The 56,329-nt window shown below is 64.2% G+C and carries 52 protein-coding genes and 1 pseudogene (1 of these 53 cut by a window edge); 23 read left to right on the forward strand and 30 right to left on the reverse strand.

The window, feature by feature from the left end; genetic code table 11:
- Positions 1-36: 36 nt before the first annotated feature.
- Positions 37-1,713 (reverse strand): 2-isopropylmalate synthase, encoded by a 1,677-nt coding sequence (leuA, locus tag LB572_RS18225; RefSeq protein ID WP_224668806.1) that lies wholly within the window; start codon positions 1,711-1,713, stop codon positions 37-39.
- 565 nt (positions 1,714-2,278) lie between these two features.
- Here leuA and LB572_RS18230 point away from each other — a divergent pair.
- The 3 genes from LB572_RS18230 to LB572_RS18240 are packed head-to-tail and all read left to right on the forward strand — an operon-like array spanning position 2,279 to position 4,540.
- Complete coding sequence (locus tag LB572_RS18230; RefSeq protein WP_224668674.1) at positions 2,279-3,445, forward strand: ATP-grasp domain-containing protein; 1,167 nt, start codon at positions 2,279-2,281, stop codon at positions 3,443-3,445.
- Positions 3,446-3,449: 4 nt separating this feature from the next.
- Positions 3,450-4,226, forward strand: a complete 777-nt coding sequence (locus LB572_RS18235; protein WP_224668675.1) for an esterase family protein — start codon at positions 3,450-3,452, stop codon at positions 4,224-4,226.
- Positions 4,226-4,540 (forward strand): nuclear transport factor 2 family protein, encoded by a 315-nt coding sequence (locus LB572_RS18240; RefSeq protein WP_140806595.1) that lies wholly within the window; start codon positions 4,226-4,228, stop codon positions 4,538-4,540. Before LB572_RS18235 ends, LB572_RS18240 begins: the two co-directional genes overlap by 1 nt.
- Positions 4,541-4,645: 105 nt before the next feature.
- Here the strand turns inward: LB572_RS18240 and LB572_RS18245 are convergent, their stop codons facing one another.
- A complete protein-coding gene (locus LB572_RS18245) occupies positions 4,646-6,181 on the reverse strand; it encodes an MFS transporter (RefSeq protein ID WP_224668676.1) in 1,536 nt (511 codons plus the stop codon).
- Positions 6,182-6,329: 148 nt separating this feature from the next.
- Here LB572_RS18245 and LB572_RS18250 point away from each other — a divergent pair, with 148 nt between their 5' ends.
- Positions 6,330-7,217, forward strand: coding sequence for a LysR family transcriptional regulator (locus tag LB572_RS18250; protein WP_224668677.1), 888 nt, complete (start codon positions 6,330-6,332; stop codon positions 7,215-7,217).
- Positions 7,218-7,221: 4 nt separating this feature from the next.
- Here LB572_RS18250 and LB572_RS18255 read toward each other — a convergent pair whose 3' ends face one another.
- From LB572_RS18255 to LB572_RS18275, 5 genes and pseudogenes are all read right to left on the reverse strand, one after another.
- Entirely contained in the window at positions 7,222-7,974 is a 753-nt protein-coding gene (locus LB572_RS18255; RefSeq protein ID WP_224668807.1) for an SDR family NAD(P)-dependent oxidoreductase, read from the reverse strand.
- Positions 7,975-8,130: 156 nt separating this feature from the next.
- Positions 8,131-8,256: pseudogene (locus LB572_RS18260) on the reverse strand (AbrB family transcriptional regulator); the annotation flags it as partial.
- 352 nt (positions 8,257-8,608) lie between these two features.
- On the reverse strand, positions 8,609-8,920 hold the full coding sequence (locus LB572_RS18265; protein WP_140806598.1) for a putative quinol monooxygenase: 312 nt from the start codon (positions 8,918-8,920) through the stop codon (positions 8,609-8,611).
- Positions 8,921-8,972: 52 nt separating this feature from the next.
- Positions 8,973-9,746 (reverse strand): SDR family NAD(P)-dependent oxidoreductase, encoded by a 774-nt coding sequence (locus LB572_RS18270; RefSeq protein ID WP_224668678.1) that lies wholly within the window; start codon positions 9,744-9,746, stop codon positions 8,973-8,975.
- A 68-nt stretch (positions 9,747-9,814) separates the two neighbouring features.
- Positions 9,815-10,249, reverse strand: coding sequence for a DsrE family protein (locus LB572_RS18275; protein ID WP_140806600.1), 435 nt, complete (start codon positions 10,247-10,249; stop codon positions 9,815-9,817).
- Between the two features lie 200 nt (positions 10,250-10,449).
- On the opposite strand from LB572_RS18275, the gene LB572_RS18280 reads away from it, so the two are divergent.
- Positions 10,450-11,547: a hypothetical protein gene (locus LB572_RS18280; RefSeq protein ID WP_224668679.1), complete on the forward strand. Its 1,098-nt coding sequence runs from the start codon at positions 10,450-10,452 to the stop codon at positions 11,545-11,547.
- A 157-nt stretch (positions 11,548-11,704) separates the two neighbouring features.
- Here the strand turns inward: LB572_RS18280 and LB572_RS18285 are convergent, their stop codons facing one another.
- The 6 genes from LB572_RS18285 to LB572_RS18310 form a co-directional block, all read right to left on the reverse strand.
- The gene (locus LB572_RS18285) at positions 11,705-12,634 is read right to left on the reverse strand and encodes a cation diffusion facilitator family transporter (RefSeq protein WP_224668680.1); all 930 of its coding nucleotides are present in this window, start codon (positions 12,632-12,634) and stop codon (positions 11,705-11,707) included.
- 25 nt (positions 12,635-12,659) lie between these two features.
- Positions 12,660-14,849, reverse strand: coding sequence for an anthranilate synthase (locus tag LB572_RS18290; RefSeq protein ID WP_224668681.1), 2,190 nt, complete (start codon positions 14,847-14,849; stop codon positions 12,660-12,662).
- Between the two features lie 239 nt (positions 14,850-15,088).
- Entirely contained in the window at positions 15,089-16,144 is a 1,056-nt protein-coding gene (locus tag LB572_RS18295) for a succinylglutamate desuccinylase/aspartoacylase family protein (protein ID WP_224668682.1), read from the reverse strand.
- Between the two features lie 161 nt (positions 16,145-16,305).
- Positions 16,306-17,478: an MFS transporter gene (locus LB572_RS18300; RefSeq protein WP_224668683.1), complete on the reverse strand. Its 1,173-nt coding sequence runs from the start codon at positions 17,476-17,478 to the stop codon at positions 16,306-16,308.
- Between the two features lie 214 nt (positions 17,479-17,692).
- Complete coding sequence (locus tag LB572_RS18305) at positions 17,693-19,069, reverse strand: FAD-containing oxidoreductase (RefSeq protein WP_224668684.1); 1,377 nt, start codon at positions 19,067-19,069, stop codon at positions 17,693-17,695.
- Positions 19,066-19,527: a DUF4126 domain-containing protein gene (locus LB572_RS18310; protein ID WP_224668685.1), complete on the reverse strand. Its 462-nt coding sequence runs from the start codon at positions 19,525-19,527 to the stop codon at positions 19,066-19,068. Before LB572_RS18310 ends, LB572_RS18305 begins: the two co-directional genes overlap by 4 nt.
- A 145-nt stretch (positions 19,528-19,672) precedes the next feature.
- On the opposite strand from LB572_RS18310, the gene LB572_RS18315 reads away from it, so the two are divergent.
- On the forward strand, positions 19,673-20,230 hold the full coding sequence (locus tag LB572_RS18315; protein ID WP_224668686.1) for a sugar O-acetyltransferase: 558 nt from the start codon (positions 19,673-19,675) through the stop codon (positions 20,228-20,230).
- Here the strand turns inward: LB572_RS18315 and LB572_RS18320 are convergent.
- Together LB572_RS18320 and LB572_RS18325 are read right to left on the reverse strand one after the other, a co-directional pair.
- Positions 20,217-21,566 (reverse strand): ATP-binding protein, encoded by a 1,350-nt coding sequence (locus tag LB572_RS18320; RefSeq protein ID WP_224668687.1) that lies wholly within the window; start codon positions 21,564-21,566, stop codon positions 20,217-20,219. The two genes, LB572_RS18315 and LB572_RS18320, sit on opposite strands and share 14 nt — an antisense overlap.
- Positions 21,563-22,222, reverse strand: a complete 660-nt coding sequence (locus LB572_RS18325) for a response regulator transcription factor (RefSeq protein WP_224668808.1) — start codon at positions 22,220-22,222, stop codon at positions 21,563-21,565. Before LB572_RS18325 ends, LB572_RS18320 begins: the two co-directional genes overlap by 4 nt.
- A gap of 161 nt (positions 22,223-22,383) precedes the next feature.
- Between LB572_RS18325 and LB572_RS18330 the strand changes: the two genes are divergently transcribed.
- Positions 22,384-22,650 (forward strand): PepSY domain-containing protein, encoded by a 267-nt coding sequence (locus LB572_RS18330; protein WP_040989764.1) that lies wholly within the window; start codon positions 22,384-22,386, stop codon positions 22,648-22,650.
- 5 nt (positions 22,651-22,655) lie between these two features.
- Positions 22,656-23,216 carry a cytochrome b/b6 domain-containing protein gene (locus tag LB572_RS18335; RefSeq protein WP_224668688.1) on the forward strand — a complete coding sequence of 187 codons (561 nt, stop codon included), beginning with the start codon at positions 22,656-22,658 and terminating at the stop codon, positions 23,214-23,216.
- Between the two features lie 60 nt (positions 23,217-23,276).
- Here LB572_RS18335 and LB572_RS18340 read toward each other — a convergent pair whose 3' ends face one another.
- Entirely contained in the window at positions 23,277-24,266 is a 990-nt protein-coding gene (locus LB572_RS18340; protein ID WP_224668689.1) for a helix-turn-helix domain-containing protein, read from the reverse strand.
- A 125-nt stretch (positions 24,267-24,391) separates the two neighbouring features.
- On the opposite strand from LB572_RS18340, the gene LB572_RS18345 reads away from it, so the two are divergent.
- The 3 genes from LB572_RS18345 (at position 24,392) to LB572_RS18355 (ending at position 26,738) form a co-directional block, all read left to right on the forward strand.
- On the forward strand, positions 24,392-25,033 hold the full coding sequence (locus LB572_RS18345) for a cysteine hydrolase family protein (RefSeq protein ID WP_224668690.1): 642 nt from the start codon (positions 24,392-24,394) through the stop codon (positions 25,031-25,033).
- A 160-nt stretch (positions 25,034-25,193) separates the two neighbouring features.
- Positions 25,194-25,409 (forward strand): hypothetical protein, encoded by a 216-nt coding sequence (locus LB572_RS18350; protein WP_224668691.1) that lies wholly within the window; start codon positions 25,194-25,196, stop codon positions 25,407-25,409.
- Positions 25,410-25,424: 15 nt separating this feature from the next.
- Positions 25,425-26,738, forward strand: a complete 1,314-nt coding sequence (locus tag LB572_RS18355; RefSeq protein ID WP_224668692.1) for a hypothetical protein — start codon at positions 25,425-25,427, stop codon at positions 26,736-26,738.
- Positions 26,739-26,907: 169 nt separating this feature from the next.
- On the opposite strand, the gene LB572_RS18360 is transcribed toward LB572_RS18355, so the two are convergent.
- The 8 genes from LB572_RS18360 to LB572_RS18395 form a co-directional block, all read right to left on the reverse strand.
- A complete protein-coding gene (locus LB572_RS18360; protein ID WP_140806760.1) occupies positions 26,908-28,587 on the reverse strand; it encodes a formate--tetrahydrofolate ligase in 1,680 nt (559 codons plus the stop codon).
- Positions 28,588-28,905: 318 nt separating this feature from the next.
- Positions 28,906-30,030, reverse strand: a complete 1,125-nt coding sequence (locus LB572_RS18365) for a DUF2333 family protein (RefSeq protein WP_140806761.1) — start codon at positions 30,028-30,030, stop codon at positions 28,906-28,908.
- Positions 30,031-30,247: 217 nt separating this feature from the next.
- The gene (locus tag LB572_RS18370) at positions 30,248-31,546 is read right to left on the reverse strand and encodes a DUF6638 family protein (RefSeq protein ID WP_224668693.1); all 1,299 of its coding nucleotides are present in this window, start codon (positions 31,544-31,546) and stop codon (positions 30,248-30,250) included.
- 184 nt (positions 31,547-31,730) lie between these two features.
- Complete coding sequence (locus tag LB572_RS18375) at positions 31,731-33,641, reverse strand: AAA family ATPase (protein ID WP_224668694.1); 1,911 nt, start codon at positions 33,639-33,641, stop codon at positions 31,731-31,733.
- Positions 33,642-33,665: 24 nt separating this feature from the next.
- Entirely contained in the window at positions 33,666-34,814 is a 1,149-nt protein-coding gene (locus LB572_RS18380) for a hypothetical protein (RefSeq protein WP_140806764.1), read from the reverse strand.
- 136 nt (positions 34,815-34,950) lie between these two features.
- Positions 34,951-36,039, reverse strand: coding sequence for a hypothetical protein (locus tag LB572_RS18385; protein ID WP_224668695.1), 1,089 nt, complete (start codon positions 36,037-36,039; stop codon positions 34,951-34,953).
- Positions 36,040-36,324: 285 nt separating this feature from the next.
- On the reverse strand, positions 36,325-36,714 hold the full coding sequence (locus tag LB572_RS18390) for a c-type cytochrome (RefSeq protein WP_140806766.1): 390 nt from the start codon (positions 36,712-36,714) through the stop codon (positions 36,325-36,327).
- Positions 36,715-36,803: 89 nt separating this feature from the next.
- Positions 36,804-37,661: a LysR substrate-binding domain-containing protein gene (locus LB572_RS18395; RefSeq protein ID WP_224668696.1), complete on the reverse strand. Its 858-nt coding sequence runs from the start codon at positions 37,659-37,661 to the stop codon at positions 36,804-36,806.
- A gap of 96 nt (positions 37,662-37,757) precedes the next feature.
- Between LB572_RS18395 and LB572_RS18400 the strand changes: the two genes are divergently transcribed.
- Entirely contained in the window at positions 37,758-38,657 is a 900-nt protein-coding gene (locus LB572_RS18400) for a DMT family transporter (protein ID WP_224668697.1), read from the forward strand.
- A 6-nt stretch (positions 38,658-38,663) separates the two neighbouring features.
- Here the strand turns inward: LB572_RS18400 and LB572_RS18405 are convergent, their stop codons facing one another.
- Positions 38,664-39,275 carry a thymidine kinase gene (locus LB572_RS18405; protein WP_140806768.1) on the reverse strand — a complete coding sequence of 204 codons (612 nt, stop codon included), beginning with the start codon at positions 39,273-39,275 and terminating at the stop codon, positions 38,664-38,666.
- Positions 39,276-39,558: 283 nt separating this feature from the next.
- On the opposite strand from LB572_RS18405, the gene LB572_RS18410 reads away from it, so the two are divergent.
- The 5 genes from LB572_RS18410 to LB572_RS18430 all read left to right on the forward strand — a co-directional run bounded on the left by LB572_RS18410 (position 39,559) and on the right by LB572_RS18430 (position 46,075).
- Entirely contained in the window at positions 39,559-40,494 is a 936-nt protein-coding gene (locus LB572_RS18410; RefSeq protein ID WP_140806769.1) for a choline ABC transporter substrate-binding protein, read from the forward strand.
- Positions 40,495-40,694: 200 nt separating this feature from the next.
- Positions 40,695-41,549 carry a choline ABC transporter permease subunit gene (gene choW, locus LB572_RS18415; protein ID WP_140806770.1) on the forward strand — a complete coding sequence of 285 codons (855 nt, stop codon included), beginning with the start codon at positions 40,695-40,697 and terminating at the stop codon, positions 41,547-41,549.
- Positions 41,546-42,727: a choline ABC transporter ATP-binding protein gene (gene choV, locus LB572_RS18420; protein ID WP_224668698.1), complete on the forward strand. Its 1,182-nt coding sequence runs from the start codon at positions 41,546-41,548 to the stop codon at positions 42,725-42,727. The genes choW and choV overlap by 4 nt, the downstream gene beginning before the upstream one ends.
- 97 nt (positions 42,728-42,824) lie before the next feature.
- A complete protein-coding gene (locus LB572_RS18425; RefSeq protein WP_224668699.1) occupies positions 42,825-44,858 on the forward strand; it encodes an autotransporter domain-containing protein in 2,034 nt (677 codons plus the stop codon).
- Positions 44,859-45,037: 179 nt separating this feature from the next.
- Positions 45,038-46,075: an MBL fold metallo-hydrolase gene (locus LB572_RS18430; protein WP_224668700.1), complete on the forward strand. Its 1,038-nt coding sequence runs from the start codon at positions 45,038-45,040 to the stop codon at positions 46,073-46,075.
- A 14-nt stretch (positions 46,076-46,089) separates the two neighbouring features.
- On the opposite strand, the gene LB572_RS18435 is transcribed toward LB572_RS18430, so the two are convergent.
- A complete protein-coding gene (locus LB572_RS18435) occupies positions 46,090-48,072 on the reverse strand; it encodes a transcriptional regulator (protein WP_224668809.1) in 1,983 nt (660 codons plus the stop codon).
- A gap of 259 nt (positions 48,073-48,331) precedes the next feature.
- Between LB572_RS18435 and LB572_RS18440 the strand changes: the two genes are divergently transcribed.
- Positions 48,332-49,417, forward strand: coding sequence for a PLP-dependent cysteine synthase family protein (locus LB572_RS18440; RefSeq protein WP_224668701.1), 1,086 nt, complete (start codon positions 48,332-48,334; stop codon positions 49,415-49,417).
- An 82-nt stretch (positions 49,418-49,499) separates the two neighbouring features.
- Positions 49,500-50,981 (forward strand): pyridoxal phosphate-dependent decarboxylase family protein, encoded by a 1,482-nt coding sequence (locus LB572_RS18445; RefSeq protein WP_224668702.1) that lies wholly within the window; start codon positions 49,500-49,502, stop codon positions 50,979-50,981.
- Positions 50,982-50,997: 16 nt separating this feature from the next.
- Here LB572_RS18445 and LB572_RS18450 read toward each other — a convergent pair whose 3' ends face one another.
- The 3 genes from LB572_RS18450 to LB572_RS18460 all read right to left on the reverse strand — a co-directional run bounded on the left by LB572_RS18450 (position 50,998) and on the right by LB572_RS18460 (position 53,587).
- The gene (locus tag LB572_RS18450) at positions 50,998-51,372 is read right to left on the reverse strand and encodes a YciI family protein (protein ID WP_140806776.1); all 375 of its coding nucleotides are present in this window, start codon (positions 51,370-51,372) and stop codon (positions 50,998-51,000) included.
- 92 nt (positions 51,373-51,464) lie between these two features.
- Complete coding sequence (locus LB572_RS18455) at positions 51,465-52,874, reverse strand: ATP-binding protein (protein ID WP_224668703.1); 1,410 nt, start codon at positions 52,872-52,874, stop codon at positions 51,465-51,467.
- The gene (locus LB572_RS18460) at positions 52,871-53,587 is read right to left on the reverse strand and encodes a response regulator (RefSeq protein ID WP_224668704.1); all 717 of its coding nucleotides are present in this window, start codon (positions 53,585-53,587) and stop codon (positions 52,871-52,873) included. Before LB572_RS18460 ends, LB572_RS18455 begins: the two co-directional genes overlap by 4 nt.
- Before the next feature lie 239 nt (positions 53,588-53,826).
- On the opposite strand from LB572_RS18460, the gene LB572_RS18465 reads away from it, so the two are divergent.
- The 4 genes from LB572_RS18465 (at position 53,827) to clpS (ending at position 55,367) form a co-directional block, all read left to right on the forward strand.
- Entirely contained in the window at positions 53,827-54,168 is a 342-nt protein-coding gene (locus LB572_RS18465; RefSeq protein WP_224668705.1) for a hypothetical protein, read from the forward strand.
- 37 nt (positions 54,169-54,205) lie between these two features.
- Positions 54,206-54,457, forward strand: coding sequence for a hypothetical protein (locus tag LB572_RS18470; RefSeq protein WP_140806780.1), 252 nt, complete (start codon positions 54,206-54,208; stop codon positions 54,455-54,457).
- A gap of 149 nt (positions 54,458-54,606) precedes the next feature.
- Positions 54,607-54,933 (forward strand): hypothetical protein, encoded by a 327-nt coding sequence (locus LB572_RS18475; RefSeq protein ID WP_224668706.1) that lies wholly within the window; start codon positions 54,607-54,609, stop codon positions 54,931-54,933.
- Between the two features lie 128 nt (positions 54,934-55,061).
- A complete protein-coding gene (clpS, locus tag LB572_RS18480; RefSeq protein ID WP_224668707.1) occupies positions 55,062-55,367 on the forward strand; it encodes an ATP-dependent Clp protease adapter ClpS in 306 nt (101 codons plus the stop codon).
- 166 nt (positions 55,368-55,533) lie between these two features.
- Here the strand turns inward: clpS and LB572_RS18485 are convergent, their stop codons facing one another.
- Positions 55,534-56,329, reverse strand: partial view of a hypothetical protein gene (locus LB572_RS18485; protein WP_140806782.1) — the 3' end only. Its footprint extends 1,292 nt past the window's final position; 796 of the gene's 2,088 nt are visible here — the last part of the coding sequence; its start codon lies off the right edge, out of view; it ends in the stop codon at positions 55,534-55,536.

The raw sequence follows: 56,329 nt of genomic DNA on the forward strand, positions 1-56,329 counted from the left end.
GCGCATTGGATGCGCCGCACTTCGATCGATTGGCGCTCAGCCAGCTTTATGGCCGATAATGCGATTGGCGGCCGAAACAACGGCCTCGAGCGAGGCGGCGACTATGTTGGTGTTGATGCCGGCGCCGAACAGCTTGCCGCCCGGATACTCCATTTCGACATAGGAGATCGCCGAGGCGTTGGAGCCGCGCTGCAAGGAATGCTCTGAATAGTCCAGCACCGACATGTCGACGCCGACATGGCGCGAAAGCGCATCGACAAAGCCGTCGATCGGGCCGGTGCCCGAGCCGGTGATGGTCACTTCCTTGCCGTTGTCGATGATATCCGCTTCGACCATGCGCCGGCCCTTCACCTCGGTGTCGGGGTAGGTGCGATGGTCGAGGAACTTCAGCCGCGCGCCGGGCTGGTCGACATAGGTTTCGAGAAAGCGTTCGTGAATGCGCTTGGCCGGCACTTCCTTGCCTTCGGCATCGGTGATCGCCTGGATCGCCTGGCTGAACTCGATCTGCAGGTTGCGCGGCAAATTGAGGCCGTAGTCCGCCTGCAGCACATAAGCGATGCCGCCCTTGCCCGACTGCGAGTTGATGCGGATGATCGCCTCGTAGGTGCGGCCGACATCGGCCGGATCGATCGGCAGATAGGGCACTTCCCAGATCGGCGTGTTGGCCTTCTTCAGGGCCTTCATGCCCTTGTTGATGGCGTCCTGATGCGAGCCGGAGAAAGCCGTGTAGACCAGTTCGCCGACATAAGGATGGCGCTCCGGGATCTTCAGCTGGTTCGAATATTCGTAGACATCCTTCATGCGGTTGATGTCGGAGCAGTCGAGCTCCGGATCGACGCCCTGGGTGAACATGTTGAGCGCCAGCGTGACGATGTCGACATTGCCGGTGCGCTCGCCATTGCCGAACAGCGTGCCTTCGACGCGGTCGGCGCCGGCCATCAGGCCGAGCTCGGTGGTGGCGATGCCGGTGCCGCGGTCGTTATGCGGATGCAGCGAGATGATCAGGTTCTCGCGGTTGTCGAGGTTGCGGCACATCCACTCGATGCGGTCGGCATAGACGTTGGGCGTCGACATCTCGACCGTCGAGGGCAGGTTGATGATCAGCTTGTTGTCAGCCGTCGGCTTCACGATCTCGGTGACGGCGTTGCAGATCTCCAGCGCGACGTCGAGCTCGGTGCCGGTGAAGCTTTCGGGCGAATATTCGAAGCGATAGCCGCCGCCGGCCTTGGCCGCCATGTCGGTGATCATCTTGGCGGCGTCGGTGGCGATGCGCTTGATGCCGGCGACGTCCTTTTCGAAGACGACGCGGCGCTGCAATTCACTGGTCGAATTGTAGAAATGCACGATCGGGCGATGTGCGCCCGTCAGCGCCTCGAAGGTCCGCGTGATCAGCTCCGGCCGGCACTGCACCAGCACCTGGAGCGATACATCGCGCGGCACGCCGCCTTCCTCGATGCACCAGCGGGCGAAGTCGAAATCCGTCTGCGAGGCCGAGGGGAAGCCGATCTCGATTTCCTTGAAGCCCATGTCGATCAACAGCGCGAACATGCGCGCCTTGCGTTCATGCCCCATCGGATCGATCAGCGCCTGGTTGCCGTCGCGCAGGTCGACCGAGCACCAGATCGGCGCCTTGTCGATGATCTTGTTCGGCCAGGTGCGGTCGGTCAGGCCGACGGTCGGGTATGATTGGTATTTGCGCGCCGCGTCCGGCATGTGGCCGGCCGCGTGCTTGCCGGCTTCAGTCTCGCCGGCGCGGATTTCTTCTCGTGCGTTCATCGTCTCTTCTCCGGGCGGCTCGCATGTTCGCCTTGGGCGGATTGATGGCGAGCGTCGCCTCTACCAGAATTTCGTTCGCTTGATTATGACTTTAGCCAAGGAGCATACGCCTGAGGGCGGCTGGTACCGACCGCCGGGCGCTCCTTCAGCGAACCCGGCGATCGCCGATAAGGCCGAGAAGAAGCAGGGTCGAGGCGAGCGCGCGCGCGGTCTCGCCGGCAAAGCCGGTGCGAGAGGAAGCGATGGAGCGGACGCGCGTGGTCATGGCGGTTCTCTTACAGGAGCGGTCATCGGGAGGCAAGTGCCGGCCAGGCCGCGCTCAACGCGCTTCATATCGAAATGGAATCGAGCGACGCGCTTTAAGCCTTTGGTTTTATGCATGTCGTTTCCCAAAAGCGCTGCACACTTTGGGCGACATGCATTAGCGCCGGCTCTTCCCCGCATCGGGCAAATGCGCCACACTCGCCCGACGCGGTCCATAGTGCTCCGGGGGAGGTCGTACATGAATTTCGTGTTCTTCTCGCCGCATTTCCCGGCCAACGGCGCCGATTTCTGCGACCGGCTGAAGAAGGCCGGCGCCACCGTGCTCGGTATCGGCGATGCGCCTTACGAGACCTTGAACAGCAAGCTGAAGCCGGCGCTGTCGGAATATTACCGCATCTCCGACATGCAAGATTACGATGCCGTGTTCAGGGCGATGGGCCACTTCATCCACAAATGGGGCCGCATCGACCGCTTCGAGTCGCTCAACGAGCATTGGCTGGAGCTCGAGGCCAACATCCGCACCGACTTCAACATCTACGGTACCAAGCTCGACTTCGTGAAGAATCTGAAGCGCAAGAGCCGCATGCGCGCCTTCTTCCGCAAGAGCGGCGTCGAGACCATTCCGCAGCGCAAATGCTCCGACCGCGCCGGCGCCATGACCTTCATCCGCCGTGTCGGCTATCCGGTGGTCGTCAAGCCGGATTCGGGCTCCGGTGCCTCGAACACCTTCAAGATCTCCAACGCCAGGGAGCTCGACCAGTTCTTCAGGGACAAGCCGGAGGGCGTCACCTTCGTCATGGAGCAGTTCATAGAGGGGCTGGTGGTGACCTTCGACGGGCTGGTCAACCGCGACGGCGAGGTGGTGCTGGCGGCCAGCCACCGCTACGACCAGAGCATCATGGAGGCGGTCAACCACGACCGCCACATGAGCTATACCTGCTTCCCCGAGATCGGCCCGCAGGTCGAGGAGGCGGGGCGCAAGATACTCAAGGCGTTCGACGTGCGCGAGCGCTTCTTCCACATCGAGCTGTTCGAAACCAAGGACGAGCGCGTCATCGCGCTCGAGGTCAACATGCGCCCGCCCGGCGCCTGGATGACGGACGCCATCAACTACACATTCGACATCGACGTCTATGCCGCATGGGCCGACATGGTGGTCAAGGACGCGGCCGGCGGCCCTTACAAGGGCAAGTATTTCACCGCCTATGCCAGCCGCAAACGCCATATCGGCTATTTGCACAGCCATGCGGACGTGCTAGCCGCCCACGGCGACAAGATCGTCCATCACCAGGCCATCGAAGAGGTCTTCAGCCGCGCCATGGGCAACTACGCCTACCAGATGCGTTCGAAGGATCAGAAGGCGCTGCGCCAGGCGGTCGACTATATCCACGCGGAAAAGGCCTGAGCCGATGGACGTCTCCTACCACAAGGGCCATGCCCGCAATCTCGGCCGCGACATGGAGTACAAGCGCTACGGCCATGCCGGGCGGGCGGTGGTGGTGTTCCCGACCTCGCAGGGGCGGTTCTACCAGTTCGAGGATTCGGGCGGGGTCGGCGCGCTCGCCGACTTCATCGATACCGGCCGCATTCAATTGTTCACGCTCGACGGCATCGATTCAGAATCCTTCTTCAACAAGCAAGCCGATGCGGCGCATCGCATCGCCCGCCACGAGGCCTATTTCCGCTATGTGCGCGAGGAAGCGCTGCCGGAACTGCAGGCGGTCGCCGCCAAGGCCAATGGCGGCCGCGCCCTGAAGCCGCTGTTCTGCGGCTGCTCGATGGGCGGCTACCACTCGTCGAACTTCGTCTTCCGCTTTCCGGAGCTGGCAAGCGGCGTGATCTCGCTGTCCGGCGTCTATTCGGCCCGCGACTTCTTCGGCCGGACGCTCGAAGGCAACATCTATTTCAACTCGCCGCTCGACTATCTGCCCGGCATCGTCGACCAGAAGCTGCTCGGGCGGCTCAGGGCGCTGCGGCTGATCTTCTGCTGCGGGCAGGGCGCCTGGGAAGAGCGCATGCTTGTCGAAACACGCGAGCTGGAGCAGGTGCTGCGCGACAAATCCATTCCCGCCTGGGTCGACTATTGGGGCGGCGACGTCAGCCATGACTGGCCGTGGTGGCACAAGCAGCTTGTTTACTTCTTCGGCCGCTGGCTGGATGAAGATCTGATGCACAGGTTGGACTGATGACCACGCCCGGCCCGATCCGCCGCTTTGTCGAAGCCACTAACGTCGGCGATAGCGAAGCCTTTCTGGACACATTCACCGAGAAGGCTTTCCTCAGCGATTGGGGTCGCGATTTCCATGGCCGCGATGGAGTCGCGCGGTGGAACCAGTCGGACAATATCGGCGTGCAGTCCAATCTTCGCATCGTTCGTCTCGCGCAGCGCGACGGCGTCTACCATGCCCGCGTCGCGGTGACGGGCAACGGTTTCAACGGCGAGGGCGACATGGCCTTCACGCTCGATGGCGACCGGATCGCAAGCCTGGTCATCAGCTGAAATCGGAAGTGCCATGGCGCGCCACGTCAGCCAGTCGTGATGTCCGCGTGGTTATAAGGTCACCGCGCGCGACAGGCCGGAGGCGGCGCGCGGCTTTGGCTGACGTCAGCCTTCCTGGCAGGCCGGGATAGGAGCGACGTCTTGTTCCGGCGCCGATCCACGGCGCAGGCCGAGAAAGACGACGATGGCGGTCAGCACGGTAATCGTCGCCAGCACGACGAGCAGCCTGTCGAAAGCCGTCTCGTAAGCCTGGAGCAGGGCACCGGCGTCGGCCAAGTGCAGATGTTGCGCCGTTCCCGCGATATTGCCTGTTGCCAGCAGTTGCGCTGCCGCGGCCGCTTCTGCGGGCGAGGCCAGCCCTTGAGCGCCGAGTTGCGCGGCGATGAAGCCCGACAGGGTCGCCATGACGATCGCCAGCGCCACGCCCTCGCTGGCGACGCGGGTCGTGTTGAAGATGCCGACCGCCATGCCGGCGCGCTCCTTCGGCACGACGCTCACGGCAAGTCCGTCCATCAGCCCCCAGGGAAAGGCGATGCCGATGCCGATCAGGATCAGCGGGGCCACCAGCGCGCTGTCCGCCGCAGACACTTGGCTCAGCCAGACAAGGCCGGCGGCCGCGACGAGCAGGCCGACACCGCAGATCGTCGCCGGGGCGATCCAGCGCGCCGCCTGGCCGGCCAGCAGCGGCAGGACCAGCAGCGGCCCGGAGAGGCAGATCATCAATTGCCCGGCCTTGATCTCGCTCATCCCCTCGATGCCGATGAAGCGGATCGGCAGGAGCACGAGCAGGACGACGAAGGCATAGGCGGGTGCCGCGGCCAGGAATTGCACGCCGACGAAACGCGGGAAGCGAAACAGCGTCAGGTCCAGCATCGGCCGGCGCGCACGCCGCTCGACAATGACGAAGGCGGCGAAGAAGATGGCAGCCACGCCGAGAAGCGCGATGACGAGGAGATCGGCCCAGCCGTTCTGCGGCGCCTGCAGCACGCCGCAGGTCAGGGCGGCAAGCGCGATGGTGAAGGTGGCGGCCCCCACCCAGTCGAGCCCGATCGCATCCGGGTCGCGCGATTCGGTGATGGTGCGCAGGCCAAGCGCCGCGGCGGCAACGCCAAGCACCGCCACCAAGACAAAGATCGCGCGCCAGCCGAAAGCGTCGATGAGCAGGCCCGACGCGACAGGGCCGAAGGCAAGCCCGATGCCGAAGCTCGTGCCGAGGAAGCTGAAGGCGCGCAGACGCGCTTGCCCATCGAATTCCTGGGCAAGGGCGGAGGCGCCGCCTGCGAAGGCGGCAGCGCCGCCTATGCCCTGCAGGGCTCTGAACAAATCGAACCAGACGATGTCCGACGCCAGCATGCAGCCCAGCGCGGCAAGGAGATAGGCGGCGAGGCCGACGAGGAATATCCGCTTGCGGCCATGGTTGTCGGCCAGCGCTCCGGCCGCCATCAGGCCGGCGCCGAAGGTCAGCATGAAGGCATTGGTCACCCAATTGAGCGCGAGCGGGCTGCCGCCGAGATCGGCGGCGATACGCGACAGCGCCACGGCGGGACCGGTGAAGCTCAACGGCATCGTCATGGCGGCAAGGCAAACCGACAGCAGCACGAGCCATCTGCCGGACGGACCGGTTCTGGTCATCAAAGTCATGATTTTCCCTATCTGAGGCGGGGTTTGCCGGCGTGCCGCTGACTGGCGGCGCCGATCGCAATGACAAGATAGGGCGGCGACATTTCCGGCAAAATGGTATTAGATATCCGATCATCCCGGACTAAAACGCTCGAATAGGTTCTACGCCATGGATCGTCTCAACGGCCTTCTGGCTTTCGCCCGCACCGCCGAGCTCGGCAGTTTCGTCGCCGCCGGACGGGCGCTCGGCATCTCCGCCTCGGCCGTCGGCAAGAGCGTCGCCCGGCTCGAGCAGGAGCTCGGCGTGCGGCTCCTGCAGCGCAGCACGCGACGAATAGGCCTGACGGAGGAGGGAAAGCTGTTCAACGAACGGGTGCGCCGCATCCTCGACGATATCGACGACGCGGAGGCGATGCTGTCGCGGACGCGCGAAACGCCGCATGGCCGGCTACGCATCTCGACCCCGATCGTCACCTATCACCTGCTTTTGCCGGTGCTGTCGGAGTTCATGGCGCGATACCCGGAAATCGAGCTCGACATCGATTTCAACGATCGCATCGTCGACGTCATCGACGAAGGTATCGACGTCGCGATCCGCAGCGGCGAGCTACCCGATTCACGGCTGGTGTCGAGGCCGGTCGCGCCCTTTCGCATGCTTCTCTGTGCGGCAGCTTCCTATCTCGACCGCCATGGCACGCCTGGCAGGCCGGCGGATCTCGCGGGGCATTTCGGCATACATTTCCGCTTTCTCAACAGCGGCCGGCTGCTCAACTGGCCGTTCATCACCGGGAGCGCCGAGCCGCAGATCCGCTCGATGCTGACCTGCAACAACATGGAGGCGCTGAAGGGCGCGACGCTTGCCGGTCTCGGCATCGCCTGCATGCCCGATTTCCTGGTGCGCGAGGCGCTGCATGACGGCAGGCTGCGCACCGTGCTCGAAGACCATGTGGACGGCCGCGGCCAGTTCCGCATGCTGTGGCCGTCCAATCGCCACCTCTCGCCAAAGGTCCGCGTCTTCGTCGATTTCCTGCCCGAGCGGCTTGCGGTCGGGCGATAGGTCTTCAGTAGGTCGTGCGTCCGCCCGAGAGGTCGAAGGTCGCGCCGGTGGTGAAGGAATTCTCGTCCGACAGCATGAAGATGACCATGGCGGCGGCCTCTTCGACCTCGACGAAGCGGCCGCGCGGCACTTTGCCGAGCATATAGGCGACCTGAGCTTCGGTGAGTTGTTCAAGGATGCGGGTGCGGGCGGGCGAAGGCGTCAGCGCGTTGACGGCGATGTCCTGGCCGGCAAGCTCCTTGCCGAGCGACTTGGTCAAGGCCAGCACGCCGGCTTTTGCAGCGGAATAGGCGGCGGCATTCGGATTGCCTTCCTTGCCGGCCACTGAAGAGATGTTGACGATGCGGCCGTAGTTGCGCGCGACCATGCCAGGCACCAGGCGCTTGCAGCAGTAGAAGACGCCGTTGAGGTCGATATCGACGATCTGCCGCCACGCGGCGGGGTCGTAATCCACCACCGTCGCCGCCGGCCCGGCAATGCCGGCATTGTTGACGAGGAGATCGACGGGACCGAGTGTCCGCTCGGTCTGGCTGGCGGCGCGATCGACGGCCTCGATCTGCGACTGGTCGCACAGGATGGCCTCCACCCGGCCGGGCGAAGCGAGGTCGGCGACGGCCCTGGCCATCGCGGCATGGTCGACGTCCCAGATGGCGACGCCCGCACCCGACGACAACAGGCGTCGCGCGACCGCAAGGCCGATGCCTTGCGCGCCGCCGGTCACCACGGCGACGCGGCCAGACAGATCGACGGCGTTCAAACGGCGGCTCATAGGCAATTCCCCTTGCTTGCCTGGAGCAATTCAGCATCCCGACAGGATTGCTGACCTGCTCTAATTTTCTGTTTTTACGCAATTCCGGATGGAAAACCGCCGAGCACTTTTCCTAGAATTGCTTCGGGCACTGGATAGCCCGGATCAGGCCCTGACGTTTCGCGCCACCAGCTTGGCTACGCTTGGCCCAATGAGCAGCACCACCAGGAAGCGCGCCGACTGCAGCGCCATGACGAAGGAGATGTCGACGTTCTGCGGATCTCCGGCCAAGGAGAACTTGGGCGGAGGCTGGTGCCGTCCAGGAAAGGGGATAGCGGGAAAAATGGAAACGATGACAGGAACGGCGCACCCAAGCGGCCGCTCGCATGAAGAGCTTCAAAGTCGAAACCAAGCGCCCCCGCCCGTTTCAAGTGCTCTTTCGGGGTTATCCTGCCTGGATAGGCCTGAATGGCCAGTCGTCAAATGACGACGGTGAGCGGCAAAATCGCGGTCTTGCGAGACAATACGAGGCCGTTGCTGCCCGAGATGCTACAGGCGCGAGCGGGTGCCCTGGAGGTCTACCGACAATGGCGATGTCGCAGAGCCGCGACCCGGCTCGGCGAGTGTCGAGAGTTCGAGGAGGTCAACCGACCTTTTCGGGCGATGGAAGTCCAAAGCCGCCGACCGGGCGGGTTTCGACCTGGAATTCGAAGCCCGCGATGAAGGGGCGAGCCCTGGCGATCGCGGCCTGGACTTCAGGCAACTGCAGCGAGGCCTTGTGGCTTGCCTGGTCGGTCCACACCTCGGTGACCCAGATCGCGTCGGCGTCGACCGGATCGACGGCGATGATGTAGCTCAGGCAGCCGGGGAGCGCGCCGGTGCTTTCGCGCAGCACGTCCATGACCGCATCGCGCTGGCCGCGCGCCGCCCGCATCTTGCCGATCAGTCCGTACATGCCCTTGATCTCCCTCCAGGTTGCACGCTCAGTCGAGTATGCAGTCGACCGCTCACGGCATCAACTGGCCACCATTGACCTCGATCACCTGGCCGATGATGTAGCCGCTCAAAAGGTCGGACGACAGGAACAGATAGGCGCCGACGCAATCCTCGGGCGTTCCGGCGCGCCCTTGAGGAATGGTGGCGACCATGGCCTTGATCTGCTCGGCGCTCGAATAGCGTTCGTGGAAGGGCGTCAAAATGGTGCCGGGCGCCACGGCGTTGACGCGGATGCCGAAGCCGATCAGCTCCTTGGCCATGCCGCGCGTCACGTTGGAGACGAAGGCCTTGGACGAACCATAGAGGCCGGCGCCACCGCCGGCGCCGTTGCGGGCGGCGATCGAGGTGGTGTTGATGATGAAGCCGCCCTGGCGCTTCAGCCACGGTATCGCCTTGCGCGAGGCGGTCAGGACAGAGCGCGCGTTGAGGTCCATCACCGCATCGTAATGCGCTTCGTCCTGGTCGGCATAGGCGACGCGGCCAAGCATGCCGCCGGCATTATTGACCAGGCCATCGAGCCGGCCGAAATGGTTTGCGCTCTCCTCGACGACGCGTTCGACGTTGGCAGGTATCGAAAAATCGCCCTGGACCAGAAACACCTCGCCGCCATCGTCGCGGATGGTTCTGGCCACGGTTTCGGCGGCAGCGCGGCTTGCGTTGTAATGCAGCGCGACGCGGCATTTCTGTTCGGCATAGGCACGGGCAAGCGCGGCACCTATGCCGGTCGAGGCGCCGGTGACCAGGACGGCCTTGCCGGCAAGATCGGGAATGGCAAATGTCGTCATGTCGGTCGGCCTCCGGGTAACCATCCTTCGTAGGCCATTGCCGGCCTGCCGTTCAAGTATGCCCGATTTCAGGGCCTGAGATAGACATAGCCCTGGTGCTGCAGTTCGGCGAGCTTCACGACGCCGCCTTTCTCGGCAAGCTCGAAGCCCGCCAGCAGGTCGGTCAGCGTGATGTCCATGCCATGCAAGGTGTTGCCACAGGCTTGCGGGACAAGGCCCTGCTGGACAAGGCCGGCAAAGCGGCTGGAAACAGCGCCGGAAGCGGCCTTGGACTTGAAGGCGGCCAGAGCCGGACCGTGCACCACAAGCACGATGTCGACATTGCCGCCGGTGCCTTCATAGTGGTTCTTGATGTTGCCGAGGACGAAGTTGACCTTGTCGGCGTCGCTGAGGTGATAGGCGACCTTCAGCCGTCCCTCATCCGTTGCCGCGTTTGCCCGGCTCAAGCCGAAAAGGCCCGCGGCGCCGGCAAGACCGGCGCGAAAAATGTCACGGCGCAGCATCCTGTCCTCCGTTGCTTCGCCGCCTCGCATGATTTTGCATGGTCCGGGCGGCACTCCTAGACTAGTGCGTTTCACCGTTTCATGGAAACGGCGCAACGCTCTATCTCCTTGTTTTGACGCTATTCCGGACGGAAAACCGCTCACACTTTTCCTGGAATTGCTCTAGCATATCCCGGTCCTGTCGGGGGGAGGAGGATCATATGACATCGAGGACCATGGTAGCGAGGACCATGGCGGGCGCCCTGTTCTGCGCCGTGCTTGCTGCTTTTGCCGGTGCGGCGCGCGCCGACAATGCTCTCAGCCTTAAGGAGCTCAGCCCCAACGGCGCCGACGTCTGCTTCGGTCGTGTCTACGATGCCGCCCATCTCAAGGCGCATCCGCACCAGAAGGTGGGGCGCATCTTCTTCTTCTACGGCCATGACCCGGTCAGCCGGCCAAATGAAGAACCCGCCGCAAACCAGGATAATTCCTATAATGGCTTCCTCACCACCACGGTGCGCGGCGCCAAGAAGCCGGAATGGGCGAGCAGTTGGTGCAACAAGAACGACCCGAGCGATCCGACGAGCGGCATCCGTTGCGGCATGGATTGCGACCGCACGCTTGCCTCGCTGAAGATCGACGACAAGGGAAAGCTGCTTCTGTCTGGCCTGTCGGCGGACGTCTATCTCGATCCCGACGCGTCGGAGTCGATGAGCAAGGCAGAGTACAACAAGCAGGCGCTGGGCAGCGAGGACGACAATTTCAAGCTTGATCCGATGCCGGCCGATAGCTGCAAGGCCGAGTTCGCGCGCATCGATCCGATCGATCCGGCGCTGGGCGACCCGCTGCGGGTGCGGCTGAAGCCCGATCAGCCCTTCTGCTTCGGGCGCGACTATGACGATGCGCATCTGAAGTCGCACCCCAACCAGCTGACGCAATCGATCCGCGTCTTCCGCGGCCCGATCGAGCTCGCCGCCTTCGCCGCCGGCGGCGATGCCGCAAGCTGGCCCGACGGGGCGGATATCGCCGTTTCGGTGACGACGAGGCAGAACGGGAAAAAGATCACGCAGACCTATTCCTGCCAGGGCGAGGCCGACCAGTGGCGCTGCTCGGCCAGTGCGAAGATGAGCGATTTTTCCTGCGACGTCTCGCAGAAGGAGATTTTCCTCAAGCGCGGCGCCAACGGCACGATGATGGTCGCGAACCCCAACAATGCGGTGGCGGTCGTCGATCTCTGCTCGAAGGCGAACGGCAAGACGAAGTCCGACGACAAGGTCTATCGGCTGCAGCCTATGCCGCAGTCGGCCTGCGCACCTTAAGGTCTGGCGATATTCAGGTGAGGCCGGCCTGCGAAAGGCGGCTTCCTGCGCTTCCGGTGCTCACGTACTTCAAGTACGCTCCGCTCCGGTTCTCGGAAGCAGCCGTTCTCGGCTCGGCCTGACCTGAATCTCGCCAGACCTTGGAGCCAAGCTTTGATCAGGCGAAAGGCACCGCGGTCGTGCCTTTCGGCAGCTTGGCCTCGTCGTCCGGCTCGACATGGATGGTGACGCGCACCGAGGGGATCTCGGCCTTCAGCGCGTCCTCGATGCGGTCGCAGATGACATGGCTGGCGCCGACCGTCATGTCGGCGTCGACGACGAGGTGGAACTCGATGAAGGTGGCGCGTCCGGCGATGCGGGTCTTGAGGTCATGCACCTCGAGCGCGCCCTTCGAGTTGGCCGAGATGATGTCGCGGATCTGCATGTGCTCCTGGGTGTCGACGGCGCGGTCCATCAGTCCGTTCATCGACGAGCCGATGACATGCCAGCCTTGCCACAGGATGTTGAGCGCCACGATCACGGCAAGCGCGGGGTCGAGGATCTGCCAGCCGGTCAGCACCGCGCCGACAAGGCCGCCGAGCACGCCGACGGACGTCACGACGTCGGTCATGATGTGCTGGCCATCGGCGGTCAAGGCGGGCGATTTCGCGTTCCGCCCGGCGCTGATCAGCATCCAGGCCCAGATGGCGTTGATGACTGTCGCGACGCCGTTGACGGCAAGGCCCTGCCAAGGCTGCTCGAGCGGCGCCGGCTGCTGCCAGGATCGCCAGACCTCGCTGATGATCAGGAGCGCGGCGACGACGATCAGCACCCCTTCGAGCACGGCCGAGAAATATTCGGCCTTGTGATGGCCGAAGGGATGGTCCTGATCGGCGGGCTTGTAGCTGACCTGGATCGCCCAGAAAGCGGCGGCCGACGCGATGACGTTGACGATCGATTCCGCCGCGTCCGAATAGAGCGCGACCGAACCGGTGATGTACCAGGCGACAACCTTGAGGGCGAGCACGACGCCGGCGACGACGATCGACCAGAACGCAAGGCTGGCGACCTTTTGCCTGGCCGCCGCCTTTGCTTGCGCCGTCGTCATTGCCGCGTTCATCCCTGGACGCCGCCTAGGCGGCCTTTTCCTTGGCTTTGCGCGGCAGGTGCGCAACGATGTTCTCGATGATGCGCATGCCGGCATTGTGCCCGAGCGTCATGATCGATTCCGGATGGAACTGGACCGCGGCGATCGGCTCCTTGCGATGCTCGAAGGCCATGATGATGCCGTCCTCGGTCTCGGCGGTGACCACGAAACCGTCGGGCAGGCGCACCGGGTCGGCGAAGATCGAGTGGTAGCGACCGACGGTCACTTCCTTCGGCAGCCCTGAGAAGATGATGCCGGGCTTCGAAACGCGGATGCGCGACGGCTTGCCATGCATGGGGATGTGCAACTGCCTGAGCTCACCGCCATAGGCCTCGGCCAGCGCCTGCAGGCCGAGGCAGACGCCGAAGATCGGCAGGTCGCGGCTGCGCGCTCGTCTGATGGTGGCGGCGCAGTCGAAATCCGTCGGCGTGCCCGGGCCGGGCGACAGCACGACGAGATCGGGCTTCAGCCGCTCGAAGACTTCTTCCGGTACCGGCGAGCGCACGGTGGAGACATTGGCGCCGGTCTGGCGGAAGTAGTTGGCAAGCGTGTGGACGAAACTGTCCTCATGATCGACCAGCAGGATGTTGACGCCGTCGCCGACGCGCGCGGTGGTGCGCTCGGTTCCGGTGGCGTTGCCGGTCTTGGCGTCGCGGATGGCGGAGAGCATGGCGGATGCCTTCAGTTCGGTTTCGGCTTCTTCTTCCTCGGGGATGCTGTCGAAAAGCAGCGTGGCGCCGGCGCGCACCTCGGCGATGCCGTCCTTGATGCGGATGGTGCGCAAGGTCAGTCCGGTGTTCATGTCGCCGTTGAAGTTGACCATGCCGATGGCGCCGCCATACCAGGCGCGCGGGCTCTTCTCGTTCTGCTCGATGAAGCGCATGGCCCACAGTTTCGGAGCGCCGGTGACAGTGACCGCCCAGGCGTGCGAGAGAAACGCGTCGAACGCGTCCATGCCTTCGCGCAGCCGCCCCTCGATGTGGTCGACGGTGTGGATGAGGCGCGAATACATCTCGATCTGGCGGCGACCGATGACGCGCACGGAGCCCGGCTCGCAGACGCGCGACTTGTCGTTGCGGTCGACGTCCGAGCACATGGTGAGTTCGGACTCGTCCTTCTTCGAGTTGAGCAGCTTGAGGATCTGCTCGCTGTCGGAAATGGCGTCGTCGCCGCGCTTGATGGTGCCCGAGATCGGGCAGGTCTCGACGCGGCGGCCGTTGACGCGCACGAACATCTCCGGCGAGGCGCCGATCAGATATTCGTTTTCGCCGAGATTGATGAAGAAGGAATAGGGCGAGGGGTTGATCGACTTCAGCTTGCGCGAGATATCGGAAGGCTGGGTCTCGCAGCGCTCGTAGAACATCTGCCCGGGCACGACCTCGAACAGATCGCCGCGCTTGAAGCTCTCCATGGCGCGCCGCACCAGGTTGGCGTATTCGCCCGGCTCGTGGTCGCCGCGCGGCGGGATGCGGTCGGCGGTCTTGAACGGCTCGGCGGTGGCGTCGCGCGGCAGGCCCTCGGTCGAAAACCCGTCGCCGGAATAGTCGTAGCGGTCGGTCCAGGCCTTGGTCGAATAATGGTCGACGACGAGGATCTCGTCGGGCAGGAACAGCACGAGGTCGCGCTGGCTTTCTCTGCGCTCGAGCTTGTGCTCGACCGGGTCGAACTGGAAGGCGAGGTCGTAGCCGAAGGCGCCGTAAAGGCCGAGATTGGCGTCCTCTGCAGTCTTGAACAGCGCGGTGATGGCGCGCAGCACGGTGAAGACGGACGGAACGCGGCTGCGCTCCTCCTCGGTAAAGACACGGCCGGGTTTTGCCACATCGAGGCGGATGAGTGTCTTCGAGGTCTCGGCGATCGTCACTTCGCCGAGCTCGCCAAGCGCCTTGCCGATCACCGGCAACAGCGCTTCGCCGCGCTTGTTCAGTGCTTCGATGCGCACCGTGCGCCCCCGCGCGGAGATCACCAGCGGCGGATCGATGATGGCCGTATCCCAGCGCGTGTAGCGGCCCGGATATTCGTAGTTGGAGGAAAACACCGCGCCGCGGCGCGAATTCAGGCCATCGACATAGGCATCGATCGCGCCTTCATAGGGTCTGTCGTGCCGCTCGCGCGTGATCGTCACGCCGCCCGCGGTAACGAAGCGCTCGGCCCCGTTGTCCAGAACTTTAGTCGTCATTGCCGTCTCCATCAGCGTTTTGGGCAACGGACCCGGGAATGGCGTTAAAAAACAAATGGCCGCCCGGACATTCCGCTGCGGCCACCCTTTCTTTCACGCGCACACGCACGAACCGGCCGCTGTCAGCGAGCCCACCACCAAATGGTCTTGTTCGAACGCATGTTCATGGCGACTCCCATAGCGGCGAATGGAGGCCGGCGCAACTGGATTTCACGCGGACGCCGAGGCCCGCATGGCCCTCAATCCTCCAGCGTGCCGGAGCGCGCGTCGCCGCTCTTCTTGTCGCCCGCCAGCTTCAACAGATCCTCGCCGGCGCGGATGATGCGGCGCGAGCGGCGGGTCAGGATAAAGCCCGACTGCGGGGCAAACACCTCCGTGCGGCCGTCGATCTCGCCCGGCGCATGGACGATCGTCGCCAAACGGTCGCCCTTCTTGACGCGGTCGCCGGGCTTGACGTCGTAGAGGATCGCGCCCGCCCTGGGCGCCGGCATCATGTCGATGTTTTCCAGCGGCACGGCGGGACCGGCAAACGTCTCGAATTTTTGGATCGACGGATCCTGGATGACGTCGCGCGTCACCAGCAGCCGGTAAAGCCCTTCGGCATCCGAGGCCGCCAGCGCGGCGTCGACGTCGAGTATGCCGCGATATTCGACCGTGGTGACAGCACGCCTGTCGAAGCGCGCAACGCTCGTCGGCACGTTCTGGTAGGGCATGATCGAGGCGCCTTCGAACGTTCCGTCCGTGTCCTCGCTCCACAGCACCACCGCGTCGATGCCCATGGCGGCGGCGCAGTCGGCCATATGCGGCCACAGTCTGGTGTGGATGTAGAGATAGGCGAGACCTTCGTCATCGCAATGGAGATCGAGCACGATATCGCTGCCGAGCGAGAGCTGCACCAGCCGCGTCTTGAGCCGCTGGTCGGCGCCGCCAAGCGTCGTATCCGGCAGAAGCCTGGTCTTAGGCGCCGCAAGAAGCGGGAAGCCGCGGTTGAAGTTGGTCCTCGTGCCGAGGTGGAAACGGCCCTGGTGCTCGCCGAAATGATATTGCGCGCGGCCGATCGGGTTGGCCCAGGGCACGATGGTGATCGGACCCCTGATGCGGCCCTCGACCTCGGCCTTAGCAAGCATCGGCATCAGCGCGTCGATGGCGACGACGCCCGGTAGCTCGCCGGCATGCAGCGCCGCCTGCAGGTAGGCGGAGGGAGCCGCCTTGTCCTTGCCCTCGAAGCGCAAGACCGGAAATTCGTAGACGGTGCCGTCGGCGTCGCCGGCGATGCGCTCGATCGTCTTCTGCATGGGGGCCTCCGAATGAAGAGGCCACCCAAATGCATGTTTGCGGCAGGGATGTCGAGTGGCCCAGCCCGGGCCGTGCCGTGGGGCAACTGCCCGCTACGGCGAAGACGCCGAGCCTGGCTACGGCGAAGACGCCGAGCCTGCTACGGCGAAGACGCCGAGCCTTATTCAGCCGGCTGCGGCTGCAGGATCGTCCGGCGGTCGAGCGCCTGCGACAGCACGGCCACCGCGACGGCCAGAAGCGCCAGCGCCGCGCCCACCAGCGGCAGGTTGGCGTAGGACACGCCCCAGGAGATGGCGAGGCCACCGATCCAGGCGCCGCCGGCATTGCCGACATTGAAGGCGCCCTGGTTGAGCGTGGCGGCCAGGTTCGGACCTTCGGCGGCCGCCTCGACGACACGGATCTGCAAAGGCGGCACGACGATGAAGATCAGCATGCCCCACAGGAAGACGATGGCCACGGCCACGCTGGCGATGGCGCCGAGCTCGGTGAAGATGACGAACAGCAGGGCCATGGCGAGCAGCGTGGCGATCACCGTCGGCATCAGCTTCCAGTCGGCCAGCCTGCCGCCGATGATATTGCCGATGGTCATGCCGGCGCCGAACAAGAGCAGCACCCAGGTGACGGTCGCCGTCGACAGGCCGGAGACGTCGGTGAGGTAAGGCTTGATGTAGGTGAAGACCGCGAACAGGCTGGCGGAGGCGAGCGAGGCGATCAGCATCGCCAGCCAGACCTGCAGCTTGCCGAGGACGCGCAGTTCGCCCACCAGGCCGCCGCCGCTGGGCTCCGCGACGTCCGAAGGCACCAGCCAGGCGATGGCCGCGACCGAGATCAGGCCGATGCCGACGACAGCGAGGAACGTGGCGCGCCAACCGAAGGCCTCGCCGAGCGCCGTGCCGGCGGGGACGCCGAGGATGTTGGAGAGCGTCAGGCCGGCAAACATCAGCGCGATGGCGCTTGCCCGCTTGTTGCGCGGCACGAGGCTCGCCGCAACGACCGAGCCGATGCCGAAGAAGGCGCCATGACCGAAAGCGGTGAAGACACGCGCCGCCATCAAGAGCCAGTAGTTCGGCGCGATGGCGCAGAAGAGATTGCCGACGACGAAGAGGGCGGCGAGGCCGACAAGGACGGGCTTGCGCGGCAGGCGGGCGGTTGCCATGGCGACGATCGGCGCGCCGAAGACGACGCCCAGCGCATAGCCGGTGACCAGAAGACCGGCCGACGGGATCGAGACGCCGAGGTCGGCCGCCACTTCCGGCAACAGCCCCATGATGACGAATTCGGTGGTGCCGATGCAGAAGGATGCAATGGCGAGCGCTAGGATCGGCAGCGGCATGGGATGTCCGGACTGAATCGGTTCAAATTCGAGACTGGCTCCGGATATGCCCGGCGCACAAGCGCCATTGTTGCAACGCAGCAATGCAGAAACGGGAGAACGCTGCCGCTAGGGCATGATCCCGAAAAGTGGGAACCGGTTTTCGGGGAAGATCATGCTTCAACAAAGAGTTGGATCAGGATGGTGATTCAACGAAACGTCATCCTGATCCCGCTTAGACCAGCGGCTTCAGCTCCTGGGCGATGGTCGGCAGCAGCTCCGAGACGGTCGGATGGATGTGCATGGCGCGCGCCAGCGTCGAGATCGGCGCCTTGGCGTACATGAGGTCGAGCACGCAGTGGATCGCCTCGTCGCCGCCCGGCCCAAGCACCGAGCAGCCGAGGATTTCGCCGGTGTCGGCGTCGGCCAAGATCTTCATGAAGCCTTGCGCCTCGCCCTTCTCGACCGCGCGGCCGACACGGGTCATCGGCCGCTGGCCGACCAGCGCGCGGCGGCCGGATTTCTTCACGGCGGCCTCCGTCATGCCGCAGCGCCCGAGCGGCGGATCGATATAGAGCGCATAGGCTTCGATGCGGTCGCTGACCTTGCGCGGATCGTTGTCGAGCAGGTTGGCGGCGACGATCTCGAAGTCGTTGTAGGAGGTGTGGGTGAAGGCGCCCTTGCCGTTGCAGTCGCCCATCGCCCAGATGCCCGGCACATTGGTGCGCAGCTGGTCGTCGACGACGACGAAGCCGCGCTGGTCGACCGCGACACCGGCCTTGTCGAGGCCGAGATCATCAGTGTTCGGAACGCGCCCGAGCGCCAGCAGGACATGCGAGCCCACCGCCGCAGGCTTGTCGGCGGCGAAGGTGACGGCGATGTTGCGGCCTTGTTTGGCGAAGCTGATGTCGCCAGCGCCGACATGGACGGCGATGCCTTCGTTCTCGAGGATGGAGAGGATGGCCGCTGACGTGTCCTCGTCCTCGCGGCCGGTCAGCCGCGGCGCCTTCTCGATCACCGTAATCTCGGAGCCGAACCGGCGGAACATCTGCGCGAATTCGAGCGAGATGTAGCTGCCGCCGACGACGATCAGATGGCTGGGCAGCACATCGAGGTCCATCATCGAGGAATTGGTGAGATAGGGCACGTCGTTGACGCCCGGCAGGCTCGGCACCGAGGCGCGGCCGCCGGTGTTGAGGAAGATCTTCGGCGCGGTGAGCAGCTCGTCGCCGACGCGCACCGTGTCGGCGGTGACGAAACGCGCGTGGCCGCGATAGAGCGTGCAGCCCTTCATGCCGGCGATCCATTTTTCAAGATTGCCGCGAGAGTCGTTGGTGACCTTGTCCTTGCGCGCCTTAATGCGCTTGTAATCCACGCCGACGGGGCCCGAGAGCGCGACGCCGTACTCGGCGGCGCGGCGGGCGAGATGCGCGGCATAGGCGCTCGCCACCATCGTCTTGGTCGGCATGCAGCCGGTGTTGACGCAGGTGCCGCCGATGAATTTGCGCTCGATCAGCGCGACCTTCATGCCGGCGGCCTCGAGCCGGCCGACGAGTGGCGGGCCGGCCTGGCCGGCGCCGATGACGATGGCGTCGAAGCTCTTAGCGCTCATGCGACCGCCGCAACGATCAGCAGGCCGCCGATGATGGCGACTGCATCCTCGATGAAGGCGGCGGGCGGATCCTTGCCGAAGACGGCGGCGAGCCGGCCGCGCGCTTCGGCGCCGCCCAGCGTGCCGATCACCGCGCCGATGGCGCCGGCGACCAGGCCGCCAATGGTGGCGCCGGCCGTGGCGCCGATCACCGCGCCGGAGAAGGCGCCGGTCACGATGCGCGCGCCGAATTGCTGCGGCACCTTGCGGCTCGGCGTCGACGGCAGCTGGTCGGTGACCAATTCGACGATGGCCAGGATGGTGAAGATGCCGACGGCGATCCAGTGGCCCATGAAGCTAGCCCAGGTGCCGGCGACCGGAAGCCAGCCGAGATAAGAACCCCAGGCGACGGCAGCGGGCGCGGTCATGGCGCGCAGGCCGGCAATGACGCCTATCAGCAGTGCAAGAATGTAAAGCATGATCGACCCCCTCAATGAGACACTCGCATGGTCTCGCAATGGCAGGCTAGCATAAGCCTTGCGTTTGGCCACGGGGCTTTTGTCTGACAATCGATCATGCTTTGGCGACTATGCTTGGCGGAAGAGGATATCTGGAGATGTCGCCATGACGACGAGCGAGCGCATGAAGATGGCGGGGGGCGAATGGTATACCTGCATCGACGATGAGCTGGAGGCGCTGCGCGTCGCCGCGCGCGATGCGGTGTTCGAGCACAACGGACTGCCGCCCCGGCAGCGCGGCAATATGGGCCCCGCCTTGCGGGCGCTGCTTGGCGGCGTGGGCGAGGGGGCGCGCATCGAGGCGCCGTTCCACTGTGCCTACGGCTTAAACCTGTTCCTTGGCGATGGCGTCTTCCTCAACGCCGGCTGCACCATCCTCGACACCGCGCCGGTGCGCATCGGCAAGGGGACCCTGCTTGGCCCCAATGTGCAGATCTACTGTGCCGAGCATCATCGCGAAGCTTCCGGCCGGCTGGCCGGACTGGAGATCGCCAGGCCCGTGACGATCGGCGACAATGCCTGGATCGGCGGCAGCGCCGTGATCCTTGCCGGCGTCAGCGTAGGCGAGGGCGCCATCGTCGGCGCCGGCGCTGTGGTGACCCGCGACGTGCCAGCGAACACCACCGTCGTCGGCAACCCGGCACGGGTGGTCACGCGGCGCTGACGCCAGGCGGTTGGAACCGGACCGTCGCTTCAAAGCCATCCTTTTGGCCAGACGCCGGTGAGTTCAGTACCAGCGTCGCACCGACCTGCTGTAAAATCCGATTGACGATCGCCAGCCCGAGGCCGGATCCCGCCGCGCGCGTTGCGCCGCGTTCGAAGCGTTTGACTAGATCGGTCGTGGCGGGGACCACCGGGCCTTCGTTGATCACGCTCAGCGCGACGTCATCGCCGACACGCACGACCACCTGCGTATTCTCAGCTCCGTGCAGCAGTGCATTCTCGATAAGATTGCGCAGGACTATGGCCAGGGCGTCGGGATCAATCGGAACCTGCGTCCTGCCTTTCGCAGGCGCTTCGAGGCGAAGGCGGCCGCGATTTTCACCGTGCTGTTCGAAGTCGCTGACCACAAAAGCCGCGACCGAAGCGAGATCGCTCGCCTTGCCGCCGGCGGCGATACCGGCATCGGCGCGCGCCAATTGCATCAGTTTCTCGGACAGGCGGGCGAGGTGGGACAACGCCGCCTTGATCTGATGCGGCCGCTTTCGACCGGCCTCGTCGGTCGCTTCGGCGATCAGCCGTTCGGTCTGCGCGAGCGCGCCGGCGATGGGCGTGCGCAACTCATGCGCGGCATTCGCGGTGAACTCCTTCTCTGCATCAAGCGCCATATCGAGGCGTTGCATCAAGCTGTTGACGGAGGTGGCTATGGCGGCAAGCTCCGACGGGAGGTCCTCGGTGCGAATGGGCGCGAGATGGTCGCCGTGACGAGCCTTGATCTCGTTGCGCAGCGCGGCTATCGGCCTGAGCGAGTGCGCCAAGGACAGCCAGGCGACGATTGCGCTGAGCGGCGTCAGGATGATCATCGGCACCAGGAAGCCGGTCGCTGCCTCGAGAGTTTCCTCGTTACGGTGGGCGTCCCGCTCGGCGACCTGGACGAAGAGCGAGCCACTGACGGCCGGTTCAGTGTAAACGCGCCAGCCGGCTTGTTCCGAGAAACCTTGAGCAAGGCCCTGGGTCAACGGCTCGACTGGCGCGCTGTAGGAACCCATGAGCACGCGCCCTTCGCCGTTGCGCACCTGGAAGACAAGTCTCCCGCCGTCATCTTCTGAAACGGCTTCCGCAAGCCTGCGCGGAGATTGGGGTTCGTCACGCTCGAACAGATCGTCGATGACCAATGGCAGCAGTCTTCGTGCAGCTTCCTGCATCGAGCTGTCCATGGCTTCGTTGATCTCGCGCTGCAGCGTGTAGCTTCCGGTGGCTGCCGCAACCACTCCGAACGCGACGGTGACCACGATAAGCGCCACAACGAGGCGGCTGACAAGGCTGTCAAATATTCTCATGGAGCTGCCAGGCGGTAACCCAGCCCCCTGACCGTTGTGATCGCATTGCGGCCGATCTTCTTTCGCAGGCGGCTGACATAGACCTCGACCGTGTTGCTTTCGATCTCGGCGCCGAAGGCGTAAAGCGCATCCTCGATCTGGGCCTTGCCGACAGTGATACCGGGCCGTCGCAGGAACTGGTCGAGCACGGCCCATTCGCGGCTGGTCAGCATCGTTTCCTTGCCATTGATGACAACAACGCGGCGAGCCTGGTCGATTTCGACCGGTCCGAGGCGGATCAGGGGGTTGGGGCTTCCGGCGTAGCGCCGCGCCACGGCGGCAAGGCGCGCGGACAACTCGCCGAGATCGAACGGCTTCACCAGGTAGTCGTCGGCCCCGGAGTTCAGTCCCTCAATTCGATCGGAGAGCTGGTCGCGCGCTGTCAGTATGATCACCGGCGTATCGTTGTTCTCGCGTCGCAGCGCCTTCAGAAACTCGATGCCTTTTCCGTCCGGCAGGTGCAGATCGAGCAGCACGAGCTCATAGGAAATGACGTGGAGGTGCTCGCGGCCCTCCGCCAGGGTGGCGCTCCAATCGACGGCATGACCATCGGCGGCGACGTGGTCGCGTACAGCCTCCCCCAACACCCGATCGTCTTCGATCAACAGGACCCGCATCGTTGCCTCCGCCGGATAATGACCGGCCCATGCGGCACGAGACTGACAGCAGCCTGAATGAAAGCCAACCGCGGTCTTTTGGGTGGAGAGAACATTCAGGTTGCTGTCAGCTTCGACAGCCAGGTTCCCCAGCATCGGAATTGGCCGATGGAGAAATCGACATGAAGGGTTTGATCCTGACCGCGCTTGCATTGACTGTAGCCGGCCCGGCTTTCGCCGGCGACAGATGCGATGTGCCAACCAACGAATGGCAGCCGCGCGAGGCGTTGCAGAAGAAGCTCGAAGGAGAGGGCTGGAAGGTCCGCAGCATCAAGACCGAAAACGGCTGCTACGAAGCCAAAGCGGTCGACGCCAACGGCAAGAGGCTGGAAGGCGTGTTCAATCCCAAGACGCTCGAGTCGGTCGGCGCCGATTCCGACGACGGTTGATCGGCATGAACGCCACCGTTTCAGCGCAGGAAACCTCCGTCAGGGTCTGGAGCCCCTATGTTCGCCTCTTCCACTGGTCGCTGGTTCTGTGCGTTGCCGTGGCGTGGCTTTCTTCCGGGGAAATCATGAAGGTGCATGAATTGGCCGGCTATTGCGCCGGGGGCCTGATCGCCTCGCGCCTGATCGCGGGGTTGGCCGGGTCCGGCTATACGCGCTTCGATCAGTTCGTGCGCGGGCCACGCACGGTGCGTTCGTATCTCGCTGACGTGGTGCGAGGCCGTGAAAGGCGGTATCTCGGCCACAATCCTGCCGGCGGCGCCATGGTGCTGGCGCTTGTGGCTTGCATCGCGGGAATTGCGCTGACCGGCTGGATGCAGACCACCGACGCCTGGTGGGGCGTGGCCTGGGTCGAGGACGCGCACAAGGTTCTGGGCAACGGTATCCTGGTGCTGATCGGGCTTCATGTCGGCGGCGTGGTTCTGGCAAGCCTGCGCCATGGCGAGAACCTGGTTCGGGCGATGGTCACCGGCCGCAAGCACGCGCCGTCGCCGCAGGACGTTGCCTGAAAAGCAGGCTCGAGAATGCAAAGGGCGCCGTGTCGATGCGGCGCCCTTTGCCGTTCCATCTCAGGAGGCGCGCGCCATGCGCTCGTCCTGATCGATCCGCCTCGAAAACTCGCGCCGGTACTGCCGCGGCGAGGTCCTGAGCCGCACGGCGAAATGCTGGCGCAGCGAGGTGGCGCTGCCGAAGCCGGCTTCGAAGGCCACCATGTCCATCGACTTGTCGGTCTGCTCCAGCAGCCTTTGCGCCAGTGCTACGCGCTGGTCGGCGAGCCAGTCGCCGAAACTGGTGCCGATCGAGTTCTGGAAGCGGCGCGTGAAGGTGCGGCGCGTGAGGCCGGCCGCCTCGGCGACGCTGTCGAGGCTGTGCGGTTCGTGGAGTGTCGCCCGCACCTGGTCGAGAGCGTGCGTGAACCGGTCGGCGTTCGGTGTCGGCGCAAGCGGGCGCTCGATGAACTGCGCCTGTCCGCCCTGCCGGTGCGGCGAGAGCACGACGTGGCGGGCAAGCCGAAGGGCGGCCTCCGCGCCATAACGGGCGCGCACGATGTGCAGGCAGCAATCGAGCCCGGCGGCGACGCCGGCGGAGGTGATGATGTCGCCCTCGTCGACATAGAGCACGTCGGCGTCGATCGCGATGTCGGGATGAAGCGCTTGCAACCGGTCCGTATAGGCCCAGTGGGTCGTTGCCTTGCGCCCGGCCAGCAATCCGGCGCCGGCGATGGCGAAGGTGCCGAGGCACAGGCCGACGATCAGCGCGCCGCGCCGATGGGCGCGTTGCAGCGCCTCCCCGAACGGCGCGGCCAGGGGAGCCTCGAGATCCTTCCAGCTCGGGATGATGACGATGTCGGCCTCGTCGAGCGCCGAGAGTCCGTGCGGCACGACGATGCTCAGCCCGGCATCGGTATGCACAGGTCCTTCCTCCATCGCGCAGACGCGGAAGTCGAAGCGCGGCAGGCCAAGCTTGGTGCGGTCCGCGCCGAACACCAGGCAAGGCACCGAGAGGTGGAACGGGCTGATGCCGTCGAAGGCGACGGCGGCAACGATCGGATTGTTCATGACAGACATCACCGGTTGAATGGCGATTGTCCCAATTCTTTCGAATGATGTCAATCGGGCCACTTTCTGGCGCTGATGCGGCCGGTTAGCTTTGACCCATCAACCCGGTCGAAAGGAAAACCGCCATGACAGCTCCCGCCACCCAGCCGCGCCGCGCGCTTGTCGTCGTCGATGTGCAGAACGACTACAATGGCGGCAATCTCGCCATCCAGCACCCGCCCTTCGCCGAGACAGTCGCCAATGTTGCGCGCGCCATGGACGCGGCCGCGGCGGCCGGCATCAAAATCGTCGTCGTCAAGCAGATGGCGCCCGAGACCTCGCCGATCTTCGCCAAGGGCAGCCATGGCGGCGAGCTGCATGCCGAGATCGCCAGGCGCGGCCGCGATCACTATGTCGAAAAGACGCTGCCTTCGGCCTTCACCGGCACGGATCTCGAGGCGTGGCTGCGCGCCAACGCCATCGATACGATCGCGGTCGTCGGCTACATGACCCACAATTGCGATCTCTCGACCATCATCCACGCGGTGCATATGGGCTTTGCCGTCGAGTTCCTTTCGGATGCCAGCGGCTCGGTGCCCTATGCCAACAGCGCCGGCTACGCGTCGGCCGAGGACATACACCGGGTGGTGAGCATCGTGTTGCAGTCACGCTTCGCCGCGGTGCTGAAGACCGCCGAGTGGATCGATTGCCTGAAGACCGGCGCATTGCCGGAGCGCGACACGATCTACGCGTCGAACCAGCGGGCCTTGCAGCGGAACGCCGCCTGACCGAGCTTCTTTCGAGCAGCAAAGGCGCCGCCAGACACGGCGCCTTTTTGTTTTGGCGACAATACCTAGAAAGAGCGTGAGCCATTTCACGGACGTCGCTCCGGTATTTTCGGAAAGTCGCCGCGCATGTGAGTAAGCGCGGTTGGCTTTGGGGGCTGGATTGAAGGCGCGCGTTGCACGAACCATGGTCGTCCTGATCCTCGCCGGCGGCGCGGCGCTGCTGCCGTGGCCGGCCTTCGCGCAAGTCCCGCCGCATGCGCCGGGAACGATCTGCTTCACCCAGTTCTTCTGGTGCTGGGCGCAGCCGCCCGGGCCGCCCGGCTATCCCTGCGGCTGCCCGTCGCAATATGGCTTCGTGCCGGGTTATCTGGGCTAGTCGTCGGAGGCTGAGATGACGGCATCCCACGATCCTCTTGTCTCCGGCTTGCTTACCGATGCCAAGCTGGTTGCCGGCTATGGCCGCTACGGCGTGTTCAAGGACAGCGCCCTGTTCGCCGCGATCGGCGATGCGGAAAAGCTCAATGACGCGACCGCAAGCCAGCCCGAGGTCGTCAAACTCCAGACGGTGCTCAACGACTGCGCCAGCACCGTGCCGTTTTCCACCCTGGCAGCGCTGCGCACCGGCTGGTCGCCGGGCGACATGTCGCGGCGGACCGCGCTCGCGACCTATTTCCTCATCGCGCTCTCGGTGACGATGATGATCGTCATCGGCAAGCTGACCTATGTCTACAACAGGGGCGTTGCGATCAACGCGGAACTGCAGGAGATCGACAACAACGATTTCAGCGCCCGGTTCGGACAGTCGATCCGGCAGGTCTGGGCGACGAAGAAGCAATTGAGCTCGGCCACCGCCCAGCAGGCGTCGGCGACCGATCTGACGCTGCTGAAGGACGCCTATTACAATTCCGTCGACAGCCTGCATTCGCTCGACCAGCGTTTTTCCTCGCTGCTGGCGCGGGCGCAGGGGTTCATGACGCAGGAAGCGCCGTTTCCGCTCTGGGGCATGCAATGGGGCTATTGCAAGCTCTCGGCTTCGCCGGCCAAGGCTGGCGCGCCGCTAGATTTCTCGAACCCCAGGCAGATGGCCATAGATCAGTTCTGCGGTCAGCAAATCGCGCTGGCGCAACAGCAAGGCGGGGCAGAGAACAGCCAGCCGCTCAAGCAGTCGGATTTCGATTGCAAGAACAACGGCGACATTCAAGGTGGAATGCAAGCCGTAAGCGCCACCGGCACGGCCGGCCAGGCGGAAGACGTGAATGCGGATTTCGACCAGGCGACACGCGACCTGCAGTGCGAAGGCGTCATCACCATCACACCGAATTCGATTTCGACGCTGACGCTGCAGGCCAAGACGCTCAGCGAGGTCCTCAGCCCTTATGCGTTGTGGATCCTGCCCGCGCTCTACGGCGCGCTTGGCGGCATCATGTTCCACATGCGCATGATCCTGAACCCGCTCCTGCCGAATCCGCCGCTGTCGCGCCTCATCCACCGCATCGCGCTCGGCGGGCTTGCCGGCATGATCCTCGCCTGGTTCATGGCGCCCGGCACCAAGCTCGGCGGCGAGGTCACCGGCATCGGCTTCAGCCTGTTCACCTTCGCTTTCCTGTTCGGCTTCAGCCTGGATATCTTCTTCGCCATTCTCGACCAGTTCGTTTCGATGTCGGTCGCCGGCATCAAGAAGTTCGGCTCGCCCACGGTGGCGTGAAAGCCGGCGAAGCAAAAAGGGCGCCGCGATGAGGCGGCGCCCTTGGTCGTTTCCAGCTCGAAGGATGTTTAGAGCAATTCCAGGAAAAGTGTGAGCGGTTTTCCGTCCGGAATTGCGTAAAAACAAAGAGATAGAGTGGTTCGCCGTTTCCGTGAAACGGTGAACCGCTCTAGAACAGGCCTTCGATCTGACCCAGCTCGTTGAGGAAGATCTTTTCCGAAGACGGCGACTTGGGAAGCCCCGGCATCGTCATGATCTCGCCGCAGATGATGACGACGAAGCCGGCGCCGGCCGAGAGCCGGACCTCGCGGATCGGCACCGTATGGCCGGTCGGCGCGCCGCGCAGGTTCGGGTCGGTCGAGAAGGAATACTGGGTCTTGGCCATGCAGACCGGCAGCTTGCCGTAGCCGGCTTCCTCCCAGGTCTTGAGCTGGTCGCGCACCGACTTGTCGGCGATGGCTTCGGAGCCGCGGTAGATGCGCTGGACGATGGTGTTGACCTTCTCGAACAGCGGCATCTCATCCGGATAGAGCGGCGCGAACTGCGAAGCGCCGGATTCGGCGAGCGCCACCACCTTGTTGGCGAGATCCTCGATGCCGGCCGAGCCCTGCGCCCAGTGCTTGCATAGGATCGCCTCCTCACCCATCGAGGCGACATAGTCCTTCATCGCCTGGATTTCGGCCTCGGTGTCGGAATAGAAGTGGTTGATGGCAACCACCGCCGGCACGCCGAACTGGCGGATGTTCTCGATATGGCGGCCGAGATTGGCACAGCCCTTCTTGACCGCCTCGATGTTTTCCTTGCCCAGGTCTTCCTTCTTGACGCCGCCATTCATCTTCATGGCGCGCACCGTGGCGACGATGACCGCCGCGGCCGGCTTCAGCCCGGCCTTGCGGCACTTGATGTCGAAGAATTTTTCCGCGCCCAGGTCGGCGCCGAAGCCGGCTTCGGTGACAACATAGTCGGCAAGCTTCAGTGCCGTCGTGGTGGCGACGACCGAGTTGCAGCCATGCGCGATGTTGGCGAACGGGCCACCATGCACGAAGGCCGGGTTGTTCTCCAGCGTCTGCACCAGGTTGGGCTGGATGGCGTCTTTCAAAAGCACGGCCATGGCGCCGTCGGCCTTGAGGTCACGGGCATAGACCGGCGACTTGTCGCGGCGGTAGGCGACGATGATGTCGCCGAGGCGCTTCTCGAGATCCTTGAGGTCGGTGGCGAGGCACAGGATCGCCATCACTTCGGAAGCCACGGTGATGTCGAAGCCGGCTTCGCGCGGGAAGCCGTTGGCGACACCGCCCAGCGAGCAGATGATCTCGCGCAGCGCCCGGTCGTTCATGTCCATGACGCGGCGCCAGGCGACGCGGCGGGTATCGATGCCGAGCTCGTTGCCCCAGTAGATGTGGTTGTCGATCAGCGCCGAAAGCAGGTTGTGGGCGGTGGTGATGGCGTGGAAGTCACCGGTGAAGTGGAGGTTCATGTCGTCCATCGGCACAACCTGGGCGAGGCCACCGCCGGCGGCGCCGCCCTTCATGCCGAAATTCGGGCCGAGCGAGGCTTCGCGGATGCAGATGATCGCCTTCTTGCCGATACGGTTCAGGCCGTCGCCGAGACCGACCGTGGTGGTCGTCTTGCCTTCGCCGGCCGGGGTCGGGTTGATGGCGGTGACAAGGATCAGCTTGCCGTCCTTGTTGCCCTTCACCGACTTGATGAACTCGGCCGAGACCTTCGCCTTGTCGTGGCCATAGGGTAAGAGATGCTCGTTCGGGATGCCGATCTTGGCGCCGATCTCCTGGATCGGTTTCTTCTTGGCGGCGCGGGCGATCTCGATGTCGGACTTCACTTCGGCCATGACGGCTTTCCTCTGGATTGGGCGGTGGAAGGGGCGGTTTTGATCATCTGTGCATGTTCGAAACGCCGCGCGGACGCAAGGGCAAGTTCTAACCCTGTCGCTGCCGCGGCGTCAACTTTCATGCAACTATGTTTCCTGCAAAGAAAGAATATTGCTGTTCCCGGCTCGACCCTGCTCGGGTCTTCGGCCCCGGTCGCTTGCGGCGTATAGAAGCCAGAGCGAAGACCGTTCCGCCGTCTCAAAACAGCCGCTGAATACGCGAAAAGCGACAGAAGCGACGGCGCAAATCCACCATCGCCGCGTCGACCCCAGGCGACGCTACTGCGTCAGAACGTTGCTGATCTCGACCATGTTGGAGCGCACCCTGAGAATATAGAAGCCCATCGTCGTCAGATGTGTCGGCAGGAGCCAGCCATCCTCGCGGCCATTGGCGATGATGAAGGGCTGGATGCGCAGCGCCGAGACGAATTGCGCGTCCATCGTGTCCCAAAGGCTCTGCAGGTGCTTTTCCTTGATCACGTCCTCGAAGTCGGCCTGAGCGCCCTTCATCAGCCCGTAATAGGCGTAGAGCTGGCCATAGGCGAACCAGAAGCGGTCGTCGGCGCGGGTATCGAACCAGCCATTGTTGTGGTTTTCGGCGCGTTCCTTGAGGATGGCCGAGGTCGAGCCGATGTCCGAGGCGATGCGGTCGATATATTGCTTCAGATTGTCGGCGCGGGCGTCGAAAGTCGCCTGGCAAGTGGCGAGGCGGGCGTTGAAGGAGCGCAGCTTGCGCACCGCGTCGCGATAGTAGCTTGGCGTCGGCGTCTTCGGGCCGAACGGGTTCAGGCCGAAATACCAGGTGTATTCGTCGAACTGCAGATTGCCGCGGGCATCCTGCAGGTCGGCGTCGATCTGCGAGGTCGTGCGCACGCGGCCGAGATTGTCGGCAAGCTCGGTCGCGGTGCGCCGCACCGCCTGGTTGATGCCGCGCTGGAAGGAAGCCTTGTTGTCCATCCAGGGCGTGTCGTCCCAGTTGATGCCGAACAAGCCGAGCTTGTAGAGGATCATCGACGAGATCCAGGCATTCTGGTTGACGTTGAAGTCGGTCAGGTCAGCCGCGACCTGCGCGATCGCCGAATTGCCGCAGGTCTTTGCCGTATCGGTGCCGGAGCCGGCAGACACCTGCTCGCCCGCCGAGACGTTGCGCTTCTCGAAGGTGTATTTGTCGGGATAGCTCGGATCGAAATTGTTCCACCACTGCGTGGCGTAGAAGAAATTGGCGTAAAGGCCGATGAGCACGACAATGGCGAGCCCGACCACCGCCTTCAGGATCCAGCCGCGCTGGCCGTACCAGCGGCCGACCCACATGAACGGCCACAGGATGACGCCGATGAAGAAGCCGATGCCGCGGCCTATCCATTGGAAGATCTTGGTGAAGAAGTTCACGATCGGGTCGAGCATGGCTGTGGCACCCCCTTAGAGCAGTTCACCGTTTCAAGGGAAACGGCGATCTGCCCTAACCCTTTGTTTTGGCGCAATTCCCGGCGGAAAACCGCCTACACGTTTCCTGGAATTGCTCTGATCAGGATGACGTTTCGTTGAAACGTCATCCTGATCCAACTCCTTGTTGGAGCATGATCTTCCTCCGAAACCGGTTCCCACTTTTCGGGATCATGCTCTAGTCAGTCAGGCCGTAAAGGCGCGCGCGGAACGCCGCCTTGTCCTTCAGATATGTGGTTTTGAGAACGTCCACAACATGGCTTCGCCAGGCGTCGCTGAAGCCGTCATAGTCCTTGTAGAAGCCGGGCTTGTTGAAGACGTAACGCGAAACGAAATCCTGCGGCACGAAATCCGAGATCAGCTGGTTGGTCAGCCAGGCGTCGGGATGATCTGGCTTGGCGCGCACGACCAGGAAGCGCTGGCGGGGCGGTACGTCCTCGATCTTGAGATGGCCGAATTGGGCGATCTCGCGCTTGGCGGCGTTGAGGAAGGGAAAGTTCCCGTCCTGGGCGATCAGGTCGGCATGTCCGTGGATCCAGGTCTGCAGCCAGACCTTGTCGACATCGGTCAAATTGCGATTGGGTTCGGCGTCGCGGATCAGCGCCCGCACCACCATCTCGGCGCGGTGCTCCAGATAGCCGGAAGCCTCGATCCAGGAGGCGCGGGGCAGGTCGAGGCGGCCGGTGGCGGCGAGGAAGCGGAACACCTTGTCGGCGTCGTTGATCGATAGGTAACTCACCTGCCAGGGGCGCGAACGGCGGAAGCCGGGGGCGGCCGGGTCGCTGATCACCGTCGTCATGTCGGGGTCGACGAAGACGTAGAGGCCGCCGAAATGGCTGGTCCAATAGGCATTGTGGCGGAAAATCACCTGGTCGGGCACCAGCGCGTTCTCGCGGATGTCGCCGCAGACCTTGGCAAGATCGACCATGCGCTCGAGCATGGCGTTGTCGCGCCAGGCGTCGGGCTCCTGCTTCAGCCGGTCGACCAGCTTGCCGAGCTCGGCCGCCTTGCCCAGCACGTCCTCGGCCGACAGCACCTTGAACTCGACCTGGTTGATCGACAGCAGGTCCTCGATGTCGTTGACCTTGGGCACCTGGTCCTCGATCTCGCCGTAGATCACGTCCTTGATGGTCAGCGCATCGATGGCGCGCTGGTTCCTGGACATGAACTCGAACATCAGCTGCGAGGTGTTGGAGAAGGCCGTGTGCACCACCGGCAGGTCGATCTGCGACGGCGTCAGGATGATGAAGCGGCGGTTGACCTCGTTGGGATCGAGATAGTCGTAATCGCCGCACGCCTCGGCGATCTCGGGCGAGAAGCCGGTGCGGTCGATCTGGAAGGTCGCAAGCTTGGTTGGCTCCAGGCCGAAGGCGGCAAGCGCCTTGTTGTAACGCTGGATGAGATGCGGCTCGTCAATGGTGAGCAGCCTGCCGTAGATCAGGTCATTGTCGCGCAGGAGATCGGGTTTCTTCTTCACCTATCCCTTCTCCCCGTGAACAGGCAGAAGGTGCCCGAAGGGCGGATGAGGGGCGGCGCGACAGCGCCGAGACGGATGAGGGGTGTTCCAGCGGAGCGAGACGCTGGTGTTCCCTGGAGCACCCTCATCCGTCGCCTTCGGCGACACCTTCTCCCACAAGGGGAGTAGGTGGCGTTGGCGCGCTTCAAGCATTCCACGCCCCCTTCTTCTTCAATTCCTCCATTTCCCGCGCTGCTCTCTCACGCAGCCGGGCGTCGCGCAGCATCTTCTCGACAGCCGCGTCGTCGGACTTGTCGGAATAGCGGAATTCGGAATCGGCGTAGCGGTTTATCTCCTGCATGACCATGTCCATCGAGAACGGCCCGCGCAGTTCCTCGATCATCGCCTTCTTGTCGTCGTAGCTCTTGTGCATGAAGGCTTCAGGCTTCTCGAACCACTCGTCGGGCAGCTCGATGTCCATGGCGCGCATTTTTATCGCGTCGGTGACGTTCTTGATGGCGCGGCCGGTGAAGCGCGGCTCGGCGTCCTTGATCATGTGCAAATAGGTGCCGATATCGGCCATGGTCTTGGGCGCGCCATTCTCCTTCATGTAGCGCTCATAGACCTTCATCAGCCCGTCCTCTTGGGGCTTCTCGTGCTCTTCGTAAGCCTCGCTCACCGCCCGCTGGATCTCCTGCGCGGCATAGAGCTCGTGCTTGCCCAATGGGATCTCGTGGTTCTTGCCGGCAAGCAGCACGAAGATGTCGATGTAGTCGTCGCGGGTCTGCGGACCGTCGACCAGCCAGCGGGCCCCGGCGCGCTGGCGAAGTGCGTCGTCGACGTTCTCGGGATAGTTGGAGAACATGCCGAAGGAGCAGTTGCCGCGCACGACCGTCGAGGCGCCGGCGAAGGCGTCCATCAGCACACCGGTGATCTCCTGCTGGCCGACGGAAGCGCGGTCGTCGGAACGGCGCGCCGCGACCTGGTCGATGTCGTCGATGGTGCCGAAGCCGATGACGCGCGGATTGAGCACGTTGTTGATGAACTGGCGGCAGTTCTGGCCGGACTTGCCCTGATAGGACGAGATCTGGTCGACGCCGAAATTCTCGTACGCAAAGGGGTAGGAGGCGACCTGGCAGTAGCCGTTGACGAGGCCGGCGATCATCTGGATCAGCGTCGTCTTGCCGGTGCCGGGCGCGCCGTCGCCGATGAAGGTGAAGAGGAAGCCGCCGAGCTCGACGAAAGGGTTCAGCTCGCGCTCGAAATCATAGGCCATCAGCATCTTGGCGAGCCTGACCGACTGGAATTTGGCGATGTGGTTGCCGACGACCTCTTCCGGCTTCTTGAAGGTCATCACCAGCGGCTTGGAACGCTTGCCGGGCGCAACGTCGAAGCCGTCGAGGGTGAAGTCGTCGACATCGATGCGGATATGGGCGTTCTCGAACGGGCCGATGCCGTCGAAGCGGCCTTTTCGCGCCAAAAGCCCGTCGATCGCGACGCGGGCAAAGGCGCGGGCACGCGTCGTCAGATCGGAATCGTCTTTCGAGCCGGCGATCGCTTTGTCGAGGCCGGCGACGATCGACTTCACCGCGTCCTGCGGCGTGTCGAACAGGAAGTCGGGTTCGGGGCTATCGTTCGGCGCCTCGCCGTCGCTGTCGATCAGCTGGAACAGGTAGGAGGCGAAACTGAAGGCCGAAACGTAAGCAGAGGCCGACAGAAGCTTCTTGAAGGTCGCCGCCTCGTCGCCTTCCAACGGCGCACGCGCGTTTTTCGCCTGCAGGCTTTCGAGGTCGGAGCCCTCGGCGAAGACACCCGCTATGGCGAGCGCGATCGCCAGGCCGCGCCGGACGCGGTAGAGCAGCGTGTGCTGCGGGATGCTCATCAACTGGTCGTCGGGGTGGATGGCCGCGACCGTCTTCGAAAGCTCGACCTCGCGCGTGCGGCGCACCGAGCCGACCGACACGGTCGAGACGAAGCGGCGGTTGGTGCCGGCGAGCGCGGTGCCAGATTCGCGGGACGGATCCTCCAGCACGACGATGCGGGTGATGAAGCTCTGCGCGGTCGCGCGGTGCTTTTCGATTGCAGCTTCCGAGATCGTTGTCAGGCCGGTGTCCATGAAGGATGCTCCGCGGTTTGACGGTCAGACGTCGCTGATGACCTGTCCGTTGGACAGGATGTGGACCTTGTAGCCGGAAAAGATCTTCTGCGCCTCGCCCGCGGCGTAGAGCGCCTGGTAGGCCTCGTGCGGGATCAGCGCGTGGTTCTCGTAGCTCGACACGCCCTGGCGCGCTGCTTCGAGATCGTCGGTGTTGATGAAGAATTCCTGCGTCGTCTTCTCGCTGGAGAAGAGCCCCTTGCGGCCGGGCTTCTCGCTCTTGGAAAAGACCTCCTGGATGGTCCAGGTGAGCAGCCAGGCATTCTCGGGCTTGCGTACCTTGGCCAGCACCTCGGTCACGGTCGAATTGTTGTCGGTGATGCCGGCCGAATAGAAAGGCCCCAGCACCACGCGCCGCAGCTGCTTGGGGTGCAACGGCTCGAAATCCTTGTCGAGATTGACCGCGATCGTCGCCGGCGAGAGCGTATAGGCCGAATTCTTCTCGGTGAAATCGTCGAAGCGATGGGCAAGCTCGGGGTTGAGCAGGCCGTCGACGGGAAGCGGAATGTCGACGCGTTCATTCAGCTTGCCGGTGCTGTTGTCGACAAGCTGGCGCACCATGCTGTCCGAGGAATCCTCCACCGTCACCATGTAGATCAGCGGCAGGTTTGCGCTGCCGTCGAACGTCGCCCAGTGGACGAGATAATAGGGCCGCATGGTCTTCGGGTTGACCGAGACCTTGGCCGTCTGCGCCAGGGTGAAGGGGCCGAAGGTCGCCTCGCTCTTGACGTCCTCCAGATAGAGCCGCTCGGCCATCGACTTCTGCAACGCCTCGGGAAACTCCTTGTGGCGCAGGATGAAGTCGGCCATCTCCTCGCGCAGCTCGCCGGCCAACGGGATGTTGGCAAGGCGGGCATCGGCCTGCTGGCGGTCGTTTTCCAGTTCGAGCAGGTTCTGGAACACGGGATAGCCGCTGTCGGCGCGCGAGATGCGGAAAGTGTCCATGAAGCCCAACCGGTTGCGCCAGCAGGCAAAGGACTTGTCCAGCCGCGCGATATACTCCGCAACGATCTTGGCGACGATGCCGTGCCGGTAAAGCGGCGAGCGGTCGTCGCGCATGAACACTTCCAGCCCGCTCAGCGCCGCCGTGATGGCGGAGAAATAGCGTGCCGCCGCGTCGTTTTCAGGTGTCATGTGGCTGCCGTGGAAATGAAGTCAGCGGCGCCGCCCAAGCAGGTATTCGTGGGATGCCCCACGAATATCTGCTTGGATCCCTTTGCCTTTCGCAGGTTCTGACCGCAAAACCGTGGGACACTTTTGCGGAACCTGCTTAGGACTGCACGTAGTTGGCGGCGTTGTGCTTCTTCATCACGCCGTCGAAACGACGCGCAAAAGCGTCGTCGGCAAGCTTCTTGCGGCGCTGGATGTCGGCTGAAGCCACCATGTTCTTCTCATGCATCTCCAAGAGGTCGCCGATGTGCTTCTGCGAGGCGGCGCCGATGCCGGCCATCGTCTCCTCGGCCGTGTTGTCGACCTGGCTGCCCAGCGTATTGATCTTGTGGGCGACGTCCTGCTGGGCGGCGGTCTTCAACGAATCTTCCAGCGCCTTGTACAGCACGATGCGCTGCTCGGTGTCGATGGTCAGCTTGTTGATCAGCGTCGACTGCGCGGCGATCTGGTTGTTGAGCGAATCGACGAAGGTCTGGAACATCGAGGTGTAGCGCTCCAGCGTCTGGCTTTCTGCGAGCAGCTCCTGCTCCTTGGCCTGCTTTTCGTTGTATTCCGTCGCCATTTTCGAGCGCTCGCCCTCAAGCTCGGTGCGCTCCTTCTGGGTCGTGGAGGAGGCGATCTTGTTTTCGATATCGAGCAGCAGCGGGTTCAATTCCTCGATGCGCTTTTGAACCGCCTCGAGGTTGGTCATGGTCGTCTTGCGGCGTTCGATCACCTGCGACAGGCTGGTTTCGGAGGTCTTGTAGCGCTGATCGAGGATCTGCTTCTGCGCCTTCAGGATGCCGACGATGGTATCGGACTTCGCCAAAAGCTCCTGCAGGTTGCCGGCCAGCGACATGTTGCGGACGCGGTCGGTGCGCATGCGCTGCTTGCGCTGCGCCGAAAAGACGCCGACGAAGTTTTCCCAGCCGGTGTAGTTCTTCATGCTTTCGAATTCGGCGCCGAAGACGTTGGTGGCGTCCTCGAGCCCGATGATCAGGTCGGCTATGTTGCCTTCCATGACCTTCTGCTGCTTGAGCACGTCCTCGATGCGGGCGTTCTCGATGTCGAAATTGGCGTCGCCGATCTTCTTGTCGGTCTGAGCAAGCGTGTCGAGCACCGTGCCGGACTGCTCGATCTTGGTGCGCATGTCCTGCACGACCTGCTTGGTCTTGGCAATTTCGGCATCGAAATTCTGCAATGTCGCCATTGGGGCCTCCCGCTTCGGCATCCGTTTCCGTGTCGTGGCGGCGAATATATGTGGGGCTTCAAGGGATTGAAAGAAGGAAGACAAGGAGAGGCGTCAAAACAAAAGAATTGGTTAGGTGCTTGAAAGACAAGGCAAGCATGCGCATGACGACCATTAAAGGGTGTCACCGTCGAACAGCTTCAGCTTATATGCCTTAAGCTATTGTTTTCGCGCACGGTCAACGCGATGAAACAGCGCCAGAAAATCTCTGGCGCCGGCAACCAAACCGGTTTCTTCCAGCATCGGTCAGGGTTTCGGGTCGGCCTTGAGATAGGCAATCACGTTGGCGATGTCGTCATCGCTGGTCAGGCCGGTGAAGGCCATTCTGTTGCCTGGAACCTTTTGCTTGGGCGCCTTGAGATATTCGGTGAGGTTTGCTTCGTCCCAGACGACGCCCGCCGCGCCGGCATCCTTCATCGCTTGCGAATAACGGCTCGCGAAGCTTTCCGCCGAGCCGGCCTTGCGGCCGACGACGCCCATCAGATGCGGGCCGACCTTGTCGCGATCCGTCGCCGCCTCATGGCAGGCGATGCAACGGTTGAAGACCTTCTTGCCCAGCGCCGCGTCGCCGCCGGCATGCGCGGCAAGGCCGCTGGCAATCAGGAAGAGCGCGGCGGACGAAATGGCTCGAAGCATGGCTGACCCCGGAGAGTTCTGGCTGTCGGCCTTATAGGGCGAAGCCTTTACAAACGCCACACCCTTGGGCCACGGGCAATCTCCGCGGCTCAGGCCTGCTGCGCCAGGTCGCGGCGCAGAAAATCATGCAGCCGATCGACCGCCAGCGACGTCGACAGCGGGTTGCGCAGGATGCCGATCTCGAGGTCCGGCAACACCGGCAGCCCCTCATTGGCGCCGATGATGCGCAACGACGGAGGCACGCTTCGCTGGGCCAGGCCGGCGACCGCGAGCCCGGCCTGCACGACCGCGACCAACCCGAGCAGGGAGGCGCTGGAATAGGTGCAGCGATAGGATCGGTCGGTACCGCCTAGCGCCTGCAGGACATTCATCCGCGCCGCGCAGCCGGGCTCGAACAGGGCGACGGGCAAGGGATCGGTCTGCCACGCGACGTGGTTGGGCGAGGCGACCCAGACAAAACGCTCCAGTCTGACCACGTCGAGCGGCTGATCCGGCAGACGGGTGACGATCGCCAGGTCCAGCCGACCTTCCGCCAGGGTCTTCACCAGCGCGGTCGATTGCTCGCAGACGAGTTCGACGGTGACCAGCGGGTGGTCCTCGGCAAAGCGTGACAGCACCGGCGGCAGCAGGAAGGCGGCGTAGTCGTCCGGCACGCCAAGGCGCACGCTGCCTGTTTCCTTCGGCCGGGTGACGCTCGCCCATGCCTCGTCGGACAGCTTCAGCAGCCGGCGCGCGTAGATGAGGAAGTCCTCGCCGGCCGCATTGGGGGTAACGGTTCTCGGTCCGCGCACCAGAAGCTGGTTGCCCACCATGTCCTCCAGCCTTTGCATCTGCATGCTGACCGCCGACTGGCTGCGGCCAATGCGAGGCGCCGCATTGGAGAGGCTGCCGCTTTCGACGACGGCGACGAAGGTTTTCAGCAGGTTGAGGTCGAGCGGAGCGGCCATGATGCTATCAGCATATCGAATAGATGCTCACAAATCTATTCGCTTGATTGGAACCATTTCAGCTGGCCAGATGGATGGCAACCTGTCGGAGAGCCCATGATGAGGGACATATCGATCGCCCGCTTCCCCGCCGCGAGCCTCGCGCTGGCGATGACGATCGCCGGCACGGTCGGCGCCTTCGTCACGGAGTCGGGACAGCAGCCCGTCACCGTCGTCTTCTGGCGATGCGTGTTCGGCGCCATATTCCTGGCCGCCTGGTGCCTGCTGCGCGGCTACCTGCCGGATCGGACACTGTCCCCATCCCGGCTTGCGCTTGCCGCACTCGCCGGCGTTTGCATGGTGCTAAGCTGGACAGCCTTCTTCGCCGGCTTCGCCATGACATCGATCGCAACCACGACGATCGTCTACCATGTGCAGCCGTTCTTCGTGGTGCTGCTTGGCGTCGCCTTCCTCAAGGAACGCATCTCGCTCAACCAGATGCTGTGGATGGTTGCCGCCTTCCTGGGCGTCGTGCTGGCCAGCGGCCTGGTTGCGACGCATGGCCTTGCCGACGCGAGATGGGCGCTGGGCATCACGCTGACGCTCGGCGCCGCCCTGCTTTACGCGGTGGCGACGATTCTGGCCAAAGGCCTCGGACAACAGCGCGCCGAGGTGACGGTGCTTTGCCAGACGCTGGTCGGCGTCGTAATGCTTGCCCCGTTCGCCGACATCGGCCATCCCATCCCGCCGGCATCGTGGGGCTGGCTGGCCGGGATCGGCATCCTGCATACCGGCATCGCCTATGTGCTGATGAATTCCGCCTTTCCGCGCCTGACGACGCCGGTGATCGGCATCATCACTTTCATCTATCCTGTCGTCGCCATCGTCATCGACTGGGCACTATACGCGCATCCGCTCCGGCCCGCGCAGGCTGCCGGCATGGCGCTGATCGCGCTGGCAACGCTCGGCGTGCGACTCGGCTGGCGGTTTCCCATACGGCGTGTTTCCGCGGCCTGAAGCTGCTCATGCCCTGACGAAGCCGATGAAGTCGTCGGGTGCTGCCCTGCCCATTTCCTCTTCCCAATGGCGGCGGCAGAGCGAGACATAAACATCCTTGCCGATCGCCACCTGCTCGCCCTGCTTGGCCACCTTGCCGTCGGGTCCCAGGCGCACCACCATCGTCGCCTTGCGTCCGCAACGGCAGATGGTGCGGACCTCGCGCAGGTCGTCGGCGATCGCCAGAAGCGCGCGGGAGCCGGAAAACAGATTGCCCTGGAAGTCGGTGCGCAGGCCGTAGCACATGACCGGGATGTTCAGCCGGTCGGCGATGCGTGCCAACTGCCAGACCTGCTCCTCTTCGAGGAACTGCGCCTCGTCGACGAAGATGCAGTGCACCGCGGCGTGTGCGTGATGCTCGGCAACCCTGGCAAAGAGGTCGTCACCGTCACGGAACATCTCGGCCTCGGTTTCGAGGCCGATGCGCGACGAGATCAATCCTGTGTCGCCCTTGCGGTAATGGCCGGCGACGAACAGCATCGTCGACATGCCGCGTTCGCGATAGTTGTAGGATGCCTGCAAAAGCATGGTCGTCTTGCCGGCATTCATCGTTGCATAGTGGAAGTAAAGCTTGGCCATGTCGCTCTTTTGGGGTGTCGGGCTTCAGGTGAGGCCGAGCCGACCTGAATCTCGATACACCCTAAGCCGACTTTTCGCGGCTCGGGGAGAGGGCGCCGGCTCCGTCCACCAAAAACTCGATGTCGTTCAAAAGCACGTCATGTCGCGTAATGGCCAGCGCGCGCCGTTCATCGTGACGTTGAACCGCTTGAAACAACTTCAAAATGGTGTTTGGCTGACGAAACAAGGCGGGCGCAAGAACCGTGACTTCGCATCGCCTGAGAATTGCAATGGGAGAAAGTCCATGTCGCGTATGAAATCTATCGTCGCAGGCCTCGGTCTTGCGGCGCTTCTGACCACGACCGCCGCTTATGCCGGCGATCCGGCGAGCTGCAAGGCGGTTCGCCTATCCGATGTCGGCTGGACCGACATCCAGGCCACGACGGGCCTGGCATCGGTACTGCTCACCGCGCTCGGCTACGAGCCGCAGGTGATCCAGCTTTCGGTGCCGGTGACCATGGCCTCGCTGAAGAACAAGGACCTCGACGTCTTCCTCGGCAACTGGATGCCGTCGATGACCAACGACATCAAGGACTACACCGCCGACGGTTCGGTCGAGACGATCAGCACCAACCTCACCGGCGCGGGCTACGGCATCGTCGTGCCGACCTATGTGGCGGATGCGGGCGTCAAGTCGCTGACCGATCTCGGCAAGTTCAAGGACAAGTTCAACGGCAAGATCTACGGCATCGAGGCCGGCAATGACGGCAACCGCATCATCCTCGACATGATCAAGAACCCGAAGGACAATCTGGACGGCTTCGAGCTGGTCGAGTCGTCGGAAGCCGGCATGCTGACGCAGGCCGAGCAGTCGATGAAGAACAATGAGTGGATCGCCTTCCTCGGCTGGACGCCGCATCCGGTGATGGGCGCCATGAAGATCACCTATCTCGACGGCATGGGCGACAGCGGCTTCGGCGCCGCCACCGTCTATACCAATGTGCGCAAGGGCTACACCACCGAATGCCCGAACGCCGGCAAGTTCATCGCCAACCTGAAGTTCAATCTCGACATGGAAGGCGAGATGATGGACGCGATCCTGAAGGGCGGCGACGCCCAGACGGTGGCGAAAGACTGGCTGAAGAAGCATCCCGACGCCGTTGCGCCGTGGATTGCCGGCGTCACCACCTTTGACGGCGGCGACGCGGCTGCCGCGGTCAAGACCGCGCTCGGGAGCTGAGCCGGCTTTGAGTCCGGGATGATCATCCGGAAGAGGGCAGCCAGTAGAAAAGGCTGCCCTTTTTCTTAAAGCGCTCCGCGCTTTAAGTCTCTGTTTTTACGCATGTCATTTTCCCAAAACCGCTGCACACTTTTGGGTGACATGCGTTAAGCTGCGAGAAGATGACCGTACGGCAAGTGCGGCGAAGCCGAGAGGGGAAGATGGATCCGATTTCGAAATTCCTGACCGACTACAAAATCCCCATCGGGCCGTGGGGCAAGGCCTTCTTCGGCTTCCTGACCGACAATTTCGACACCATCTTCCGGGCGTTCTCAAACGGGCTGAACTTCATCCTCGACGGGGCGGTGGACCTTCTGCTGATGGTTCCGCCCGTGCTTCTGGCCCTGATCATCGCGATCGTCGCCTGGCTCTTGCAGCGTTCGCGACCGCTTGCCATCGGCGTCTTCCTCGGCCTGATCTTCATCATCAACCAGAACCTGTGGAAGCAGACGGTGCAGACGCTGGTGCTGGTGGTTGCCGCCGCCGCCATGGCCATGGCCATCGGCGTGCCGCTCGGCATCTGGGCCGCGCACAAGCCGAAGGTCTACCGCGTCATGCTGCCGGTGCTCGACCTGATGCAGACGCTGCCGACCTTCGTCTACCTGATCCCGGTGCTCACGCTGTTCGGGCTCGGCAACGCGCCCGGCCTCATCGTCACCATCATCTTCGTCATCCCGACGGCCGTTCGGCTCACCCATCTCGGCGTGGTTTCGGTGCCAAAGGCGATCATCGAGGCGGGCGAGGCGTTCGGCGCCACCAAGCGCCAGCTTTTGTGGAAGGTAGAGCTGCCATCGGCGCTGCCGACCATCATGGCGGGCCTGACGCAATCGATCATGCTGTCGCTGTCGATGGTGGTGTTCGCCGCTCTGATCGGCGCCGGCGGCCTCGGCACGGAAATCAACCGGGCGCTCGGCTCGCGCCGCATCGATCTCGGGCTTGAGGCCGGCCTCGCCATTGTCGTGCTCGCCATCGTGCTCGACCGCATGACCCGGATCGGCGTTGGAGGCAAGAAATGACCGTCGCGGTTGATTTCAAGAACGTGGACATCGTCTTCGGCGCCGACCAAGCCGGTTCGCTGGCGATGATCGACAAGGGCGCCACCCGTGCCGAGATCCTGGAAAAGACCGGCAATGTGCTGGGTTGCGCCGGCGCCAGCCTCACCGTGCACGAAGGCGAGATCTCGGTGCTGATGGGCCTCTCCGGCTCCGGTAAGTCGACGCTGCTTCGGGCTGTCAACCGGCTGAACGTGGTGTCGCGCGGCCAGGTGCTGGTCAAGGACGGCGACCGTACCGTCGATGTCGTTACCTGCGACGAGGCGACCTTGCGGCGGCTGCGCCAGAAGCAGGTGGCGATGGTATTCCAGCAGTTCGGCCTGCTGCCATGGCGCACGGTGGAGGAGAATGTCGGCCTCGGCCTTGAGCTCGCCGGCGTGCCGGAGGCGGAACGCAAGGAGCGGGTGCAGAGGCAGTTGAAGCTCGTCCATCTCGACCAGTGGTCGAAGAAATACGCGCATGAGCTTTCGGGCGGCATGCAGCAGCGCGTCGGCCTCGCCCGGGCCTTCGCCACCGAGGCGCCGATCCTGTTGATGGACGAGCCGTTCTCGGCGCTCGACCCGCTGATCCGCACCAAGCTGCAGGACGAATTGCTGCAGCTGCAGGCCGAGCTGAAGAAGACCATCATCTTCGTCAGCCACGACCTCGAGGAAGCGCTGAAGATCGGCAGCCACATCACGATCATGGAAGGTGGCCGCATCGTCCAGACCGGCGCGCCGGAAGACATCGTGCTCAGGCCCGCCAACGACTACGTCCGCGACTTCATCGCCAATGTTAACCCGCTGTCGGTGCTGACGGCGTGGAACGTGATGCGGGACCGTCGCGACCTTGAACAGGGCGGGGACGGCTGGGTGTGGCTCGACCGGCGCAAGACGACGCGCTTCAAGATCGACGACCACGGCCTGGTGGCCGCAGCCGAACGCGATGGCAAGCCGGCGGTGTGGGTCTCCTGCGCCGATGTCGAGGCCCAGCCGGAGGAAGGAGCCCAGGTGTTCTGGGCCAACCCCGGCACGCCGCTGAAAACGGTGATGCTCGCCATGCATCGGTCGCAGACCGCCCCGGTGGCGCTGTTCGATGAGGGCTCGCGCTTCGTCGGCGCGATCGGCATCCGTGACGTGCTGAGCGCTGTGTTGAGGCGGTAGCGCTTCGAGGGCGCCCGGATCTCCGGTCTGGGCGCTTGTTTTTCGCCGCCTTCGAGCGCAGAATCCGCCCGTTGCTGCCCATGCGCCGAGGGGGGTGATGCCGACGTCGCGCACAGGGGTTCCAGGCGCTATAGCGCTGTCGATATTCGCCGGGGTCTCGCTTGCAGGCGGCGCGGCGTTTTCCCAAAGTTTTGTCATCGGCAATGGCGTCATCGCCGACCAGCAGACGATGACCGGTGCCGGCGATACCGGCGTCGTGCAGGCAAACGGAGCGATCGAAACATTCGGCGCCGGGGCCGATGCCCTGCAGATGCTCAATTCGGGCCAGCGGCTCACCAATGACGGGTTGATCGCAACCTTGGGCGGCGGTGCCGCCAATGTGCATTCGCAAGGGCCCGACGCGACCGTCCTCAACAACGGAGCCATCCTGGCAATAGGCGATGGCTCGATCGGCGTCCTGTCGGAGGGCGGCAATGCGCACATCGTCAATGACGGCGTGATAGAAGCGCTCGGCGTCGCGACATACGGCATCATCAGCGATGCCCCCGGCGGGCGCGTGGACAACCGTGGCTTTGTCGGCGTTTCGGGTACGGCCGCCGCCGGCATAATCGGCGACGGGCCGGACCTGGGGGTAAACAACAGCGGCTCGATCGAGGCCTATGGAACGGCCGCCGCCGGAATCCTCTGGCAGAGCAACGGCCTTCGGGTCGACAATTCCGGGTCGATCGTCGTGTCCGGGGTGGCTTCCGTCGGCATCGGCGCCAGCGGCAACGACATCGCGATTGCCAACAGCGGCACGGTCGATGTCTTCGGGACGGCCTCGACAGGCATAGGCACCCTGTTCGGCAACGCCACGATCAGCAATTCGGGCTCGGTCATCGTGGGGGGCGTGGCCGGTGTGGCCATCGCCGCCCAGGGCAGCAACTCGGTCATCACCAATTCCGGCCGAGTCTTCAGCGACCAGAGCGTGGCGATCTATTTCGGCGCATCCGACGCGGTGCTCAATCTTTTGGGCGGGACGGCCATCCAGGGGCCGATCGTCTTTTCCGGCGGCGGCAACACCGTCACCTTCGGCCCTGGACTGAATGCCGTCATGAGCTTTTCAGGAAACGGCCTGCCGCAAACCGTCCTGACCGGTGGCAGGCCGTTCGTGACGAGTGGCGACAGCGTGGCGGTGGTGGACATCACCGGCTTTGCCAGCAGCGGGCCGCTGATCGAGGACCTTGTCGACGGCATAGCCGGCACTGCCGAGGCGCGCATGGCAGCTCCAGGCGACGGCTTGCCTGCGCTGCATAAAGGTCCGGACGCCTGGATTTCCACATTTGGCGGGATACGCTCCCAAGGCGGCTCCGGCGCATCGGCCGGGGTCAGCGAGGCGCTTGGCGGCGTGGTCGCCGGCGCCGAAAGGCGATCGGGCGATGGCTTCCTCGGTGGCTTGTTCCTCGGAGGAGCCGCCGGATCGACCGAGGTCGACGACGATGCGCAGGAGATCGTCCATCGTGGCGTGTTCGCGGGCGGCTATCTCGGCTATGACGCAGGTGCGCATTTCGCCGAGGCGACATTCGTCGCCGGGGTGCTCCAGGAGCGCAGCCGCCGCCACGTCGCGAACAATCAGGTGCTCGGCGGCGTCGAGACGGCGCGGGCGGATTTCAATAGCGTTTTCCTGAGCCCATCGGTCACGTTCGGCACGCGGCTTCCGGTTTCGGCCGGTACGCTCATACCCAGCGTGCGGTTGCGTTATGCCGGGCTCTTCATCGACGACTTCGCTGAGACCGGTTCGGACGGCGATCTCGCGGTCGCGCGGCGCAACGTCAACGTCTTCGAGGCGCGTGGCCAGCTCGCGCTGGCATTGGCGCCCGTCAGCATGCCAAGCCAAGCCTGGCAAACCACGCTTCGAGCAGGGATCGATGCGATCGCGCAAAGCAGCGACGACGTTTCGGCGATATTGCTCGGCCAGGACATCTCGTTTCCCGCCGGCGGCAAGAAATTCGTGTTGCGCGGCTTTGCCGGCGCGGACGTCGCCGCGGCGGTGGGCGGCGGCATGACGCTCAATGCCGGCTTCGAGGCGGATTACGGCAGCGACAATGCCTTAACCGTCAGGGGCGTAGCTCGTCTCAGCAAGGCTTTTTGAGAGAGCTGCCCGACAGGCCGGCGCCGCGTTTGAAGGGTGGCGTTCCGTCGCTATGGGAAGGTCGTCTACCGAATTATATTTTTCGAAATCCATTCCGATTCCAAAAGCCTGTGCAGTAGAATATTGCTGCGACCGCGACGGCGACGTCCGGCGGCGAAAATGCAGCAGGGTATGCGACGATGATCTTCCGTCAGCTCTTCGATTCCGTTTCCGGCACCTACTCCTATCTGCTCGCCAGCCGCAGGGGTGGCGAAGCGCTGATCATCGATCCGGTGCTGGAGAAGGTCGAGCGCTATCTGCAGTTGGTCAACGAGCTGGACCTGAGGCTGGTCAAGGCGGTGGACACGCATCTTCATGCCGACCACATCACCGGCCTCGGCGCGCTGCGCGACAAGACGCATTGCGTGACCGTGATGGGCGAGCAAACCAAGGCCGACGTGGTGTCGATGCGGCTTGCCGACGGCGACAAGCTCGGCATCGAGGGGCTGGCGCTCGACGTCATCTATACCCCGGGCCACACCGACGATTCCTACAGCTTCATCCTGCCCGACCGGGTCTTCACCGGCGACACGCTGCTTATCCGCGGCACCGGCCGCACCGACTTCCAGAACGGCGATCCGCGCCAGCAGTATGAATCGATCTTCGGCCGCCTGCTCAAGCTGCCGGACGAGACGCTGATTTTTCCGGCGCATGACTATAAGGGCGAGACCGTGTCGACGATCGGCGAGGAAAAGGCCTTCAACCCGCGCCTGCAGGTGAAGTCGGTCGACGAGTATGTGAACATCATGAACAATCTCAATTTGTCCAACCCGAAAATGATGGATGTGGCCGTGCCCGCCAATATGCGGGTCGGGCTGCATCAGGACGACATCGCCAGCCGCGGCTGGGCGGTGAGCGCGGAGCAGGCGCTGGCGCTGGTCGGGCGGCCCGACGTGGCGCTGATCGACGTGCGCGAGCAGACAGAACGCGAACGCCACGGCGTCATCCCCGGCGCGATCCATCTGCCCTATGCGCGGCTGCAGGAAAACATTGCCGCCGGCGGCATGCTGCACGAGCTGGCGAAATCAACCAGCAGGCAGCTGCTGTTCTACTGCGCCTTTGGCGAGCGCTCGGCGATGGCGGTGCAGGCAGCGCAGGATGTCGGCATTTCCAGCGCCCGTCACATTCAGGGTGGCATCGACGCCTGGCGCAAGGCCAGCGGGCCGCTGATGCATTAGCAAGAACGTAGAATTCAGTTCAGGCCGATCAGCTTCGAGCCGTTCCGGAACAGAGCCTCTCCATCCCGGTCGAAGCGGAAGGTGGCGATGAAATCGTCGGCGCGGTAATTCGGCAAGGTCGCGCGGATCGCGGCGGCGAAGCTTCGCGCCTCGTCCTGCCGGCCGGCCAACGCCAGGCAATGGGCGGCAATCGCGAGGATGATGACATGGGCGTTCGGCCTTGCGGCCGCTCTCAGCGCCCATTCGGCGGCCGCTTCGAGCTCGCCCAGCCTTGCATGCGCCATGGCGCGCGCGCCCATCATGCCGAACAGCAGCGGATCGAAGGGGCTGAGATGGCGCGAATGGTCGGACGAGCCGATCGCGGATTGCGGATCGCCTGACTGCGAATGAACGAAGGACAGCGCGTAATGGCCGAGCGCGAAGTTGGGACTGAGGTCGACGGCGCTCGCCAACTCCAGCAGCGCGCCATCCTGCTCGCCGCGCAGCCACAGTGCGCGGCCCATCGCCCAGTGGGCGGCGGGGTTGCGGTCGTCGACCAACAGGCTCTGGCCGGCGCTTTCGAAGGCAAGCGCGGTCTCGCGGTCGCGGTCGCCCCAGCGCTGGAAAGCATTCTGCCAGTGCGTGAAGGACATGCCGGCATAGGCGCGCGCGAAAGTCGGATCGAGCTTCAACGCCTCGCCGAAGAAATGCTGCGCCAGCTCGTTTTCCTGACGGGTGAAGCGATACATGTGCCAGAGGCCGCGATGATAGGCCTCCCAGGCATTGAGCGAATTGGGCGCCTTCAGCAATGCGCGGTTACGCTCCACCGTCGCGATCTCGGCGGCGATGGAGGAGACGATGCTGTTGCCGATATCCTCGATGACGATGAAGATGTCGTCGGGCTTGTGCTCGAAGGTCTCGGCCCAGACGATCCTCGCCGTGCGCACCTCGACGAGCTCGACCGAAACGACGACCCGTCCCGGCAGGCTGCGCACCGAGCCCGTCGCGACATAGTCGACATTCAGCCTGCGTCCGGCGTCGTCCGGGGCGATGTTCTTCTCGGAGAGAGCGAAGACCGAGCCGCGGGCGATGACGAAGAAATCGCGCAGCTTGGCTAGCCGCGTGATGATGTCATGCGTGAGGCCATCGGCAAGCCCGCCGCGGAAGCCGCCAGTGCCGGCGCTCTCGGCAAAGGGCATCACCGCGAGCGAAGCCCGGCGCGTCGCCGCTGGCTCGGATTCGATCGCGGCGACCGGCAGGTCCGGGACCGGGAAGGCCGGCCCGGTTCGGGCGCATGGCGTCGCGCCGGCGTTCCGGCCCCTTATCTCCTGCCACGCCTCGCGCAGCGGGGTGAAATCCAGCTCTTCGGAGTGAAACAGCTCCGCCGCGGTGGCAAGATGCTCCTCGCCGGCGCCGATCTGTCCGCGCCGGGCCAGGTTTTCCAGCAGAGCCACATGCGCGCGGCCATCGAAGGGCGCAAGCTCCAGCCATTTGTCGATATAGGCGCCGGCCTCATCGGCCCCCTGCGGGACAAGACCGATGATGTGCTCAAGGACGGCGACATGGCATGCGCTGAAACGACGGCGCTGCGCCGTCAGCCAGCTGCTGAAATGCGGGCTGCGATCGAGCTCGAGACCATCGAGAAAGTCGCCGGCGAAATGGTGCGAGAGCGCTTGCAGCCGCGTGAGATCGAGTGTCTCGACGCCTTCGGCCACCGCCGCTGCGGCATCGAGCGCGTCCACATCGACATCGTCAAGGCGAAGCGACACCGTATCGCCATGGGTTTCGACCCGGCGCCGATCCGGGTCGTCGAGCGCGGCGCGCAGCTTGCTCAGGCACCAGCGCAGCTCGCCGCGCGGATCGTTGGGCACGTCCCAGAGAAGTTCGCAAAGGCGGCTGCGGCTGACAGGGTGGGGCGCCAGCGCCAGATAGGCAAGCAGCGCGCGCAGCTTGCGTGACGAGGGCAAGATAACCGGCACTCCGTCGCGGGCAATCGTCAGTTGCCCGAGCAGCCTCATGGACAGGCCAACGGGGTCGTTCAGGCTCGATCGGGTGGATTCCACGTATGTTTCCACGCTTTCTCCAACGCTGGCCAGTTGGTCCATATTCTATCACCAAAGATGACAGGAGGCAGCCGGCAGCCCCATTCCGTGCCGGAACGCCGCCGTTGCCGCAGTTTGCGGCAGATCAAGCAACCCTATCGCGGCCAGGTGTCGAAACCGCGTCGCCAAAGCTGCCGGTCTGTAACCGGCATGTGAGGACATCGAGGAGAAAGCTATGTTGCATCAATTGAAAATCAGAACCACGGCCGGGCGCGGCCGCCTGTTCGACAGCATTCTCGACACGGTCGGCGACACGCCGGTCATCCGCATCAACAATCTCGGGCCGGGTCACGCGACGATCTATGTGAAGGCCGAGTTCTTCAATCCGGCGGCTTCGGTCAAGGACCGGCTGGCGCTCAACATCATCGAGGAAGGCGAGCGCAGCGGTAAGCTCAAGCCGGGCCAGACGGTGGTCGAGGCGACGAGCGGCAACACCGGCATCGGCCTTGCCATGGTCTGCGCGCAGAAAGGCTATCCGCTGGTGGTGACGATGGCCGACAGCTTCTCCATCGAGCGCCGCAAGCTGATGCGCATGCTTGGCGCCAAGGTGGTGCTGACGCCGCGCGCCCAGAAGGGTTTCGGCATGTACAAGAAGGCGGTCGAGCTCGCCGAGGCCAATGGCTGGTTCCTGGCGCGCCAGTTCGAAACGGAAGCCAATGCCGCCATCCACGAGGCGACCACGGGCCGTGAGATCATCAATGACTTCGCCGGTTCCAGGCTCGATGTTCTGGTCACCGGCTATGGCACCGGCGGCACGGTGGCCGGCGTCGGCCGGGTGCTGCGCCGCGAGCGGCCGGAGGTGAAGATCGTGCTCGCCGAGCCGGCGAACGCGCAGCTGATCGGCAGCGGCAAAGCCCAGGAGCGCGGCGCCGGCGGCGCTCCGTCCGCCAGCCACCCGGCCTTCGAGCCGCACCCGATCCAAGGCTGGACACCGGACTTCATCCCCAACGTGCTGCAGGAGGCGATCGACCAGCGCTACTATGACGAGGTGGTGCCGATCCCGGGTCCCGAAGGCATCAAATGGGCGAAGGCGCTGGCGCAGCAGGAAGGCATCTTCACCGGCATCTCCGGTGGCGCCACCTTCGCCGTCGCGCGGCAGATCGCGGGCAAGGCACCGGCCGGCTCGGTGATCCTGTGCATGCTGCCCGACACTGGTGAGCGCTACATGTCGACGCCGCTCTTCGACGGCATCGAGGCCGAGATGGACGCCGAGGAAACAGCGCTGTCGCGCTCGACGCCGAGCTGCCAGTTCGAAGCCTGAGATAGATAACGCGACGCCGCCGTTCGACCGGCGGCGTCGCCATTCTTGAACATGATCACCCACATGCCGGCGGGAGATACGGATGGACAGCTTTCAGGAAGCGGTGACCTCGGACGAAACGCTCGATCCGCCGGACTGGACCGATGTCGGAGTACTCACGCATCGGATCGTCGACGACGCCATCGCGTATCTCAAGGATGTGCGCGAGCGTCCGACCTGGCGTGAGATGCCGGGTGAAGTTCGCGATTTCTTCGACGCGCCGATGCCGCGATCTCCGGCGCCGATGGCCGACGTCTATGACGACGTCGCCCGCAACGTCATGCCTTACCCGATGGGCAACGTCCATCCGCGTTTCTGGGCCTGGTATATGGGCTCCAGCAATTTCACCGGCGCGCTCGGCGATTTCCTGGCGGCGGTCCAGGGCTCCAATCTCGGCGGCGGCAATCATGCCGCGGCCCTGATGGACAAGCAGGTCGTCAACTGGATGAAGGAGATGGTGGGCTTCCCGGCGTCGGCCAGCGGCACGCTGGTCAGCGGCGGCTCGATGGCCAACATCATCGGATTGACCGTGGCGCGCAACGCCAAGGCGGGCGTCGACGTGCGCGAACGCGGCGCCGGCGCCATGCCGAAGCCATTGCGTTACTACGCCTCGGACCAGGTCCATTCCTGCCACCGCAAGGGCATGGAGATGCTTGGCCTCGGTAACCGGGCGTTGCGGCGGATACCGACCGATGCAGGCCTTCGCATCGACGTCGCCGCGCTCAAGGCCGCAATCGCGGAAGATCGCGCGGCGGGCTTCAAGCCGGCCTGCGTGATCGGCACCGCCGGCACGGTCAACACCGGCGCCGTCGACGATCTCCAGGTGCTGGCGAGCGTGGCGGCCGAGGAAGACCTCTGGTTCCATGTCGACGGCTGCATCGGCGCGCTGATCGCCATCGCGCCCGAGAACCGATCGGTCGTCGCAGGCATCGAGCAGGCGGATTCGATCGCGCTCGATCCGCACAAATGGCTGCATGCGCCGTTCGAGGCCGGCTGCGCGCTGGTGCGGGACGCGTCCGCGCACCGCAACACATTTGCCGTCACGCCGGAATATCTGGAATCGGCGCCGCGCGGCCTCGCCTCGGGAGAGTGGCTGTTCGATTACGGGCTTCAGACGTCGCGTGGCTTCCGCGCGTTGAAGATCTGGATGGCGTTGAAGGAGCACGGCGTCGAGAAATTCGGCCGGCTGATCGACCAGAACATCGCCCAGGCGCGTTATCTCACCACCTTGATCGAAGCGGAGGCGGCGCTGGAGCTGACGGCGCCGACGACCGTCAATATCGTCTGCTTTCGCTATCTCTTGGATGGAGCCTCCGACGACCGCCTGAAGGCCCTCAACACCGAGATCATGCTGCGATTGCAGGAAGAAGGGGCGGCGGTCCTGTCCGATACGACCGTGCACGGCCAGCATTGCCTGAGGGTCGCCATCACCAATCACCGCACGCGGCGCGACGACCTCGACCTGCTGGTCGCCGAGATGCTTCGGCTGGGACGGGAGATCGAGGCTGCCGCGACACCGTTATGAAATGCGAGGCCGTGTCTCAACCGGCCGGCAGCGCGGCGCCAGGCTTGTAAAGCATGATCGGCCGGATCTCGTAGACGGCGGTGGGGTTGACGCGTTTGAGGTCGCGGGCAGCGGCGATTGCCTCGTCCAGGCTCGCGCAGTTAAGCAAATAGAGGCCCAGCAGCTGCTCCTTGGTCTCCGCGAACGGGCCGTCGATCACCATGGCGTCGGCCGGGCCGCGCAAAGTTACCGCCTCCGCCGTCGGGCCAAGCCTTGCCGCAGGCCCAAGCTTGCCCTCCCGGGTCAGCCGGGTGTTGACGTCGAGCAGATCCTTCATCAGCGCCGCGTCCTCGTCAGGCGTCCAGGACTGGACGGTGTCTTCCACGTGATAGGCAAGGACGGCATAAAACATGGCTGTTTTTCCTCGTGACCGCGCGGCCGCACTATCACAAGGATGGTCCTGCCGATCCAGTGGCGCGGCAAGCTGGCGCGCCGGCTCCTGACTCAAGCTGCCACGGGCAGCCGCAGCTCCGTCAGCAGGCCGCCACCCGGATAATTGGACAGATCGACCTCGCCGCCGGCGCCGCGCGCGATGTTGCGGGCGATGGTGAGGCCTAGGCCTAGGCCGCCGGTGGTGCGGTTGCGCGATTCCTCCAGCCGCACGAAGGAGCCGAACACGGCATCCAGCTTCGCTTGCGGGATGCCGGGGCCCTCGTCGCGGATCGAAAGCGTGATCGTGTCCCCCGATCGCCGCACGCCGAGATGCGCTTTCTTGCCATAGGTCACCGCGTTCTGGATGAGATTGGTGATGCAGCGGCGCAGTGCCACCGGCCGCGCGACGCAGATCAGGCCGCGCGAAGGCACCACGTCGTCGTCGAAGGACGCGCCGTCGAAGGAGTCCGCGACCGATTCCACCAGCGACCAGAAATCGATCCGCTCGGCCTTTTCCTCGGTCACCTCGAATTTGGCGAAGTCGATGACCGAACTGGCGATGCTTTCGATGTCGGCGAGGTCGTGCGCCAGCGCCTCGCGCGCCGGCGACCTGCGCAGCAGTTCGAGGCGCAGGCGCATCCGGGTCAGCGGCGTGCGCAGATCATGCGCCAGCGCCGCCGCGAGGTGCTCGCGATCCTCGACATAGTTGCGCAGGCGCATCTGCATGGCGTTGATCGCCTTCGCGGCAGCGCGGATCTCGCGGCTGCCGCTCTCGGCGATCGGCGGGCTTTTCAGATCGTTGCCGATGCGCGTCACCGCCGTTTCCATCATCCGGTACGGCGCCGTCAGCCGGCGCAGCGACCAGATCGACATGATCACGATCAAACCGGCAATCAGCGAGTAGAGCGGCAGGCTGTCGAGGCTGAGAATCGGTCCCGCCGGCGTGATCGGCTCGGTGAAATTCAACCATTGCCCGTCGGAAAAGCGCAATGAGGCGGTCAGCTTGTCGCTTTGCGCGAAATCCGCGGCCAGGACCAGAAGGTCGCGCTCGACCTGGCCGACATCCTTGTTCACCGTCTGGCCGTCCGGGACGTCGGACTCCTGGGTAGCCGGATCGCGCCGCACGCGCGCGTCGGTGACGCCGAATTTCGACAGGCGGCCGACCAGGATGTCCTCCAACTCGGCCAGTTCGTCGTCGCCGGCGATCGAAGAGGTGACGGCGGGCGTGTCCGAAACCGTCAGCGCATAGGTCGAGTTGAACAGGCCGGACGCGGTCGCCTTGCGCTCTTCGGGCGTAGCGTCATGCATCAGCTGCACCAACGAGTAGGCGCGGTCGTTCAACCGGTAGAGATCGACGACGCTGTTGGCGGCCGCGCGGTCGCGCGCGACGATGTAAAGCGTCGCGACCTGGCTGAGCATGAGGCCGGCAATGACGATGAGCAGCACCCAGACAGGCAGGGTCTGCGGCAGGAAACGTCTCATTCGGACGTGGTCTCGGGCAGGAACTGATAGCCGCCGCTGCGCACGGTCAGTATCAGCTTCGGCGTCTTCGGGTCGTCTTCCATCTTGCGGCGCAGCCGGCTCACCAGAATGTCGACGCTGCGGTCGAAACTGTAACCCGTGTCGCCACCGGACAGCTCGATCAGCTGCTCGCGGGTAAGCACGCGCTGGGCGCTCTTGACGAAGGTTTGCAGCAGGTTGAACTCCGCCATCGTCAATTCCACCCGCACATCGTCGGGCGCCGTCAGGCGGCGCCGCGCGCAATCCATGGTCCAGCCGGCAAAGCGGTAGATCTGCTTGGCGGTGGGGCGACGCGGCTCGGCGCTGCCGTTGCGTCGCAGCACGGCGCGGATGCGGGCCAAAAGCTCACGCGGATCGAAGGGCTTGGGCACGTAATCGTCGGCGCCCATTTCGAGGCCCACCACACGGTCGGTCGTTTCGGTGACCGCTGTCAGCATGATGATCGGTGTGGTGTAGTTGGCGCGGATCTCGCGGCACAGCTCAAGTCCGCTCTTGCCGGGCAGCATCACGTCGAGGACGATCAGGTCCACCGTCGTGCGGCGCAGGACCGCTTCCATCTCCGTGCCGTCGCCTGCCGCCGTCGTGTGCAGCCCGCGCTTCTGGAAGAACTCCTGCAGCAGGTCGCGTATGCCCTTGTCGTCGTCGACGATCAGTATGTGCGCATCGGATTTCACTCGAAACCTATCATCTTATTTTGCCGGACATCTCTTCGCGAAACACCCACACGATAGAATTCGGGCCACATCTTGGCCAGTGGCTGCGATCGTCGCGCAGATCGGCTTCCCCAGAAACAATCCAGAAACAAAATTCTACAGTCGGGAAAAACTGGTGAAAAATTTCAAGGGCATAACCGGTGCCGTGGCGGTCAGGTCATCGGCTGCGACGCAAGTTTCCGGAGTAACGGACAAGACCAATGCAGAGGTTCTGGATCAGCGTGACGGGTGCTTTGCTCAGCATGTCGCTCATCACAGCAGCAGCCGGCACCTCGACCCCCGCGAAGGTCGCGACTCCCGCGAAGGTCACGGCCAGCGCAAGGGTTGCCCCACTCACCCGGACCGAGCGCTGCACCGATCTCAGCCGTCAGGTTGACGAAGCCCTCGAAACCCATGCCGCGGCAACGCAGGTCACCGCGGCGAAAGCACTGCAAAGAAAGGGAGACCGGTTCTGCGCCAACAAGAAACAGGCACAGGGAATCCGGATGCTCGCAAATGCTTTGAAGTTGCTTGGAGTGACACCGATCGATCCCGGTCAGTGACACTCATCCAGACCTGCAAGAAAAAGGAAATGAAGCCATGAAGAAGTCCATCCTCTCCGCCCTCGGCCTCGGTGTTGCTCTCGCTTTCGCTATGCCGGCTCTCGGCAACGCCGCCGCCACGACGACCGCCGCCCCGGCTGCTTCGACCGCGACCACCACGGCTGCTCCGGCCGACAGCACGGCTGCGAAGCCGATGAAGAAAGCCGCTGCCAAGAAAGCCTGCAAGGTGACCAAGACGCACAAGTGCCCGGTCAAGAAGGCCAAGAAGGCTCCGGCGAAGAAGTCGTAATCCAGGCTTTCAGTCCTGATCATTCAAGACCGCTCCGGCCGGTTCCGGCTGGAGCGGTCTTCCGGCGGCCGAAACTTGACACCGGCAGCTCCCGCGCGCTGCCCCGATCCTTAACCCGATCGCAATGCCGGTGCTGTAGGACAATCCGCATGAAGAAGCGGTTTTCGTCCCTGATGCGCTCGCTGACGCTTGGCGGCCTGATCGCCACCGCGGCCGCGCGATCGTTGATCATCTTCACCGCAAGCCCCGTGCCGGATCCCGCCAGTGGCAGGACCGAGCCTGAGCTATTCGCTCCGCTGATCTCTTCAAGCTTCGACTACATCACGCCGACGCAGTCCTGGATTCTGCTCTTGCTGACCGGCGCGACCGTGATCGGCTTTGTCGGCTGGATGTCCTTCGCGCTCGTAGAGCGTGGATCGGGGATCGACGACGGTGGCCCTGGCAGGTCGCGCACGGCCGGGCGGCAGGGCCGTTGACCAGCGGGCAGCACTTCCCCACATAAAGTCCATCGCCTTGGCCTCGTCGGTGTTGCGCAGGCAAATGGACGAGCGCGTTCCCGCGTGACAAGTGAAATGAAAACCCAGTTCGTCACTGGTGGATTCCGATGCCCGAAACCGTCATCAAGCCCCGCGTCAAGACGCAGCCGAAGACCGAGCGGCCGAAGCTCTACAAGGTCATCCTCGTCAATGACGATTTCACGCCGCGCGAGTTCGTGGTGAGGGTGCTCAAGGGCGAATTCAAGCTGAGCGAGGATCAGGCGCACCGCGTCATGATCACCGCGCATACGCGCGGCGTGTGCGTGGTCGCGGTGTTTACGCGCGACGTCGCCGAAACCAAGGCGGCGCGCGCCACCGATGCCGGCAAGGCCAAGGGCTACCCGCTGCTGTTCACCGTCGAACCGGAAGAGTAGCGCGCGCTTCCCTTCTCCCCTTGTGGGAGACGGTGTCGGCGAAGGCGACGGATGAGGGGTGTTCCAGGGAAAGCCGACATGTCACTTCGCTGGAGCACCCCTCATCCGTCTCGGCGCTATCGCGCCGATCCACGTTCTCCCACAAGGGGAGAAGGGGAAGGTGGCACTACCGCCCCTCGCGATACCACATCGAGCCGATGGCGAGCAGCAGCAGGCCGAGGCCGAGGAAGCCGCCGAACAGAGGCACGCGCGACACCGCCTTGAGCGCGCTGTCGTCGGTGGTGCGAAGGCCGATCCAGTCGTCGCCCGACGCGGCCGCGGAAGAGCGGACCGGCACGATCGACGGCAAGGTCACGCCGCCGGCGAGATTGCCAAGCGTCGACGACGAGGCCAGCCGCCGCACGCTGCCGCCGGTCGCCTCCGCAGGCGCCTTCAGCCTGTCCTCGGTCGAGACGACGTCCGCGAATTCCGGCGCGTTGATCGGGCCGACATGGGCCAACGCGGTGAGATCGCCATTGCCGATCTGGTAAAGGCCGATCTCGCTGGTCTGCAGGCTGCCGGTGAAGATGCCGGGCTCGGCTTTATCGAGCTTCACCGTCACGGCCTTGCCGGACGGCGTGATCACCTGGGCGGGACCCGGATCATCGCTCATCGTCTGGCGGCGGATTTCAAGCATCATGCCGCGGCCGTCGGCGGTCAGCCGTTCCTCCTCCAGTTCCGGCTCCTTCATCAACCAGTGGGCGATGCGGCGATAAAGCTGCACATGCGGGCCGCCGCCCTCGAAGCCGCGCGCCCACAGCCAGCCCTGGTCGGACAAGAGCATGCCGACACGGCCTTCGCCCTTGCGGTCGAGCAGGAGCAGGGGCCGGTTGTCGGCGCCCTTCATCACCACTTCGCCTTCCGGATTCTTGACGCCGATGGTGCGGAACCAGCGGCTCCAGTGCGGCGGCTCGCTCGCCGAG

Source organism: Mesorhizobium sp. BH1-1-5, assembly GCF_020165615.1.
GTDB lineage: Bacteria > Pseudomonadota > Alphaproteobacteria > Rhizobiales > Rhizobiaceae > Mesorhizobium.

Bases quoted from the DNA above. Each gene is read 5' to 3' on its own strand.
- leuA (WP_224668806.1), bottom strand. From the start codon at position 1,713: ATGCCGGACGCGGCGCGCAAATACCAATCATACCCGACCGTCGGCCTG.
- LB572_RS18230 (WP_224668674.1), top strand. From the start codon at position 2,279: ATGAATTTCGTGTTCTTCTCGCCGCATTTCCCGGCCAACGGCGCCGAT.
- LB572_RS18235 (WP_224668675.1), top strand. From the start codon at position 3,450: ATGGACGTCTCCTACCACAAGGGCCATGCCCGCAATCTCGGCCGCGAC.
- LB572_RS18240 (WP_140806595.1), top strand. From the start codon at position 4,226: ATGACCACGCCCGGCCCGATCCGCCGCTTTGTCGAAGCCACTAACGTC.
- LB572_RS18245 (WP_224668676.1), bottom strand. From the start codon at position 6,181: ATGACTTTGATGACCAGAACCGGTCCGTCCGGCAGATGGCTCGTGCTG.
- LB572_RS18250 (WP_224668677.1), top strand. From the start codon at position 6,330: ATGGATCGTCTCAACGGCCTTCTGGCTTTCGCCCGCACCGCCGAGCTC.
- LB572_RS18265 (WP_140806598.1), bottom strand. From the start codon at position 8,920: ATGTACGGACTGATCGGCAAGATGCGGGCGGCGCGCGGCCAGCGCGAT.
- LB572_RS18270 (WP_224668678.1), bottom strand. From the start codon at position 9,746: ATGACGACATTTGCCATTCCCGATCTTGCCGGCAAGGCCGTCCTGGTC.
- LB572_RS18275 (WP_140806600.1), bottom strand. From the start codon at position 10,249: ATGCTGCGCCGTGACATTTTTCGCGCCGGTCTTGCCGGCGCCGCGGGC.
- LB572_RS18280 (WP_224668679.1), top strand. From the start codon at position 10,450: ATGACATCGAGGACCATGGTAGCGAGGACCATGGCGGGCGCCCTGTTC.
- LB572_RS18285 (WP_224668680.1), bottom strand. From the start codon at position 12,634: ATGACGACGGCGCAAGCAAAGGCGGCGGCCAGGCAAAAGGTCGCCAGC.
- LB572_RS18290 (WP_224668681.1), bottom strand. From the start codon at position 14,849: ATGACGACTAAAGTTCTGGACAACGGGGCCGAGCGCTTCGTTACCGCG.
- LB572_RS18295 (WP_224668682.1), bottom strand. From the start codon at position 16,144: ATGCAGAAGACGATCGAGCGCATCGCCGGCGACGCCGACGGCACCGTC.
- LB572_RS18300 (WP_224668683.1), bottom strand. From the start codon at position 17,478: ATGCCGCTGCCGATCCTAGCGCTCGCCATTGCATCCTTCTGCATCGGC.
- LB572_RS18305 (WP_224668684.1), bottom strand. From the start codon at position 19,069: ATGAGCGCTAAGAGCTTCGACGCCATCGTCATCGGCGCCGGCCAGGCC.
- LB572_RS18310 (WP_224668685.1), bottom strand. From the start codon at position 19,527: ATGCTTTACATTCTTGCACTGCTGATAGGCGTCATTGCCGGCCTGCGC.
- LB572_RS18315 (WP_224668686.1), top strand. From the start codon at position 19,673: ATGACGACGAGCGAGCGCATGAAGATGGCGGGGGGCGAATGGTATACC.
- LB572_RS18320 (WP_224668687.1), bottom strand. From the start codon at position 21,566: ATGAGAATATTTGACAGCCTTGTCAGCCGCCTCGTTGTGGCGCTTATC.
- LB572_RS18325 (WP_224668808.1), bottom strand. From the start codon at position 22,222: ATGCGGGTCCTGTTGATCGAAGACGATCGGGTGTTGGGGGAGGCTGTA.
- LB572_RS18330 (WP_040989764.1), top strand. From the start codon at position 22,384: ATGAAGGGTTTGATCCTGACCGCGCTTGCATTGACTGTAGCCGGCCCG.
- LB572_RS18335 (WP_224668688.1), top strand. From the start codon at position 22,656: ATGAACGCCACCGTTTCAGCGCAGGAAACCTCCGTCAGGGTCTGGAGC.
- LB572_RS18340 (WP_224668689.1), bottom strand. From the start codon at position 24,266: ATGAACAATCCGATCGTTGCCGCCGTCGCCTTCGACGGCATCAGCCCG.
- LB572_RS18345 (WP_224668690.1), top strand. From the start codon at position 24,392: ATGACAGCTCCCGCCACCCAGCCGCGCCGCGCGCTTGTCGTCGTCGAT.
- LB572_RS18355 (WP_224668692.1), top strand. From the start codon at position 25,425: ATGACGGCATCCCACGATCCTCTTGTCTCCGGCTTGCTTACCGATGCC.
- LB572_RS18360 (WP_140806760.1), bottom strand. From the start codon at position 28,587: ATGGCCGAAGTGAAGTCCGACATCGAGATCGCCCGCGCCGCCAAGAAG.
- LB572_RS18365 (WP_140806761.1), bottom strand. From the start codon at position 30,030: ATGCTCGACCCGATCGTGAACTTCTTCACCAAGATCTTCCAATGGATA.
- LB572_RS18375 (WP_224668694.1), bottom strand. From the start codon at position 33,641: ATGGACACCGGCCTGACAACGATCTCGGAAGCTGCAATCGAAAAGCAC.
- LB572_RS18380 (WP_140806764.1), bottom strand. From the start codon at position 34,814: ATGACACCTGAAAACGACGCGGCGGCACGCTATTTCTCCGCCATCACG.
- LB572_RS18385 (WP_224668695.1), bottom strand. From the start codon at position 36,039: ATGGCGACATTGCAGAATTTCGATGCCGAAATTGCCAAGACCAAGCAG.
- LB572_RS18390 (WP_140806766.1), bottom strand. From the start codon at position 36,714: ATGCTTCGAGCCATTTCGTCCGCCGCGCTCTTCCTGATTGCCAGCGGC.
- LB572_RS18395 (WP_224668696.1), bottom strand. From the start codon at position 37,661: ATGGCCGCTCCGCTCGACCTCAACCTGCTGAAAACCTTCGTCGCCGTC.
- LB572_RS18400 (WP_224668697.1), top strand. From the start codon at position 37,758: ATGATGAGGGACATATCGATCGCCCGCTTCCCCGCCGCGAGCCTCGCG.
- LB572_RS18405 (WP_140806768.1), bottom strand. From the start codon at position 39,275: ATGGCCAAGCTTTACTTCCACTATGCAACGATGAATGCCGGCAAGACG.
- LB572_RS18410 (WP_140806769.1), top strand. From the start codon at position 39,559: ATGTCGCGTATGAAATCTATCGTCGCAGGCCTCGGTCTTGCGGCGCTT.
- choW (WP_140806770.1), top strand. From the start codon at position 40,695: ATGGATCCGATTTCGAAATTCCTGACCGACTACAAAATCCCCATCGGG.
- choV (WP_224668698.1), top strand. From the start codon at position 41,546: ATGACCGTCGCGGTTGATTTCAAGAACGTGGACATCGTCTTCGGCGCC.
- LB572_RS18425 (WP_224668699.1), top strand. From the start codon at position 42,825: ATGCCGACGTCGCGCACAGGGGTTCCAGGCGCTATAGCGCTGTCGATA.
- LB572_RS18430 (WP_224668700.1), top strand. From the start codon at position 45,038: ATGATCTTCCGTCAGCTCTTCGATTCCGTTTCCGGCACCTACTCCTAT.
- LB572_RS18435 (WP_224668809.1), bottom strand. From the start codon at position 48,072: ATGAGGCTGCTCGGGCAACTGACGATTGCCCGCGACGGAGTGCCGGTT.
- LB572_RS18440 (WP_224668701.1), top strand. From the start codon at position 48,332: ATGTTGCATCAATTGAAAATCAGAACCACGGCCGGGCGCGGCCGCCTG.
- LB572_RS18445 (WP_224668702.1), top strand. From the start codon at position 49,500: ATGGACAGCTTTCAGGAAGCGGTGACCTCGGACGAAACGCTCGATCCG.
- LB572_RS18450 (WP_140806776.1), bottom strand. From the start codon at position 51,372: ATGTTTTATGCCGTCCTTGCCTATCACGTGGAAGACACCGTCCAGTCC.
- LB572_RS18455 (WP_224668703.1), bottom strand. From the start codon at position 52,874: ATGAGACGTTTCCTGCCGCAGACCCTGCCTGTCTGGGTGCTGCTCATC.
- LB572_RS18465 (WP_224668705.1), top strand. From the start codon at position 53,827: ATGCAGAGGTTCTGGATCAGCGTGACGGGTGCTTTGCTCAGCATGTCG.
- LB572_RS18470 (WP_140806780.1), top strand. From the start codon at position 54,206: ATGAAGAAGTCCATCCTCTCCGCCCTCGGCCTCGGTGTTGCTCTCGCT.
- LB572_RS18475 (WP_224668706.1), top strand. From the start codon at position 54,607: ATGAAGAAGCGGTTTTCGTCCCTGATGCGCTCGCTGACGCTTGGCGGC.
- clpS (WP_224668707.1), top strand. From the start codon at position 55,062: ATGCCCGAAACCGTCATCAAGCCCCGCGTCAAGACGCAGCCGAAGACC.